The sequence below is a fragment of the Schaalia sp. ORNL0103 genome, from assembly GCF_019429565.1.
Lineage (GTDB): Bacteria > Actinomycetota > Actinomycetes > Actinomycetales > Actinomycetaceae > Pauljensenia.
Window position 1 is genome coordinate 173015 of the sequence record NZ_JAHXSA010000003.1, and the last position, 57671, is coordinate 230685.

The following is a 57671-nucleotide window of genomic DNA, read 5'->3' on the forward strand; positions in this document are numbered from 1 at the left end:
GATCACCTGGTGGTTCGGACTCCCCTCGTCCTCCTCGCACGCCCTCATCGGCGGCATGGTGGGCGCGGGCCTCATGAGCGGCACGGTCGTGCACTGGTGGGGCATCATGAGCCACGTCGTGATCCCGATGTTCGCCTCCCCCATCATCGGCTTCGTCATCGGCTACATCGCCATGAAGATCGTGCTGTGGGCGCTGCGCAAGGCGCAGTATCACCGCACGATGCGCCGCTTCCGCGCCGGTCAGCGTTTCTCCTCGGCGGCCATGGCCCTGGGCCACGGCATCCAGGACGCGCAGAAGACGATGGGCATCATCGTCATGGCGCTGCTGGCTGGCGGCTACGGCGAGACCCACAACATCCTCGATCCCGTCACGGGTGAGATGAACGTGCCGCTGTGGGTGAAGATCTCGGGTGCTCTGGCGATCTCGCTGGGCACGATGGCCGGCGGCGGACGCATCATGCGCACGATCGGCCGTAAGATCATCGACCTGGACCCGGCTCGCGGTTTCACGGCCGAGGCCGTGTCCTCCTCGATCCTATACCTGTGCTCCTACGTCATTCACGCCCCCATCTCGACGACGCAGGTCGTGTCGACGGCGATCATGGGTGTGGGTTGCACGAAGCGTTTCTCGGCGGTCCGCTGGGGCGTCGCGGGCAACATCGTCATCGCGTGGTTCCTCACCCTGCCGGCCGCCGCTCTGGTGTCGGGCATCGTGTACATCATCGTGGCGCTGCCTCTGGGAGTTCACTGATGCGTGGTCGCCTCGTCGTGACGGCTGCGGTCGTCGCTCTTGCCGCCGCCCCGCTCGCGGCATGCTCGGATTCGTCCGTCATGCACATGCGGGTCGGGCAGTGCATCCTCCTGCCGGAGGATAAGAGCGTGACCACGGCGACGACGATCGATAAGACCAGCTGCACGCGCGAGCACGACGCTGAGGTCTTCGCCTTGGCGTCCGCGCCGGACGGGGATTTCCCGGGCGCCGAGGCGCTCAACCGGCAGGCCGAAACCGAGTGCATTTCCGCGTTCGACGCGTACGTGGGGTCGGATTACCTGACCTCGTCCCTCGACGCGACGTGGATGATCCCGACGAAGGATTCGTGGGCGCAAAAAGATCGATCAATTGTGTGCCTGGCGCGTCCGTTGGATCATTCGAAGCTCACCTCGTCGGTGAAGGAGTCGGGCCTGTAGGGTCCGTCGAGCCTCCGAACATCATCGGGGATCTTGATCATTATCGTGCGTATCGCGAGTCCTCCTCGACCATCACGCCTCATCGACCACGCCCCATCAAGGAGAATCATGTCCCCTCACTCTTTCACATCCCACGCCGCGCGCCCAGCGCTGATCCTCGGGGTCTCGGCAGCCATCCTGAGCCTGGGGTTGTCCGGATGCTCCAAGCCGAAGTCCGGATCCCCCAATCCCTCACAAGGCATGCCCACACCCGCATCGTCAGCAGCAGCGCCGCCGGCCTCCGCGAGTGCGAACACTTACCTGCAACCCCAGGTCGGAGAGTGCTACCAGTTCGCTTCGGGCGATAACACTAACGTCACGGTTGTCGACTGCAACCAGCCACATGACGCGGAGACCTTCCATATCTTTCAGTTCGCAGGAACTAGCTATCCATCTGAAGACGAGTTTGTCCAGGAGAGCGATGAGATCTGCGCCCTCATCTTCGAGCACTACGTCGGCAAGCCCGTCGAGGAATCGACACTGGACTACGGCGAGGTTGCCCCCAAGGCGGAGACCTGGGCAAAAGGCGATCACACGGTGGAATGCTATGTCTTTGCCAAGGACGACAGTAAGCTCACCCGGTCGGTGAGGAACTCAAACATGTAACCTGCACTCATGCGCGCTCTGATGGCGGTTCGGCTGTGGCCGGGCCGCCTCAGTGCTTCTTGGAGGCCTTGCGCGGGTGGGCGGCGGGGTCCTTCGTGGTGACGCCGTGCGTTTCGAGGGCGGCGACCGTGGGGGCGTCGCCGGCGTGTTCGACGTGGGCGACGAGGACCTGGCCGTGCCTCAGAGACGGGGCCTCGCTGCCGGCGACGGGAGCCGACGCATAGGCGCGGATTTCCTCGATGATGGCGTCGCGAGCCGTTCCCGCAACCGACAGGACCGTGGGTGCGGCGTGCTCGCGCAGACGCTCGGCCGCGAAGGCGCGGACGCGTCCGAGGCGCGCCTCGGCATCGACCTGCGCGTCAGAGCCGGAGGCGGCCAGGTCGAGGGAATCGACGAGGGTCACCGATCCTCCACCCATCGACGCCCAGGGCGTGAGGCTCTGGCGCGAGCGGGCGGCCGGCGACGCGAACGCGCGGGCCACACCAAAGCTCGAGAGCAGGTCGATGAGGTCGAAGGCCTGCCGCACGCCGAATCGGCTGAGCGGCGGGTCGACAGGTTCCGGCGCGTTCTCAACCTTCTTCGCCGAGGCCTGCTCCACCTGGGCGGCCCTCCTGGCCGCAGCGGAGGCCACCATCGCGGGGGTCGGCGCGGGGCGAGCCTTGGCCGGAGCCGCTGCCTCGGCGGGTGCCGCGGAGCCGCCGGAAGAAGCGGAAGGAGAGGCGGACGCGTGGGCGTCCCCGGCCTCGTCGAGGCGCGGAGTGAGGCCCTGCCCGGGACGCAGGACGAGGAGCGTCGTGGTCACGAGGCGACCTTCGCGGGCGCGAGCGACGATGTCGGCGAGGAGGCGGCGATCGCCTCGGCGCGTGAGCATGTCGGCGGCGCGCTCGGGCGAGGTCCACGTGGTCTGGTCGATTTCGGTGCGCGGGGCGCGCGCGACGGGGGCACGCAGGCGCTCGGACGCGTGACCGGCGGGGACAGGGGTGCCCACCCAGTAGTGGACTTCCTTCGTCTGCCCGCCGCCGAGGCGGTAGCGCTGTGTCGTCAGGGGCGCGCCGAGCGTGATGATCTGGCCGGTTTCCTCCTCGACTTCGCGCACCGCGGCGGCGACGAGGGATTCACCGTTTTCGGTCTTGCCCTTGGGCCAGGACCAGTCGTGGTAGCGCGGCCGATGGACCATGAGGACTTCGATGTCCGCGGGGTCGATGGGCTCACCGGGGACGGCGACGCGCTCGGGGTCAGTGAAGCGCCAGACGAGTGCACCCGCAGAGCGAACGAGTCGCTGGGGGCGGGGGGCTGGCATCGGACGCATAGGGACAAGGGTAGTCGCCCGCGCGCGCCCGTGCCCTGGTGGGCGCGCTACGTCACCCCGGTTCGGGCCTTCCACGAGGCCGTCCAGGGGACGCCGAGATCAGCGCCGACGCCGCAAACGCGGGCTCAGTCGAGGGTGCCGACGGCCGCCTCGCGAGCGGCGACGTCAAGCTCGTCGGCAGTGACCAGCAGCGCGGAGTGGCGCATGGTGACGCGGTGGGCAAGCGGGTCGGCGGGGTCTTCGATCCACAGGGCCCCGGCCTCGCCGGCGGCGAGCACGCGCATGGCGCGCGAGGCCTCGCTGAGCACGTAGTCGAGGTCGTCGTCGGTCAGGTCGCCGCGCAGCAGCGAGTCGACCTCCTCCATGATGAGGCTCAGGGGCCGCAGCTCAACGGGGGCTTCGAGGCCCTGGATGATGGGCGCGCGCGAACCCTCGGCGTAGCGCTCGGCGACTAGGAGAGGGTCTCGGTGGTACCACTCGTGCAGCAGGTAGACGCGCCACAGCGCCCCGGGGAGCGTGAACTCGGGGCTGCGCGACCACACGTGCGCGATCGTGTCGACCCCGCTGGTACGCACGGTCTCGCGCAGGCGCGCGACGTCGGCGTCGGTGAAGGTCTCGTCGCCCACGCCCATGAGGGCCCAGGCGGCGGTGTGTGCGACGGCCGCGGTGGCCGCGGGGTCTTCGTCGCCGATGATGGCGTCAGCCCGGGCGGCGTCGAGCATGGCGGGGCGTCGCGGCATCTTCGATTGGGCCATGGGGACTTCTTCCTCCTACAATGGGGCTGCTGGGCCTATAGCTCAATGGTAGAGCAGCGGACTTTTAATCCGTAGGTTGGGGGTTCGAGTCCCCCTGGGCCTACTGGTCGCCTCGGAATTTTCCGGGGCGTTCACGCTATCTGCGGGCGCGCGCCCGCGTTCGGAGGTGCAGCATGGATCCTCGTTTTTCTCGCGCGTACGGTGCCCTGGCCGGCCTTGCGCTCGGCGACGCGCTGGGCATGCCGACGCAGGCAATGTCCCCTCAGGAGATCCGCTCGGTGTACGGGCGCATCACCGGCCTCGTCGACGGTGACGCCTCGCAGCCCTACGCTCCGGGGATGCCGGCGGGCTCGGTCACGGATGACACGGAACAGGCGCTGTTGGTCGCGTCTCTCTTACTACGAGGCCGGGCCTCGTCCTCGGGTCGCGTTGCCCTCAATGCGGTCGAGTTCGCCCACGCCCTGCTGGCCTGGGAGGATTCGATGATCGAGCGCGGCTCACTCGACCTGTTGGGCCCCTCGACGAAGGCTGCGCTCGAGCGCGTGCGCGCGGGCGAGGACCCGCTGACCGTGGGCGGCGAGGGCACCACGAACGGTGCGGCAATGCGCGTCACGCCGATCGGTATTGCGGTCTCGACGGAGGATCCGGAGGCTTTCGCCGAGGCCGTGTGGTCGTCATGCCGGGTCACGCACGCGACGCGACAGGGCTTCCAGTCAGCCGCCCTCGTGGCGGCGGCCGTGTCCATGGGTATCGACGCGGCACGCTCACCTTCCCTGGACCTGAGGAGCCTGCTGTGGAAGGCCCTCACCTACGTCGATTCCCTCCCCGAGCGCGGCGCGTGGACCCCGGACCCGGACGTCGTTGCCGCGACGCGCAGGGCCATGCAGCTGGCCGCCAACCCCGCGTCCTCGTCCCTAGAATGCCTCGTCGAGCAGGTGGGCACGTCCGTGGCCTCGGCCCACGCGATCCCCATGGCCTTCGCGCTGCTCGCTCGAGATCCCTCCCCGCAGGCCCTCCTGGACGCCGCTAACTTGGGCGGCGACACCGACACGATCGGCGCGATCGCGGGTGCAATCCTGGGCGCGGCCCTCGGGGTCGAGGTTCTCCCCGCAGACAGCCTCTCGATGATCGAGGAGGTCTCCCAACTCGGCCTGTCCAGCGTCGCCGGGGATCTCCTGGCGCTGCGCGATCAGGCGATTGTCGGACCTTCGGACGCCAGGCCCGAGGTTTCACGCATCGTCACATCTCCGGAGGAGCCTGCCCCGACCTCGTCGCCGGCCTCCCCCGCGGGCCGTGTCGTCCTCATGGGCCAGATCCTCGTGGACCTCGCCGTTCGTGGCGAAGCTCTGCCCTCGCCCGGCGGCGACGTGTGGGCCATCGACGAGGGAATGCACGTGGGCGGAGGCTTCAATGCCCTCGTGGCGGCGCGCCGCATGGGGGCCGAGGCCGTCTCCCTCAGCCCAATCGGCGACGGCCCCTACTCCTCGCTCATCCAGGCGGCGCTCGCGCGAGAGGGAATCACGGACTTCGGGCCTCGCATCGCGGGCATTGACAACGGGTTCTGCATCGCGTTCACGGACCGCACGGGCGAGCGCACCTTCATCTCCACAAAGGGCGCCGAGACGATGGCACCCGCGAGCGCATGGGCGGACTTCGTACGCACGATGCACCCGGGCGACGTACTCTACGTCGACGGATATCTCATGGACCACCCCGCGAACCGCGTGGCTGCGGAGGCGGCGCTGCGCGTCCTGCCCGAGGGCGTGCGCGTCATCCTGGACGTCTCCCCCGTCATCGGGATCCCAGAGGAGCTGCCCTCCGATGACGTCATTGTGTCGATGAACCACAGGGAGGCCCAGGAGATTGGTCAGCAGAGCGAGGATTCGAGCGTCTGCAACCGGTGCCGTGAGCCTCACGAAGCGGCGCTCGCGATGCTCGGCCTGCTGGGCCGTCCCGTCCTCGTGCGCGCGGGAGCGGCGGGGGCATACTTTGTGCGCCCCGCCGGGACAGCGCCGAATGCCAGCAATGAGGATGCGGCCCACATCCCGACGCCTCACGTCGAGGCGATCGATACGAACGGCGCGGGGGACGCACACTCCGGTGTCCTGGCGGCCTCCCTCGCGCATGGTATCCCCATGGGGAGGGCGCTCCTGCTGGCCAACTGCGCGGGCGCACTGTCCACGACGGCCGTCGGCCCAGCCTCGTGCCCGACGCGCAGCCAGATCGAGGCTGCGGCGGATGCGCTGGAGGCACTCGCGGACGAGGAGTGAGCGCCAACAGGGAATGAGCGCCGCTCAAACCCGGTTAACCGCCAACTGAACGACCTCTGCGGCACCGCATCTGCGCAGGTCGGGAGAATCAAACGTGCGAGATGCGTCAAATAATCAACCGCAGTGTCTATTTAGCGCCCTAAAGGGTGCACAATCGCACCATGACGACTAACGACACCCGGGACCGAGGCGGAATCGTCGGCGGGGCGCTCACGGTCGCCCTGCTGATCACGCTGGCCGTGCAGAACGCCGTGCCGCCAATGGCGACCGACATGTATTCGGCCGCGTTCCCGCAGATCACAGCGGACCTGGCGACAAACTCGACGATGCTCGGCTTCACGCTCACAACCTTCTTCGTGGGCTACGCGTCCGGCCAGGTCCTGGGCGGAGCCATCTCGGACCAGATCGGGCGCCGCCGCCCCATCGTCGCGGGCGGCATCATCGCCCTCGTCGGCTCCATGATCTGCGTGTTCACGCCCAACATCTGGGTGCTCCTCGTAGGCCGAGTCTTCCAGGGCCTCGGCGGCGGCGTCGCCTCCTCGGTGGGCCGCGCGATCCTCGTCGACGTCGCGCACGGCAAGACACTGGCTCGCGCGATGAGTCTCCTCCAGGCGATCGTCGGCTTCGCTCCGATGCTCGCCCCGGTCCTCGGCGCCTTCATCATCACGCACGCGACGTGGAGGGTCGTCTTCTGGGCGCTCGCCGCCTTCACGCTGCTCATGGCGGCCCTCGCGTGGTTCGTCGTGCCCGAGTCCCTGCCCGAGGAGCGCCGCCACCCCGGCGGTATTCCGCGGTTCTTCCAGGGCCTCGTCCAGGTCGTGCGCATCCGCCCCTTCGTGGGCTTCATGCTGACCAACGCCTTCTCGAGCTTCTGCATGTTCGGCTACATCTCGAACGCCACCTACGTGCTGCAGGGGCCGTTGGGCCTGTCCCCCATGGCCTTCGCGTGGGTGTTTGCGTTTAACGCGCTGCTGTCGACCGGCTTCGCGCTGGTCAACGTGCGCCTGATCTCCCACTTCACGCCACGCACACTCATCATCGCGGGCCTCACGATCGCGGCGACCGGCGTGGTAACACTGGCAATCTCGACGTTCCTCCTCGACCTGCCGCTGATCCTCACGTGCGTGGGCTTCGCGCTCATCATGACGGCGAACGCGTTTATTTTCGGCAACTCCGGCGCGCAGGCCATGAGCGAGGCACGCGAGCACGCGGGCACGGCATCATCCGTGATGGGTGTGTTCCAGTCGATCGCGAACGGCATTGCCGCTCCCCTGGCGACCTCGGGCGGCGACAGCGCCGTGCCGATGGTGCTCGTCATGATCGTCGGCTCGGCCGGCGCGTGGTTCGCGTTCTGGGTGATCGCCCGCGGCGGCAAGCGCGCGCCTCGCCACCTCAGCCTCGACTGAGGGTATTCAACATCCCCGGATAAAACCCATAGGAACCCCTCGAAAGGCCGACGCGCCCGGCTGTTGTTACAAACGTCGTCAATCCGCAGCATTTTCAACGCGTCTCCGACCCCGCATGTTACAAACGTCGTCAATCTGCGGGCTAAAACGCCAGAAAATGCCGATTTCGGGCTCGGATTGACGACGTTTGTAACAAGGAGCGCTAAACCCCCTGGAAAAACGGGGTGGTTTGACGACGTTTGTAACATCGCAACGCACGTGCATCCGGATAGATAACGCGCATCCGGATAGGTTGCGCACTTCCGGATAGGTAACACGCATCCGGATAGGTTAATAAGCTATCCAGATCGTCACAACCTATCCAGATCGTCACAGCCTATCCGGATCGGGCGCCTTATTGCGACGACATCAGCGAACGGCGCCAGCTTTGCCGCCGACAGGCTGCCCCTGTCGGCTGACATGGCATATCGCGCCCCACAAAGCCCGCTCATACGCCCTTACTCGCGCGAGGCCAGCCAGACCGCGACCGACACGAGGACCAGGCCGATGAGTTCGAAGACGCCGGGGATCTGGCGCAGCATGACGGCTCCGACCAGGGCGGATGTGGCCGGCAGAATCGCGGCAAACAGCGCGAAGGTCGACGCGGCCAGGCGCCGCATCGCGAGCGCCTCGAAGGTGTAGGGAATCGCGGTGGACAGCAGGCCCACACCGACGACGATCGCCATCAGCTTCCACGAGGCCAGGGCCGCCATCGCGCCCGGACCGAGGAAGGGCGCGAAAAACAGGGTGCCCCACGCGCATCCGAGCGCCAGGTTCGTGACCCCGTCGCGCGTGGTCGAGGCCTTCTGCCCGACGACGATGTAGGCCGACCAGGCTAGGGCCGCGAGGAGGATCCAGGCGACACCGACGCGCACGCTCGGCACGCTCAGGTCGAGGGCGAGCCCGCCGATGCACGCCACCCCAGCGAATGCGAGAACGGCGGCGATGCGCGGCCGCCAGCCGCGGCCCCTGATGACGGCGACGGCGACGGGGCCGATGAACTCGATGGAGACGGCGGTGCCCAGGGGGATGCGCGCGATCGACTCGTAGAACGAGGAATTCATCGTCAGGATGATGATGCCGAAGAGCGCGGAAATAGCCAGGTCGGAGCGCGTGAGGCCGCCGCGCCACGGACGCTTCCAGGCCAGCAGGACGACCGCGCCGGTCAGGACGCGCCACCAGGCGACGGAGGCAGGTTCGACGGACGCGAAGGCAATAACCGCGAGCGCCGCGCCGACGTACTGGATGAGGCCGGAGCCGACGATGTAGAGCTGGGGCGGAATGCGGTCGGTGACGGGGCGCTGCGCGGGCGCGTTCACTGGGCGGGCGCGAAGGTGAGGGCCGCCGAGTTCATGCAGTAGCGCATGCCGGTGGGCTGATCGGGCGCGTCGGGGAAAACGTGGCCGAGGTGGGAGCCGCAGGTCGCACAGCGCACCTCGGTGCGGATCATGCCGTGGCTGGTGTCGACGCTCTCGACGGTCGCACCGTCGTGCGCCTGGAAGAAGGAGGGCCACCCACAGGAGGAGTCGAATTTCGCGTCGGAGTCGAAGAGCTTGGATCCGCAGGCCGCGCACGAGTAGGTGCCGACGCGCGCCTCGTCGAGGAGCTCACCGGTGAAGGGGCGCTCGGTGCCGGCCTCGCGCAGCACGTGGTAGCGCATGGGGCTCAGGAGCTTCTTCCACTCGGCGTCGGTGCGGGCAGCGAGATCAGTAGCGTTCATGGATCTATTGTCCCGCGCCGTCCGCGCCCTCGCACGCGTGCGGCCGCTTTCCTTGCGCTCCTCCATCGACGAGGCGGTGGCTCAGTTCGCGGTCACCGCTCCGGGCCGGGCGTCTCACTGTGGGCGGCAGGATCGGGAGCAGTCATGCCTCTATTGTCGCGGACCGCCCGCGCCCGTGCACGTATGTGCGTGGGCGCGGGCGGTCCGTTTTCCTCGCGCTGGCCTCAGTGACGAGGCCGTGGCCCGTTCACCTGTCCCCATCACTCATTGGTGGCGGGTCCTGCGTTGGAGGTCTTCTTCGCCGCTGCCTTCTTGGGAGTCGCCTTCTTGGCGGCACCCTTCTTGGCGGCGGGCTTCTTCGCGGTGGCCTTCTTGGCGGGAGCCTTCGCGTCCTTTTCAGGGGTCGCGTCGGCTACCTTGTCGGCCGCGTCGGAGGACTTTTTGGCGCCCTTCTTTGCGGTCGAGGCCTTCTTGGTGGCCGCCTTCTTTGCGGGAGCCTTCTTCGCGCCAGCCTTGGTGGAGGCCGTCTTCTTGGCGGGCTCCTTCTTCGCCGGGGCTTCCTCTTCCGCCGCAACACCCTCTGTCGCGGCGGCATCCTCAGCCTTCGCGGCCTCAGAAGCCGGCTCGGCGATGGCCGCAGCGGGCATTACGAGGGTCTCGTCCGCGGGCTCGTCGACGGCGGGCAGGACCTGCGTGGCGTCGGAGTCGAGCGCGCCGGCCTCTTCGGCCTCCACGGGATCCATGACGATGGTCGCCTCGGCGTCGGCAGTGGGTTCGTCGGCGGCGTCCTTCTGCGCAGCATCAACCTCGGGGGTCTCGACCTCGGGGGCCGAGTCCTCCGCGGGCGCACTCTCGGGGGCCACGGCCTCGTCGGTCGCGGTCTTTTCGGCCACCACAGACTCGGCGTTCTCGGCCTTCGGCTCACGCGGCTCGACGGCCGGGATCTGGCCGGTGACGGCGCGCAGCATATCGGCCTCGGCGCCGGTGGGGGCAACGGCGGGGAAGAAGTCCATGATGGACACGCGCGCGGGCTTCACCGTGGGCGTGGGGCGTGTTTCCGCGTCGAGGCGCGCCTCTTCCGCGACCGCGTACCAGCCGGGGTGGACGGCGGGTTCGTCGGCCTCGTCCTCGGGCGCGCGCGATGCGGCCATCTCGGCGGGGGTCGGCGCGGGCGGCGGCACGAGTGCCGGCGCGATCGCCTGAACCGTGTCGGTCATGACGGGCCGACCGGTGCGCACGGGCGGGGGCACCTGCACGGGATGTTTCACGGATGTTTCACGCGCGGGGATCGGCATGGTCTCCTGCTCGTCCGGGGAAAGTTCAACGTCCGACGAGGCCTGGGCCTCCCCCTCGTCGCCCGTTTCCTCGGGCGCGTCGGGGGCGGGTGCGCCCTCACGCTCAGCATCCTCGACGGGGGCGCTGTCCTCCTGCGAATCGGCGGCGCGCGAGTCGCCGGAATCGGCGGATGCGCCAGCGTCGGTGGCCGCGTCGGCGGGGGTCTCACCCTGCGCGGGGGCAGGCTGCGCGTCGGCGGCCTGTTCCTCAGCGGAAGCGACATCGGCAGACTCCGCGTCGGCCTCTGGCTTCACGCCCTCGACCTGGTCGTCGACGGTTTCGGATCCGGCGGCGCCAGATTCGGGCTTCTCGTCGGCGGAATCATCTGCGACAGAATCAGCCGCGGCCTCCTTCACGGTCGCATCGTCCGCGCGCTCGGCACCCGTACCCTCCGCAGAATCGGCGGCTGCAGAATCGGGGACCGTATCCTGAGCATCCTCGGGCTCCTCGTTCTCGGGCGCCTCGTTGTCGGCAACAACCGGCTCAACGCCGACGGCTGCCAGGGCGAGGGTGGCCTCGGGGTCAAGGGCCTCGGCTTCGCGGCGCTTGTGGGCTTCGCGGCGCTCCTGGGCGCGGCGGGCCTCGGCCTCGCGCTCGGCGTAGACCTCTTCACCCGGGCCCTCGAGGGCGGCGGCGCGTTCCTCGGCTTCGGCGGAGCCGGAGAAGAAGCGCTCGCCTCGGCCGATGGAGGTGGCGGTGAGGGTCTGGGTGAGCTGCGGGTTCGCGTTGCCGGCGGCCTCGATGATCTTGCGCAGAGCGCTCTTGGAGATCACCTGGGTTTCGTCGCGGGAGGCGCTGGGGCCGCCCTCGGCGAGTTCGCGCTGGCGGTCGGCCATGGCACGGCGGCGGGCGCGCTTGGCCTTGCGGCGGGCGGCGACCATGCGCGCGGCGTGCGCGGGGTCCTTGGGAGCGGCGGGCGCGGCACCGGACGCGGAGATCGCGGAGGCGGCGCCACCCGTCGCGACGCTGGACTGCTCACCGGCCGACGCGGGCGTACCCGCGTGGGAAGCCGACGTGCCCGTGGCGGCCACGGCCTCGTTCGTGCCGGAGATCCCGGCGAGCTCGGCGGCCAGGCGCGCGATGCGTTCGCGGCTCATGTCCTGCTCGACGGTGACGGTCTGGCGCGGCTCGATGCGCTGGGCGGGGCGTGCCCACGGCTCTTCGGTGACGATCCACGCGATGATCTGCTCACGCAGGTACGCGCGCAGGTCGGAGAGGTGGCCGGAGTTCTTCGCGGAGACGAGGACCCGCACGGTGACGGTGTACTCGTCGGAGTCCGTGATCTGCACGCCCCACGTGCGACCGTCCCACAGGTCGGTGGCGGTCAGGAGCTGCTCGACCTTGGCTCGGATCAGGGTCATTGGTGCGGACCAGTCGAGTTTGAGCTCGACGGTGCCGAGCTGGGCGGCGGCACGGCGCGTCCAGTTCTCGAAGGGCGTCTGCGTGAAGTAGCGGCACGGAATGATGAGGCGGCGCTCGTCCCAGATGCGCACGACCACGTAGGAGAGCGTGATTTCCTCAACGGAACCCGTCTCATGCTTGTCGCCGGCAACCACGACGTCGCCCACGCGGATCGCGTCGGTGAAGGCCAGCTGCAGGCCGGCGAAGACGTTGCCGAGGGTCTGCTGGGCGGCGAGACCGGCGATCACCGAGATGACGCCGGCGGAGGCCAGGACGGTCGTCATGGCCTGGCGGGCGACCTCGAAGGTGCCGATGATGGCGACCACGCCCACGACGACGACGATCGACTGGGTGAGCCGGCGCAGCACCTGGGCCTGAGTCTCGAAACGGCGTGAACGCCCCTGGTCAGAATCCTGGCGAGCCTTGGCGGCGTCCTCGAAGACCCACGCGGCGGCGTACGCCATCCACGTCAGGCAGGCGAGGGCGACGACGAGCAGCACGTGCATGAGGAACGTCGTGATCGACGTGCCGTTCCAGTCGGACAGGTGTGGATTGACCAGCGCGATGCCGAGCCCCGCCCACGCTCCCCAGGCCGCGAAGGTGAAGTGACCCGGACGACGCACGCGCGCCAGGATCGACGAGGCCGTGGCCGCCTTCGAGAGCGCCTTACGTGCCAGGGCGGAGAGGAGAACCGAGAGGACGATACCCACGAAGGCGCCGACGAGCGGGCCGAGGATCAGGAGGGTGATGTCGATGGTCGTGGCCACGGCGCCCTCCGCCCCGGATTGTGGGTCGGCGATCGCCCGCGTGAGGGCGTCCGAGGCCTGGGCGAGGGCACCGACTGCTGGTGTCATAGTCATGCATCAAGGGTAGGTCGCCTAGCTGATGAAATCCTGTGAATTCCGCACAATTGCAACGTTTTTCGGTAATGTGTTAGCTGTCACTTGATTTCGTTTTGACGCGCCCCGCGCGTTCTGCCTAAACTATCTCCCGTCTTCGGACGCCAGTTCGACGGCCAAGCAGGCCCCCATCGTCTAGCGGCCTAGGACACCGCCCTTTCACGGCGGCGACACGGGTTCGAATCCCGTTGGGGGTACCACCGGTCGCTTATGTGATTGGAACAATTCAATAGGTCTTACCTGTTGTAAGGCCCCGTAGCGCAGTTGGTTAGCGCGCCGCCCTGTCACGGCGGAGGTCGCGGGTTCAAGTCCCGTCGGGGTCGCCGACCAGACCTTTTGGTTCAGGTCTTGGCTCTGTAGCTCAGTTGGTAGAGCGTTCGACTGAAAATCGAAAGGTCACCGGATCGACGCCGGTCGGAGCCACCAGCAAGTCCCCGAAGCATTCGCTTCGGGGTTTTTGTTTTATCCATTGCACCGACGCGGCCACCAGGACCGAGGCCACGCACATGCTTTTTACCTGGGGCGGGGGCCACTTTTCAGAAGGTCCATGCGACAGCTCCACACACGCGACCAGACAAATTTCGCACATAATTTCCAACGGTCATTTTTCAAGCACGCCAGAAAACGTTGCAATCCCAACGATCAACGTTCACAGTTTGAAGCACCTTCAAGGGAATTACGTGCGAAATTTCTGGAGACCGCGAGGCCTTGCGCCACACCCAATAAGCGAAGCAGCTCATATGAGCTTCACCACTAATGCGACTGGGCGACAAAAAATAGTAACGCCAGTCAATTAATTACCGAACAACCAGAACGCCGCCCGAATGCTGACATTTCCAACCGGCTTAATGTCCGTTGAATCGCTAGACGACCAAAACAAACCCTCCATAACGTGGACAAATAGACGACATTAAACGCGCAGCCCATGACAGACAGGCGTAGCCTTCCCATCAGCATCATTACTTGCTAACCAGAGCGGATGGGCAGCCACCCCGACGCACGCGCCACGGCCTCGGCCCCCATCCATGACGAATGGAGACTCACGTGCACCCACGCAGTATCGGGCGCCTTTTCCCGCTCGCTGTCGGGATGATCGTCGCCGGCCTGCTGGCCGCGTTCATCGCGATCGCCCCCTCCTACGCCAGCTCCGTCGGCGTCGTCACCAAGATCTCGCTGGCGCGCGAGGACAAGGAAACCACCGCGCCCACCGTCGGCATCCACGTCATGACCATGTCCTTCGACATTGACACGACCGGCAAGGACGTCGCGCCCGGCGACACGTTCACCATTCAGATTCCCCCCGAGCTTAGGATTATCTCGGACTCGGGCAGCTCGACGCTGAACTTCAGCATGCTCAACGAGGACAAGGTCCCCGTCGTTGACTGCTCCGTCCCCGTGGGTGAGGGCGTGTCCATGACCTGCACCTTCGGCGAGTACGCAAGGGACCATCACAGCATCATCGGCCACGGCACCGTGCGCACGAAGGCGGTGCACGCCACGACCTCGTCGACAGTGTCCTTCCCGGTCAACGGCACCGCTGTCATCGTGGACCTGCCCGGCGGCTCGATCTCCGGCACGTACGAGCGCACCCTGCCCAACACCCAGAAGTGGGGCCTGCCCAAGGAAGGCGACCCCTCGCGGATCATCTGGGAGATCGACATCAAGGGATCCCAGCTGCCCGAGGGTGCAACCGAGGTCGAGATCGTTGATACCTTCGACATGAGCTCCGGCGGCTACTCGCTGGTGCCCGGGTCGGAGAATCTCTACTACTACAACAACGACGCTGAGTTCCAGGCCGATCAGGCGCCCGCCCTCAAGGCCGGCGCGTCGATCGGCGACGGCACCTTCACGATGGAGGCCAGCGCCGACGGCACCGGGTTCACCGCGACGTTCCCGCGCCTGACGAACAACGGCACCTACGTCCTACAGTACGAGGCCACGATCAACAACTTGGCCACGGTTCGTAACGGCGTCACCTTCCACAACGACGCGCTCATCAACGCGAAGCTGTACACGGGCGGCGTGGACATCCACTCGGACGGCTCGGGCGACGCGAACGGCAACGCGAATCCGACGCCCACCCCGTCGGTGACGCCGACGCCTGAGCCGACGCCTTCCACAACTCCCACGCCGGAGCCCACTCCTTCCGCAACTCCCACGCCGGAGCCGAGCCCGACCCCGTCCGTGACCCCGTCTCCGTCTCCGTCTCCGTCTCCGACGCCAACCGTTACCCCGACGCCTACGCCGTCGGTGACGCCCGAGCCGACTCCGTCGACCACCCCGACTCCTTCGGCCACACCGACCCCGTCGGCTCCCTCGACGCCGAGCTCGCCCACTCCCCCGGCCACGCCTCCCACGCCTTCGGCTCCCGCGCCGAAGCAGCTGGCTCGCACGGGCGCCGACATGGCTGGCGTCCTCGCTGGTGCCGGCGTGCTGGGCCTGCTGGGCGCGCTGGCGGTGGCCGCTCGCCGACGGGGAGCCTGACCGCCCCACCCTCCGCGTGAGGGTACGGATCTGACGCACTGAGCCCCGGCCTCGTATCGACGAGGTCGGGGCACAGTCTTACGCGAACGCGCCCGCGCGCGCTCGTGATCGCCGGGAAAGTGTGAGAGAAACCGGCGGCGAGCGGTCGCGTGGGCGCGTCCGTTTACACAGAACGTTTCAACAGAGAGAAAGAACCCGGAAGAAACAGTGATTAGCGTAACAGGCATCGGGTTCTCGCGGGCGCGTTTGGATGATCAATTTTCGGCGAACTTTTGCGTGGCCCTCTTGGTCCATCCGGGCGCGCCACGACCACCCTCCTACCCCTCGCTCGGGACGACCGAAACGCATCAGGACTCAACCGCGTCCCACTCGTCGTCGTGGATGTAGGTGCCGTCGAGGCGCACGACCGTCTCGGAGGCGCGGGGCATGCTTCGACGGCCTCGAGGATGCCGAGGGCGATGAGGACGCGGCCGCCTTCGTCGTTCAGGCGGTCCGTATCGACGACGATGGTGGCCCGCCTGCCCGGGGATCACTCCCAGGTGGGCTGGCTGCCACCCTCGTACGCGCCTTATCACTGTTTCAAGAACGCCTCATCCCTGCTCACAGGGAAAAACTTCGATCAAACCAGTGACAGCAGGAGAGCGTTGTTTACATGTCTTTCTTAACCGAAACCAACCTTGAGACTAGTATCGACGCAGCGAGAGGATACGGTAGGACGTCTGGTAGCAGAGCGTTCAAAGGAAGCTGCTCCAGCAGCTTCGGGTGCGGGACTGCCTTCAGCTTCTGGCTGTAAAGACCCCATGTACCAAGATATCCTCTCGCTTTCATGTGCTCCTGAACGATGTTCAGGAGCATTTGTTTGCTCAATTTGATTGAGCATTTCCTGATCGGGACTTATCCCCGCTCACGCGGGGAATACGTCCTCCTGATGCACTACACGGGATCATCCCCTGCCGGGGAACACCGCGACCGCGGTCGCATCGAGCGCTCGCAGGACCTCACAAACGTATCTCCCCACCCACTTCCGCGCGCCACTGCGACACGAGGGGCGCGATCCTGAAACAATGGGGGCATGTCGAATGACCCGCGTGAAAACCTGCATGGCTCGGACAGCCAGGAGCTGGCCGACGTGACGGCCGACGCCGCCCGCACCGGCGCCGAGCGAGCCGCCTCGACCCCCGCCCACACCTCCGACGAGGCGCCCGCCCAGCGCAGCGCCCTCTCGTCGTTCGAGGAGATCCTCAGCGGCACCACCCACGAGGCCGACGCCCCCATCGCCGACACCCCCGCAGAGGCGCTCGCCGACGACGGCGCGCAGGACCTGCAGGAGACCCTCGTGTCCTCCACCCCCCTCGTCACAACCGACGAGGCCGAGGCCACCCCCGCCGCGCTCGCGACCGACACTGCCGCAGCAGCGGAGACCGCCACGGAGACCGTCAGCGACATCGCGCCCGAGACCGCGCCCGCCAAGCAGGCCGGGCCCGACCAGCCCGCCCAGGAGCTCACGCCCGCCAACAGCGCGGCACCGAACACCAACAGCGCAGCAACGAACGCCAACAACGCCGTCGCCGCCCCCATCCACCTGCCGCCCGCCGAGCCGCGCCCCTGGTACCGCTCGCGCCGTTCCTTCTCCGCGAAGGGCCGCGGCGGCCGCGTCCAGGTCGCCGGCCTGGGCCTGACCTACACGGACCACGTGACCGGCGCGGTCCTCCTCGCCAATATCGACCTGGGCTTCCGCGCCCGCTCGCTGAGCGCGATCCTGGACCCGACGGGCCGCCGCGCCCGCGCCCTTTTCCTGATCCTCGCGGGCCTCGAGGAGCCGCAGGCCGGCCGCATCGTCGCCGCGCCCTCGCGCTCGCTGGCCGCACGCCTCGCGGGCCGCATCGGCTCGGTCGCGCTGATCCGCGCGGACTCCCCGCTCGACGAGTCCCTGACGATCCGCCAGAACATCCTCGCACCCCTGTCCGCGACGGGCTCCGTCGCCGACTGGGACAACCTCGTGGGGGCCCTGCAGATCACGGGCCTCGCCCAGCGGGTCGACCTGCGCCCCTCCGAGCTCTCCGAGTGGGAGCGCTTCAAGGCCCTCATCGCCCGCGCGATCGTGTCCGGCGCCGAGGTCTTCCTCATCGAAGACCCGGTCTCCCTGCCCGCCGCCGCGCGCGACGAGCTCGACCCCCTCCTGCGTTCCCTCGCGGACGCGGGCTGCGCGGTCGTCATCGCAACCCCGAACGCCGAGGTCGCGGCCACCTCCGACCGCGCGATCCTCCTCACGAACGGCCGGGTCGCCCTCGACGCGCCGAGCCCGTCCGCCGCGATCATCGCCGCCTCCCTGGAGGCCAACCCCGAGGAACCCAAGGCCCTCCTCGGCCCGATCCCCTCGGCGCTGCCCGCCTCCTTCGACGAGGTCATCTCCCCCACCGGCTCCTCCTCGGCCCCCGCGTGGCACCCGCTCGGCACCTCCGACGAGGCCGGGGCACAGACCTCGGACGCTCAGCAGGCCCCCGAACCCGAGGAAGCAGCCGAGGCCGCCCTCGACGCGGCGACCACCCGCGTGGAGGCAGCACCCACCCAAGCAACCCAGGCGACCGAGGTCCCCCAGGCCTCGCCCGAGCCCCGCACCGAGACCGCGATGCGCGGCATCCCCGTCGTCGAAGCCGAGGACCCGGCCCTGGCCGAGCCCGAGGTTTCCGACCTGGTCGTGCGCGCCCGCAAGATCCTCTCCGACCTGCCCGGCTCGATTGCCCCGCAGGAGTAACGTAACGGTCACTGCGAGCCGCCATTCTTCGTGAGACACTAGGCGTATCAGGCGAGGCATCGCCTCGTTCAACCGTACGCGCAGGAGCATCCATGACTCAGCCCACCCCTCAGCCCGGGCAGTACCCGCCCCCCGCAGAGCCCGCACGCGCCTCCGGCGAGGCGCGCCCCAGCATCGGCGCCCTCTTCGCGTCCGTCACCGGACAGCTCTCCAGCATCATCCGCGACGAGGTCGAACTGAATAAGGCGAAGCTGCGCGCCTTCGCATCCAAGAGCGGTAAGGGCATCGGCCTCCTCGTGGCCGCCGCGGTCTTCGCGCTCTACCTGCTGGGGTGGGTCTTCCACACGATCGAGGTCGCCCTCGAACTCGTCGTCCCCGCGTGGGCGGCGTCGCTGATCGTCGTCGGCATCCTCCTCCTGATCGTGCTGATCCTCGCGCTCGTGGGCGTCAGCTCCCTGAAGAGCGCGCAGGCCCACCGCCCCGACCCGGCCGCGTCGGTCGCCGCCACCAAGGAAGCCATCGAGAAGGGACTGGGCAAGTGAGCACCAACCTCGATACGCGTAACGTGACCGTCGGCGAGGCCGCCCCCGCCGAGCCGCGCACGGAAGCCCAGATCACCGCCGACCTCGAGCGTCAGCGCGCCGAACTGGCCGCCACGATTGACCAGCTGTACGCGCGCGTCCAGCCCGCCGCCCTCGCCCAGGAGGCGAAGGAAGAGGCCAGCGCCCGCTTCACCTCCTTCAAGCAGTCCGCGTCGCTGACCCTGCAGGACGCCGCCGGCGGTAACGCCGAGGCCATCAAGAAGGTCGGCGTCGTCGCCCTGTCCGCGGTCGGCGCCATCGGCGTGATCGTCCTGCTGGCGACCCGCTCGTCGCGTCGCTCCCGTCGCGAGGCCCGCCGCGCCGCCCGCGAGGCCGCCGCGCACACGCTCCAGGCCCTCAAGTCCAACGTGACCGAGGCCCTGTAAGCACCAACTGACGCGAACCGGCGTAACTCCGGCCACACTGGCCGCGGGTTGCGCCGGTTCTGTTTCCCCAGTTTCGTGGGCTTCCGCGCCCCTGAAGCCGCTCCGCTGAGCGCGCAAAACGCAATCCAAGGTGAGGTCAAGGCCCGTCATTAGCTATGATGGTCCCACGAAACATTTTGAACACCCAGGGAACCGCTTCACGCGGACCCGAACGACGCGGAGGGGGTCGACGCCATGGGGCGCGGCCGTCAAAAGGCTAAGCAGATGAAAGTCGCTCGGAAGCTGAAGTATTTCAGCCCCGACACCGACCTAAACGCACTTCAGCGCGAGCTGGCGGATGAGGACTCGTACCTGGCACACGTGCCGGCGGACGAGCCCGAAGAGGACGATGCGATCGACGACGACCTCTACTCGAAATACGCCGACTTCGCCGAGATGCCCGCGGAAGAAGACGACATCGATCCTGAGCAGCTCGATGAGTCCTTCTGGACGGGTGGATCCTCCACTAAGTAACGGCTCAGCCACACGGCGGACCGAGAACCGGTCCGCCGCTTTGGCGCACCCGCACCGCTATTTCTGACGCGCACACACGCGACGAGGGGCCGAGGCCACCAGGCCTCGACCCCTCACGCGTGCTCAGAGCAGACGCTCAGCTCAGCTCAGGCCACACAATGCTCAGCCGACGCGGTACTCGCCGTGCAGCAGCACGGCGCCCGCCTGGACGCCCTTCGTGCCGGAGATGAGGCGCACGCCGGAGGAGTCAGCGCTCAGGTCGGCCACCGGGCCAAACCCACTGACCACACCGTCGGCGCCGGCCGACGTGACGGAGCCCAGGACCCACGCGGCCACCCCGGCCTCGTTGATCGCGGACAGGACCTCGGAGGCCACGGACGCGGAGACGACGGCGACCATGCCGACGCCCAGGTTCAGGGAGTCCTCCATGCCGACCCAGGTGACGTCGCCGCCGCGGCGCACCCAGTCGAACACGGCGGGGATGGTCCACGTGGAGCGGTCAACCGTCGCCACCGCGCCGACAGGCAGGACGCGCGACAGGTTCGCGGCCAGGCCGCCGCCGGTGACGTGCGAGTAGGCGTGGATGCCGCCGACGCCGAAGCGCTCGACCAGGTCAAGGCACAGGCGCGTGTACAGACGCGTGGGCTCGAGGAGCTCCTCGCCGAGGGTGCGGCCAAACTCGGCCACGTGGGACTCCAGCGAGGCGCCAACGCGGGAGACGACGGAGCGCACCAGCGAGTAGCCGTTGGAGTGCAGGCCCGAAGACGCCATGGCGATGACGACGTCACCGTCGGCCACGCGCTCGGGGCCCAGCAGCTTGGAGGCGTCCACGACGCCGGTCGCGGCGCCCGCGATGTCGTAGTCGTCGGGTTCCATGACGCCGGGGTGCTCGGCAGTCTCGCCGCCGATGAGGGGGGTGCCCGTGGCCTCGCAGGCCCGCGCGATGCCGGTGACGATGGAGGCGATGCGCTCGGGGACCACGTGCCCGCAGGCGATGTAGTCGGTCATGAGGACCGGGCGCGCGCCGATCACGACGATGTCGTCGACGACCATGCCGACCAGGTCCTGGCCGATCGTGTCGTGCACGTCCATGGCCTGCGCGATCGCGATCTTCGTGCCCACGCCGTCCGTGGAGGTCGCGAGCAGCGGCTTCTCCATGCCCAGCAGAGCCGACGCGTCAACCATGCCGGCGAATCCGCCGGTCGCGCCCAGGACGGTGGAGTCGTGGGTGGCGGCCACCGCGCTCTTCATCAGCTCGACGGCTCGGTCGCCCGCAGCGGTGTCGACGCCAGCGGTCGCGTAGTCCAGGGGGGTGTCGGTCATGGGTGGTGCCTTTCGCGGATGGCGCTCGACGAGGCCGTGTCTGGGTTTTCGGAACAGGTAAAACGCCCGCGGCGCAGGGGTTGCGTCGCGGGCGTGGAGGTTAGCAGGGGGTGGCTTCGGGGGTTCCGGGCACGGGTGTCCCGGCGGGGATCGTCTCGGGGTATTCGCCGGTGAAGCAGCCGATGCACAGGGACGTGCCCTGTCCGGTGGCACCAACCATGCCGTCGATCGACAGGTAGGCCAGCGAGTCGGCGCCCAGGTGTTCGCGGACCTGCTCGACGCTCATGGACGAGGCGATGAGCTCGGCCCGCGTCGGGAAATCGATACCGAAGAAGCACGGCCACGCAACCGGCGGGGACGAGATGCGGATGTGCACCTCGGCGGCCCCGGCCTCGCGCAGCATCTTGACGAGCGCGCGCTGCGTGTTACCACGAACGATCGAGTCGTCGATGACGACCAGGCGCTTGCCTTCGATGACCTCGCGCAGCGGGTTGAGCTTGAGGCGGATGCCCAGCTGGCGCAGGGACTGCGTGGGCTGGATGAACGTGCGGCCCACGTACGCGTTCTTCACGAGGCCCTGGGCGAAGGGAATCCCGGACTCCTGCGCGTAGCCGATCGCGGCCGGCGTACCCGAGTCGGGCGTGGGGATCACCAGGTCCGCCTCGATGGGGTTCTCGCGCGCCAGGGCGGCACCCATCTCGTGGCGCGCGGCCACGATCCGGCGCCCGCCGATCGTCGTGTCGGGGCGGGCCAGGTACACGTACTCGAAGACGCAGGTGTTGGAGCGGCGCACGGCGAAGCGGCGCGAGTGCACGCCCGACGCGTCGATCGAAATGAGCTCGCCGGGCTCGACCTCGCGCACGAAGGTCGCGCCACACAGGTCCAGGGCGGCGGTCTCGGAGGCGACGACCCAGCCGGAGGCCAGGCGGCCCAGCACGAGCGGGCGGTAGCCGTGCGGGTCGCGCGCCGCGTACAGCGTGTTCTCGTCCATGAAGACCAGGGAGAACGCGCCCTTGATGCGCGGCAGGACCTTCAGGGCGGCGCCGACGAGGGGCGCGGGCTCAAGGTCGTCCACCGACGAGGCCGGGGCGGCCTCGTCCCCATCGGCCTTCGAAGGCGTCACGGACGGGGACGCGATGAAGGGGGTCGGCCCGGGGATGCGGTCGGCCATGCCCAACAGCGCGGTCACGAGGGAGGTATCGGTGGAGGCGCCGCGTTCGAAGTCCTCGCCGTCGTCGGCGATCTCGGCAGCGAGCTCGCGCAGCTCGACCGTGTTGGTGAGGTTGCCGTTGTGGCCCAGGGCGAGCGTGCCCGTGGGGGTGGGGCCGAGCGTCGGCTGGGCGTTGCGCCACACGTCCGCGCCGGTCGTCGCGTAGCGGACGTGGCCCAGGGCGATGTGGCCGCGCAGGCCCTGCAGGGACTGCTCGGAGAACACCTGCGACACGAGGCCCTGATCCTTATACACGAGGATCTGTTTGCCATTCGATGTCGCAATACCGGCGCTCTGTTGGCCGCGGTGTTGCAAGGCATAGAGGGAGAAGTAGGTCAGGCGGGAAACGTCCTCGCCCGGGGCCCACACTCCGAAGACGCCGCAGTGATCATGCGGGTGATCGTCTCCGAAGATTTCCTGGTCGGACAGTGTCATGTCTGGCTGCGAGACGGGAAGCACGCTCTCACTTTCCCACACTTTTTCCCTCCTCGTGACATGAATCCACGTTGTGGCGGGCACACGAGAGCGCGACGGAGCCCGTACGCAGCGCGTAATTGCGCACGCTTTGCGGGGCAGAATCGGTCTCTCCTGGGTCGAGGTGACACAATGGAGTGCAGCAATCTTGAGGAGGAAACGTGGCCAATCCGACGCTGAGCGCCATCATGTGGGGACTCGCCCTGCTGGTGAGCGCCTTGGCCGTCCTGTCGTTCGCGCGAGGCCTGACGCACATGTGGCGCACGGTCTCGGCGGGCACGCCCGACCCGGGGCGCCTGACCCCCGTGGGCAAGCGCCTCTGGGGCGTCGTCTCCGCAGCCCTCACGCACCGCGAGTTCAAGGGACGCCCGTGGATCAAGGCCGCCCACTGGCTGGTCATGGTGTCCTTCCCGATCCTCTTCTTCACCCTGGTCACGGGCTACGCGCAGCTGCGCGTCCAGACCTTCACGCTGCCCCTCCTCGGCCACTTCGCGCCGTGGGAGTGGCTCACCGAAGTCTTCGCGTGGGGCGGCCTGGCCGGCATCGTTGCCCTGATGGTCGTGCGCCAGCGCGCCGGGCGCGGCACGGCCGCCGAGGCGGCCCTCTCCAACGACGATCCCGACGCCGCTGCTGCCGCGGCCGACCCGGAAGGCACCCCGCCCTCGTCCCTGGCCACGCCCCACCCGCGCGACTCCTCCCCGCGCGGCCTGGCCTCCCGTTTCCTGGGCTCGACCCGCTGGCAGGCGCTCTTCGTCGAGTGGGTCATCCTCATCGTGTGCGCGTGCGTCGTGGCCCTGCGCGGCCTCGAATACGCGCTGTTCAGCGTGACGCCCGGCCTTGAGGCCCACGCGACCGCCCTGCACTTCCCGCTCACCGCCTGGCTCGGCACGCTCTTCGCAGCCGCCGCTTCCTCCTCGGCCGCCTCGCTGGCGAACGCGATCGTGCTGGTCAGCGCCCTCAAGGTCCTCACCTCCATGATCTGGCTGACGGTCGTCGGCATCCAGACCGGCATGGGCGTCGCCTGGCACCGCTTCGTCGCGATCCTCAACCTGTACACGCGCCGCAACGCCGACGGCACGAAGTCCCTGGGACCGGCCGACCACATGCTCATCGACGGCAAGCCGGTCACCAGCGAGGACGACTTCGACGACGTCCCCGAGGACACCGTCCTCGGCGTGGGCACGATCGAGGACTTCTCGTGGAAGGCCCGCCTGGACCTGTACTCGTGCACCGAGTGCGGCCGCTGCCAGGAGCTGTGCCCCGCGTGGAACACGCAGAAGCCCCTCTCCCCCAAGCTGCTCATCATGGGCCTGCGCGACCACATGGAGTCCGCCTCCAACGTGCAGATCGTCGAGCAGGAGGAGGGCCACCAGAAGTTGGGCGACGGCGAGGTCCTCCTCGACAAGGGCGTGCCGGCCTCGCCGCACTCCTTCGACCTGGTCTCCGCCCTGTCCCTGTCGGGCGCGACCGGCCCCGAGGGCGTCTCCGCGGTCACCGCTCCCCTGGTCCCCGAGGTCGTCTCCGAAGAGGTCCTGTGGGATTGCACGAACTGCGGCGCATGCGTCGAGCAGTGCCCCGTCGACATCGAGCACATCGACCACATTCTCGACCTGCGCCGCCACCAGGTCCTCATGGAGGGCGCGTTCCCCCGCGAGCTGGGCCGCGCGTTCCGCGGCATGGAATCCAAGGCGAACCCCTACAACCAGCCCGCCCGCAAGCGCATGGATTGGGCGAAGAAGCTGGACTTCGACATCCCCGTCGTCGGCGAGGACATCGAGGACGCCTCCGAGGTTGACTACCTATTCTGGGTGGGCTGCGCGGGCGCCTACGACGACACGGCGAAGAAGACCAGCGCGGCCGTCGCCGAGCTGCTGCACACCGCGGGTGTGTCATTCGCGGTCCTCGGATCGGGCGAGTCCTGCACGGGCGACCCGGCCCGCCGCGCCGGCAACGAGGCGCTCTTCCAGATGCTGGCCGCCCAGGCGATCGACACGCTCAAGGAAGCCAAGCCCCAGAAGATCGTCGTCTCCTGCGCGCACTGCTTCAACACGATCGCCGGCGAGTACCCGGAGCTGGGCGGCTCCTTCGACGTCGTCCACCACACGCAGCTCCTCAACCGCCTGGTGCGCGACGGCCTGCTCACGCCGGTGGCCCCCACGGACGAGGCCGGGGCACAGCCCTCGGGCAACGCTCCCCAGGTGGGTGCTCCCCTGAAGGTCACCTACCACGACGCGTGCTTCCTGGGCCGCCACAACCGCGTCTACGAGCCGCCGCGCGAGCTCGTGGGCTCCCTGCCAAACGTGGAGCTCGTCGAGATGCCGCGCAACCGCGACCGCGCGATGTGCTGCGGCGCGGGCGGCGCGCACGCTTGGTTCGAGGAGACGCGCGGGACCCGCATCGCCGACGCCCGCATCGTCGAGGCCGCGGCCACGGGCGCGGACGTCGTCGCGACGGCCTGCCCCTTCTGTTCCCAGATGCTCGGCTCGGCCTCGGGCACGTCCGCCGGCTTCGTCTCCTCCGACGCCGACCAGGGCGGCGCAAACAACGACGCCGCCACGGCGTCGTCGGGTGCGAAGCTCCCGGAGGTGCGGGACGTGGCCGTCATGCTGCTCGAGTCCGTCAAGCGCGGGCAGTAGGCGGCACACGCACGGCGCGCACCCCACAGCGTGCGCCGCACGCACATCCCCCAGACAAGAGGGCGGCCCCGCAGGTGTTCCTGCGGGGCCGCCCTTTAACGAAAGAAAATCAGTCCTCGACGCCGACGATGACGTTGGAGGCCTTGATGACGGCGACGGCCTTGGAGCCGACGGTCAGGCCGAGCTCCTCGATGGCGGCGTTCGTAATCGACGAGGAGATGACCAGGCCGGGAGCGACCTCGATCTTGACGATGCCGTTCACGGCGCCCTCGGAAACCTCAACGACGGTGCCGGGGAGCTGGTTGCGTGCAGAGAGCTTCATGCTGTGCCCTTTCGTTCATAGTGGTTTGCAAACACACATACCCTAGCGGGCATGCAACGCGCCTTCCACGAATGCGACCTATTCCTCACCCTCCGGTGAAATCTCCTCGAGGCCGACGAGGAAGCCGTCCTCGTCGATGACGTTACCGCCCACGAGGGTCGCGATCATTCCGGCGGCCTTCTCCACGTCCTGGGTCGAGCGCAGGCGCTCGAGGCGCGCGGTGCGGCTCATCGCACCAACGCCGGGCGTCGGCGCGGAGGTGGGCAGCCAGCGGACCTGGTATTCGATGATGGCTCCGGCCGTCCACGGCTCCCAGCGCAGGACGCGCGGCGGCGTGGGCACGGCGTGGACCTCGATCATCATGTCCGAGCGGTGGCCGATCGGGCTCATGAGGGCGTAGCCGTCGACGACCTGCGGCTTGTCGCGCTGTGCCTCGTGCTCCTCGCGGGCCTTGGCGATCTTGGAGGCGATGTCCTTGCGAACCGGGCCCAGCTCGGCCTTCAGCTTCTCGATCTGGGCGATCTGCGCGGGGGTCAGCGGGACGGGCTTGGGGGCCTCGGGCGTGATGTCTCGCGCGTCCTTCATCTGCTCGAATCCGGCGCGCTCACGCATCGCGGAGAGCAGGTCCTCGGGGTTGATCCAGCGCGGCGAATACACCGTCAGGTTCACTGCCGAGTCGGCGTCGGGGACCATGACGTAGCCACTGCCCGCGATGCGCAGTCCGCCCGCGAGGCGGCGGGCCATGCGGCGCAGCGCCTCGAGCACGCGGTACTCCAGGCCCGTGGGCAGGCCGTCGGGGAACGCCTTGTCCCACTCGCCCATGACGCCGGTGCTCTGCTGGCGGGCGGGCGCCTGCGGACAGCGCAGGACCCACGCGTTAGACAGCGAGGCCGGGGTGCCCAGCGCCGCGCGCGTCGGCTGGTCGAGGGTCCACGGGCCCTCCAGCTCGGCGTCGGAGGAGAGGCGCAGGCGTCCCGGGGCGATCCATCCGGCCTCGTCCCACATGGAGATCGCGAGGGCCTCGAGTTCGGCGGGATCAACCGCGTCGGAGACGAGGAACAGGTGATGCTCGCGCGCGACGTCCAGGTCGATGACGCCGGCGGGTTCGCTCACCTCGATGGCGGCGGCGATCGGGATGGTGGCCTCAGCGCTCGTCACCTCACCGTCGGCCGCGATTTGGAAGGCAGCGTCCGTCGAAGTCATCGTCGTCAGGCCGACGTTCGTCTGGGTGAGCGGGTTGTCCGTCGCGCTCATCGGCGTCGGATCCGCGAACGAATGGGGGGCCGAGGCCATGCGCTCCTTGAGGGAACGCCTCACCGGCGCGGCCTGGGGGGCCTCGTCCCTGTTAGTGACCTGCTCGCGCGGCGTCATGCCGGGCAGAGCAACACCCTGAATGACGCCCGTGCGCGTCTGGCTGGGAGCCACCGGTGGGATGCCGACGTCGGCCTCGTGACCGGCGCTTCGCTGCGGCACGACCTGCACCTGAGGAACACCCATGACGGGCGTCGGCTCGGGCGGCTCCGGCGGGGGCGGTGCCTGCAGGTCAGCCGGCTCGGGAGCGGGCGGCTCTGGCAGCTCAGCGGGATCCGGTGCTGGCGGATAGCTCGCCTCGCGGGCCGCACGCTCGGCACGCTCGGCGCGCATGCGTTCAAGCCGGGAGGGCGGAGGGGGAGGAAGAGCCGACATCGGGTATCACCGTTCGATGCGGGTGCGCGTAAAGCGCTCGTGGGTGCGCGAGGGCGTCGGCCCGCGCTGGCCCTGGTAATGAGAGCCGAGGCCACTGGAACCGTAGGGGTGCTCGGCCGGGGAGGACAGGTCGAAGAAGCACAGCTGCCCGATCTTCATGCCGGGGTAGAGCAGAATCGGCATCGTCGCCGTGTTCGACAGCTCCAGAGTCACGTGGCCCGAGAAGCCGGGGTCAATGAAGCCCGCCGTCGAGTGAGTGAGCAGGCCGAGGCGCCCAAGGGAGGACTTGCCCTCGAGGCGAGCAGCGATGTCGTTGCCGAGGGTGACGAGCTCGTAGGTGGCACCCAGGACGAACTCGCCGGGGTGCAGCACGAAGGGCTGATCGGGGCCCACGTCGACCTGGTGGGTAAGGTCCGACTGATCCGCCGCCGGATCGATCACCGGGTAGCGGTGGTTGTCGAAGAGGCGGAACAGACGATCCAGGCGCACGTCGATGCTGGCCGGCTGGACCAGGTCCCGGTCGAGCGGGTCGAGCTGGATACGTCCAGAGTCCAGGGAGGCCTTGATGTCGCGGTCACTGAGCAGCATGACTCGATTGTCGCATACTCAGCGCCGCGACAACAGCCTCAGGGGGTCACTGCAGGGGCTGGCCCTGAGCGTCGGTGGCGTAGTCACCGGCACGCATGAGGAGCATGATGAAATCGATGAACGCCCAGATGCCGGAGACGATGAGACCGATGAAGGTCAGCGTCAGCACCAGCTGAATGATGCCCTTCGTGGTGTAGCCCAGGTAGAAGTTGTGAATACCGAGGGTACCCAGGAAGAAGGCCAGAAGCACGGCGACAATCCACTGCTTGGGAGCGCCAACAGCGAAGGGCTGACCGTAGGCGGGCTGACCATAGGCGGGCTGACCATAGGCCTGCTGACCCGCAGCGTAGGCAGCCTGCTCATAGCCGGGCTGACCGTATCCGGGCTGACCGTAAGCACCCTGAGCGTTCGCGTCGGGGCCGGGGACGCCGTAGCCCTGCTCCGGCTGGGCGTAGGAGTCGGCCGCAGGAGCGTCGTACGCAGTGCCGTAGGTCGTCGTACCGGGGGTCGCCGTGGCCTCGTCGTAGACGGGGGCCGAGGCCTGGGGGAAAGCCGGTACCTCAGAGGCCGGAACCTCGGGGGCGGGGACCTGAGCGGGTTCCTCAGGCTGGAAGGGGGTGACCTGCGGATCGGGCGTCGTCATGGGAAAGCCTTTCGATAGACGTGGGGGCCGAAATGGCCGTACCGGTACAGGGTAGCGTGGGGTCGGCATTCAGTGGTAACCGGTCCACCCCCGATACGTCCCTGATTAATCCCGGAGCGCCCCTCCCTGATCCACAAAAGGTGCGGGGCCCGGCATGATGCCAGGCCCCGCGCTGAAGGTTGTTACCGCGCACCTACTATGCGCACGAACACAACTCAGACGGTGGGAACGCCGTTGGCGTCCTTCTCGTAGATCCACTTGCCCAGGAAGGTCATGATGGCCACGACGAGCAGAACGACGCCCCACGCGTAGTAGAGCAGGCTGAAGATGGTCGAGATGAAGCCAAGATCCAGGACGACGGCCGGCACCACGAGCACGAGGGAGATGACGATCTTGTAGATAGCGTACTGGGTGTAGCCGAGGTAGAAGTCACCGATACCGAAGCCACCGAGGAACAGGTTGAGGAGGCCGGCGACCACGCGGGACTTGCCCTGCGCGGGGGCGTTGAAAGAGGGCTGCTGAGGAGCGGACATGTTGTCTCCTATGTGTTGATGGAACCCCACAGGGGTGTTTTTCGAAAACATGGTCAGGGTAGCGGACCCTTTTATATTTTACAATATTCTCCCATTTTTATGCAGCATCTCACATCTTAATTCCTTTCGTTCGTCACGACGAAGTTTTGTTCCCTAGACTGACTGAGTGTTCATAAATCCATCGGCAGAGACCGCACGCGTACTCCACTGCGACCTGCCTCAGTGGTTCGCGACACACAAGCGTGACCTGCCAATGCGCGCAGCCGACGTCTCCGACTGGGGGACCCTCGTCTTTGAGATCATGAGCCAGCAGACGCCCATCGCACGCGTCCAGCCGATCTGGCTTCAATGGATGGAACGCTGGCCCACGCCGGCGGACGTGGCGGCCGCATCCTCCGCCGACATCATTGTGGCTTGGGCAAACCTCGGATACCCCTCCCGCGCCCTGCGTCTCAAGGCCTGCGCGGCCGCGATCGTCGAGAAGCACGGCGGAGAAGTCCCCCTGTCCCTCAAGGACCTGACCCTCCTGCCGGGCGTCGGCACCTACACTGCATCCGCGCTGCTCGCCTTCCGCCACGGGATCCGCGTGCCGGTCCTGGACACGAACGTGCGTCGCGTGCTGGTCAGATTTCTGGACGGACGAGAGTTTCCTCCCCACACCACGCCCTCGAAAGCGGAAACAAAGCGGGCCGACGAATTATTGCCCGAAGACGGGCACCGCGCGGCCGAGGTGAGTTTGGCGCTCATGGAATTCGGGGCCCTGGTCTGCACGCAGCTCAGCCCGTCGTGCGATGAGTGCCCGATCTCCAACAACTGCGCGTGGGCGCTCGCCGGATTCCCCAAGGACGAGAAGCGGCCCACGCCCCAGCCCTACGCAGGCACGGACCGCCAGGCGCGCGGACGCATCATGAAGGCCCTGCGTACCGCCCACTTCGAGGGCACGGACGGCCTCACGAAACGGCGAGTCCTCGACGCCGCCCGCATCGACGGGGGCGACCGCTACCAGCCCACCCGCGTCTACCGGGCACTCCTGAAGGACGGCATGATCGTCTACAACGAGGACACCAAGCGGGTCACGCTCCCCCAATAACGTTCGCGACGAGGCCGGGGCACCCACGCCGCCGCGCGCGGACCCGGGAGGCAGCCACGGCCTCGTCGATGAATCAGTACCGGATCGCGTCGATCGGCTTGATGCGCACGGCCGCGAGCGCCGGAATGATGCCGCACAGGGCGCCGATACTCGTGGAGATGGCGACGCCGGCGATAGCGGCGCCGGCGGGGAAGGCCGGGGTGTCGCTCAGGGTGATATTGAGCGCCTCCAGGGGCAGGAATCGGACGACGACGACCGCGATACCCACGCCGATGACGCCGGCGACGAAGGTGGCGACGACAGACTCCATGAAGACCGCGAAGAAGACGCGCGCGGCGGAGGCGCCAACGGCGCGACGGATGCCGATCTCGCGCACGCGCTGGCGCACGGTCACGATCGCGACATTGAGCAGGCCAAGGGCGCCCAGGAACACGATGATGCCGCCGATGACCATGATGACGTTCGAGATGGTGCCGAGCTGCTCCTCGCCAATGTCCTCGTGTTCGCCGCCGGAGATGGAGACCTTCCACCCCTCACCGAGGATCGAGGCCAGGGCGCGCGGCAGGTTCTCGCGAGCCTGGTCGGCGTTCTCGGTGCCCACCCACGCGATCATGGACGGAGAGCTCATCTGTGGGAAGGAGACGCGCGCCGCGTCGTAGTGCGCGAACACGGTCGGCATGTCGTAGGAGCTCTTGGACTTGGTGATGCCGACGACGCGCATCGCGGTTCCGTCGCTCGTGTGCAGGACGATCGGAACCTGGTCGATGGGGGCGCGTCCCAGCTGATTCCATAGAGTTTCGGAGATGACGACGGGAACCAGGCGCTGGTCGGCATCGCTGCTCACGACCCAGCGTCCGGCAAGCATGCGGGTGCGGAAGATGACCTCGTAGGAGGGGTCCACACCCTGGAAGGTCACGCCATCGACCATGTCGGCGATGTTCGTCAGGGGGTAGCCGCGGAATTGTCCGCTGGATCGGGCCTGTCGAGTTTCGACGATGTCACCACCGCCGCTCGAGAAGCGCGACCAGTAGTGAATGTCCGTGCGCTCTGCCAGGGTGCCCATGGCCTCGCCGAGCGTGTCCTTCTCATCGGGACGCTTCACCGTCTGCGCGCCGGTGGCCGAGGCGGGATCGGACGCGTCCTGATAGGGCCCGCCCGCAGCCGGTCCTTCCGAGGCGTTCGAGGAACTTTCGGGGGTCAGGCGCAGGGTGACGGATCGTCCCTCGTACAGTTCCGCCAATTCGCGCGAGGACTGCAGGAGCAGGTCTCCGAGCGCGATGACGATCGTCATGGCGGCCACGGCTGCGACCACGCCCACGAGGGAGAGGACGACGCGCGCCTTCTGGACCTTGACCTCGCCCCAGGCCTCGATGAGCGCGCCCAGGATCTGACTAACGGCGTTCACTGCTGACCCTCCTGCCCAGCCCCAGCCTCGTCGCCCGAGTGCCCGGCCTCCGCGCGGTGCGTGAGCGCGGAAGGATCCTCGACCTCGTGCAGCGTGCCGTCGTAGAGCTCGTAGGCGCGCTGCGCCCGCGCTGCCACGGCCATGTCGTGCGTGATGACGATGAGGGCGGCGTTGGACTCGCGGGCAACCTCCTCGAGGAGGGCCATGACGACGCTGCCCGTGTCCGGGTCGAGGGCGCCCGTCGGCTCGTCGGCGAGGATGACACGCGGGCGGCGCACGAGGGCGCGCGCGATCGCGATGCGCTGCTGCTCGCCGCCGCTCATCTCGCCCGGGTAGGAGTCGGCGCGCTCACCCAGGCCCACGCGCTCAAGCATGTCGACGGCAATCGAGCGCCTGCGCAGCAGCTGGGGGCCGGGGGCGTACAGGAGGGGGACCTCGACGTTTTCGGCGGCCGTGCGCGCCGAGAAGATGTTGAACTGCTGGAACACGAAGCCGAAGTCTTCCCCGCGCATGCGCGCGCGGCGCCCCTCCCCCAGGCGCGTGGTGTCCACGCCGTCCAGCTCGTATGTGCCCGAGGTGGGGGTATCCAGCAGGCCAATGATGTTAAGCATCGTGGACTTGCCCGTGCCCGAGCGGCCCACGATGGAGACGTGCTCACCCTCCGCGACATCCAGGTTGACGCCGCGCAGAATGTGCAAATCCTCCCCGTCAGGCAGGGTCACCGTGCGGGTGACATCCCGCAGGCACACGAGACTCATTGCGTGCCCGCCGCGCCGCCCGGGCCTCCAACCATGCCGGAGTCCATGCCGCCGTAGGGGCCGGTCTGGCCGTCCTGGTTGTCCTTGTTCGAGGTCGGGGTGAACTCGAGGATCTCCTCGCCTTCCGTCAGCCCTTCCTTGACCTCGACCATCTTGCCGTCCGTGATGCCCAGGGTCACCGCGCGCTTTTCGGGCTTGGAGGGGTCGGAGGTCGGCAGGTAGACGGAGCCGGACTGGTAGCGGCCCTCGACGGCGGAGATCGGCACCGCGAGGACGCCCGTCGCCGATCCCGCCGTCATCTCGAGGGTGACCTGCAGGCCTGCGAACACCGTCTGGTCGGAGGGGATCGCGCAGCGGGCCTTCAGGTCCGTCGAGGACGAGGCGCCGTTATCGGACCCGGTGTTCGACTTCGGGTTCTGGGCCTTGCTGGTCGGGCTCACCAGCTTCACGTCCGAGCACTCGAAGGGCGCGGGGCCGTTCTTGATGGTGACAGTCGCGGTCGACGGGGCGTCCTGCAGGCGATACATCTGGTCCGCGCTCAGGGAAGCGACCGCGGAGAAGGTCGCGGGCGCGACGGTTGCAACCGTGTCGCCGATCGCGAACTGCTGGCCGACCAGTACGCCCGTCGACACCGTTCCATCACCGGGCGAGACAACGGTTTCGTACTTGTAGGTCGGCTCGGAGGTCTCGACGCTCACGTTGCCTTCCTCGTCGGTCACCTGACGGGTCTCGCCGGGGAATTCCTTGCGGATCTGCACGATGGCGTCACCCTTGGAGATCTTGTCACCATCGTTAACGAAGGTGCGCACGACGTTGCCGTCCAGGGTCGCGCGGGCCACCACCGGCTCATCCGCCTGGATCGTCCCCGTCACGCTCACCGTATTGGTGATGTCCGCACGCCCCACGGGGATTGTCATCTGCCCGAAGTTACCACCCGGGTCCATCCCGTCGCTGCCCTCATCCTCTTGAACGGCGGGGAAGAAGGCGAACTTCACCAAGGCCACGGCGATGACTACCCAGGCAAGAACCTTGACAATATCGAGCACCTGGGCGGTGCGGGTCTTGTGTGCCACGTGCGTCTCCTTCGATGAACGGCGTTGCCCAATTGTAAGGTGCACCTCATTCACGCAGCAACGCTATCCCCGTCCTTTCAGGGTTTTCTCAGGGTCCGTCCCGCCCGCTGGGCGCAGCGTCGCCTCGCCCCTACGATGGGTGATGAACCGACGAAAGGCAGCCATGATCCGCCGCGCTACCCCCGCAGACGCCAAGGCACTCTCCGCCCTCTCGCGCACCTGCTTCACGCAGACCTTCGAGCACCTCTACGATCCCGCTGACCTCGAGGCCTTCCTCGACGAGGCCTACGCGCCCGACATCCTGCGGACAGAACTTGAGGACCCCAACCGGGCGACATGGCTCCTCTTCGAGGACGCGACTGACGAGGCCGGGGTTCCTTCCTCCTCCCCCACCGACCACCCGAACGCACCAGAACCGCGAGGCCAGGCCCCGGCCTCGTCGGCGACCCAAGCCCCGATCGGCTACGTGACCGCATGCCCCGCCCACCTGCCCCACCCGGACGTCGCGCCCGGCGACGGGGAAATCCAGCGCCTCTACATCCTCCAGGGGCACCAGGGCGGCGGACGCGGCACGGCTCTGCTCAACACTGCGCTCGAGTGGCTCGAACGCGACGGTCCGCGCACCCTGTGGATCGGCGTGTGGAGCGAAAACTACGGGGCGCAACGCTTCTACGCGCGCCACGGATTCGAGATCGTCGGCGAGTACTCCTTCATGGTGGGCAACCACGCCGACCGCGAACTGATCACCCGCCGACCGGCGCAAGCGACTCGCTAAACACCTTCCGAGCGGCGCGACCTACGCACTCATCACCCATCTCCCGGCACGACACCCGTGCGATCGTGCCGCCACCACAAACGAAAAGGCCCCGAGGCGCGCTGCCTCGGGGCCTTTTTCACGAGCTGATCACTCGGCGGATTCCTTCGCCTCCATCTCGGCGATCTGCTTGCGAACCTCGTCCATATCAAGGTTCTGGACCTGAGAAATCAGGTCCTCGAGTGCGGACAGCGGCAGCGCGCCGGACTGGCGGAACACAACGATGCCGTCACGGAAGACCATGAGGGTCGGGATCGAGGTGATCTGCGCGGCCATCGCCAGCTGCTGCTGGTCGTCCGTGTCGATCTTGCCGAACACAATGTCCGGGTACTTCTCGGAAGCCTCTTCGAAGATGGGGCCGAACTGACGGCACGGGCCGCACCAGGTCGCCCAGAAATCCACCAGGACGATGCCGCCGGCGGACACGGTCTGCTCGAAGTTCTCCTGCGTGAGGGTAACGGTAGCCATGTTTCTCCTGTTATCGCCGGCTTGCCCGACGGTCGTTGGGGCGGGCCCGTGGGGCCTCGCGTGAACTGTCTAATTCAACGGGCGCGACGCGTCCTCTATTCCCCCAAAGCGAGAGAGGAAGCGGTGACCTGACACACATTCTCCTCCGAGGCGCCCAAGCCTCGCAAGATGAAGGTCTCGACCAGAAGCAGCGCAGACTCACGATGCGCCGGATCCTGAGGCAGACGCTGCCCCTGCAGCGTCGCATGAATCAGGTGCACCGCACCCAGCGTGTTCTGCTCGACGATCAGTCCACGTTCCATGGCCTCGTCGAGGATCCCAATGAGGAGCTCACCGACGAGCCCCGCATGATCATGCAGATGCGAGGCACCCTGGCCCGACATCTGACGACGTAGGCCCGTGCCGGCCTTGACGTGGTAGCGGCCAATCATCTGCAGGTGCGCGCGGATGTAGAGGCGCAGACGCATGAGCGGATCCGGCTCAGACTCGAGACGTGTCGTCAGCACCCGCGTGAATTCCTCGGTCACCTGCCGCATGTAGGCAAGCAGGAGCACTTCCTTGTCCGCGAAATGGTTGTAGACCGCGGTGCGCCCAACGCCCGCACGCTCAGCGATCTGACTCATGGTGATCGACTCGAAGGCCTGCTCGGCCATCAGCGACCCGAGCGCCTCAAACAGGCGCGTACGAGTCAGCTCGCGGTGAGAGGCGAGGGACTCGCCAATAATCTTCGGCATACACCTATTCTGACACTCCGCCCCTATGTGTCGTCAAATGGGAGAGCGTGCAGACGTCAGCGAGCGCAGCGGGCGACCACGGCCTCGACGATCGGCAGGTCAGCGACAATCCACGGAAGCGCGGCGAGGTCCGCGAGGGGCACCCACCTGGCCTCAAGGTGTGACGCACCCACGCGCGGCTCTTGCGAGTTCGGTGCAACCTCAGCGAGCCAGACACCCATGACGCGTCCGCCCAGGATCGGCCACCACTGCCCACCCTCGGGACACACGCGCTCGCCGATCGTCAGGCGCGCGCCGAGCTCCTCGGCAATCTCGCGCGTGAGGGCAACTGTTGGATCCTCGCCGTCCTCGACCTTGCCACCGGGCAGCTCAAACTGGCCGCGCAACTCCTGCGGGTAGGCGCGCGAACAGGCGAGCAGCAGCGTGGGCTCGCTCAGGGAATCAACGATCGCGGCGGCCACCACGGGACGAGGCATGGGAACTCCAATCGGTTGGGCGACCTCAGTGTATCGGGCGCGCGGGCGCGTACCGGTGGTGCAGTGACAGGATGCCCGGCTGTGCCGCCACCCACGCACTCCGCCCAGCTCCATCACGACTTATGACCGCACTCTCCGCCCAACACTCAGTAGCGTCCCGCATAGTGGTGTAACCGTGTGGTGGTCGGCTCGTTTGATATGGGTGCGGTCACCGTGTGATCCTTCGAGAAAGCTCTCTACTTCTGACTCGAAACGATTTGGAGGCACAACGATGACCGCTCCTCATATTATCGACCCTGCTGGCATGCTTGGCGAGGCGTTGTCCCAGGCATCCCCGGATTTGATGCGTTCCTTGCTCCAGCACGTGATCAACGCGTTGTTATCAGCGGACGCTGATGCGGTGTGCGGGGCCCAGTGGGGTCAACAAGATCCGCAGCGCCAGGCCCAGCGCAATGGGTATCGCCACCGGCCCTTGGACACCAGGGTCGGCACCATTGACGTGGCGATCCCCAAGCTGCGCTCAGGTACCTACTTTCCAGAGTGGTTGCTTCAACGCCGCAAACGCTCCGAAAGCGCCTTGATCACAGTGGTCGCTGACTGCTACCTAGCAGGAGTATCCACGCGCCGCATGGACAAGCTCGTCAAAACCCTGGGGATCACAGGACTGTCCAAGTCCCAGGTCTCACGGATGGCAACAGACCTAGACGAACACGTCGATCAGTTCCGCAACCGCCCCCTCCACGATGCCGGGCCTTTCACCTTCGTCGCCGCTGACGCGCTCACCATGAAAGTACGCGAAGGAGGCCGCGTCGTCTCGTGCGCGGTCCTGGTTGCCACTGGAGTCAACAATGACGGACATCGCGAAGTGCTGGGGGTACGCGTATCTACCAGTGAGACCGCTCCAGCCTGGAAGGAGTTCTTCTCTGACCTGGTCGCCCGGGGCCTGACCGGCGTGCGCCTGGTGACCAGTGACGCCCATCTGGGCCTGGTTGAAGCCATCGCCGCCAACCTGCCCGGAGCCACCTGGCAACGATGCCGCACCCACTACGCCGCTAATCTCATGTCGGTCACCCCCAAAGCACTATGGCCCGCCGTCAAAGCGATGCTGCACTCGGTGTACGACCAACCCGACGCCGCATCGGTCAACGCACAATACGACCGGCTCTTGGACTACGTCCACGACAAGCTCCCCGCCGTGTGTGATCACCTCGATCAAGCCAGGGCAGACGTCCTCGCGTTCGCCTCCTTCCCCACCGGGGTATGGACCCAGATCTGGTCCAACAACCCCAATGAACGCCTCAACCGCGAAATCCGCCGACGCACCGACACCGTGGGAATCTTCCCCAACCGCCACGCAATCATCCGCCTCGTCGGAGCCGTCCTCGCCGAACAAAACGACGAATGGGCCGAAGGCCGACGCTACCTCAGCCTCGACATCCTCACCAAATCACGACTCACACCCCAACCCACCCAACAGGAGGACACCCCACTCCAACTCAGCGCATAACCCAACCCGAAGGACACAAAACGATTACACCACTCCACAGGACTTGACCCAACACTCCCACACATGCCCAACCAACGCCGGTTGCGCGGCCATCCGGCGTGACGATATGATCGACGGGTCGATTCCTTCGGGACGATGAATTGCGGGCGTAGTTCATCGGTAGAATGGAAGCTTCCCAAGCTTCAGAGGCGGGTTCGATTCCCGTCGCCCGCTCCACCCCCCCGCCCGGCCGCGCGCCGGGCGGTTTTGTTATGCCCGCTTCGCGCGTACAACGGGGATTGGCGCCGCCATCAGCACCCGAGGGAACCCCGCGCGCACACAAACGGATGCGGCACCGTGCAGCGGGGAATTGCACGACACAAGGGTCCAACACGCGGGCGACACAGTGCACAAGGGCTTCGCGGGGTGCCCCCACCACTACCGGCGTGGAGGGCGCCGCGACGCCTCCAAAACCTGGGCGCAGTGCCAGTCAGCCTAAAATATCTCGCCCAGCACGGCCCCAACACCGGCACTTCCACGAAAAAACTCGCCCAGCACAAAGCAAGCGGGCGCATTTCGGTACAAAATTCGCCCAGCAAGAACCGGGAGACCTCATATTCGATACAAAATTCGCCCAGCTCGCTCGAAATACCGCTTTTTCGCTTATTTTGCGCGTGCAGGGCGAATTTTGTCTCGTTGTTGACGACAGCAAGCCGAGCAGGGCGAACTTTTTCTCGCAGACTTATTGAAACAGCGGAGCACGGCGCATTTTCTCTGACACTCGGCGTGACAACTTCGCAGGATTGAAGCCATCAAGCCACTTACGACAACGTTCACGTCGACCACATAAAGCCGCAACCACCGCTGCTACCGCCGCCCAGCTGGCCGGTGAAACCGACGGCACCACTGCTCGCCTCACCGAGCTGACCAATGAAACCGCCATCGCCAATGCGAGCCCTCAACACCCGAAAAACCCACGTTTTCCCCGAGCAAAGGTGTCACCGGTTTCAAGCCAGCGCTCAGACAAGGTCGCAAAGGTGACAGCGGTTTCAGCCCGGCAACGCGTTGCACCACATGGGCAAGCGATGCACTAGATACAGGACCAATGCACCAGATAGCAGAGCATTGCAGGCTCTTCATAATTGAGGGTGTGGGGGTGGTATGCGGGGTTGGGCGTGTCGTGGCCGGGTAGAGGTCGAGGTCTTCCGATGATGGGGGTTGCGACACCGTCCATCTGAAAGACCTCGACATGTCCAATGCTACCTTTGATCGCCCTGATCTGAGCGCCTTCACGGGCCTGGATGACCTAGGACTGGAAGTGATGGGTCAACGTGTAGGAGACGATCGGACCGTCTTGGCCTGCAAGGTAGTGGGTGAGGATCGGTGGTGCCGACAGTGTGGGGGTGAGGGCGTCGTACGTGACACGGTGGTCAGGCGCTTGGCTCACGTACCCTACGGGTGGCACCCCACCATGTTGCACGTGAGCGTGCGCCGCTACCGCTGCCCAGAGTGTGCTCACGTGTGGCGTCAAAACATGAGTGCAGCGGCCGACCCGCGTGCGAAGCTCTCGCGTGCGGCGGTGCGCTGGGCGCTGGTGGGCCTGGTGGTCCATCATCTGACGGTGGCGCGCGTCGCCGACGTATTGGCCGTGTCGTGGAACACTGCCAATACCGCGATCTTAGGTGAAGGCCAGCGCATGCTCATCGATGATCCTGATCGTTTCGAGGGGGTGCGTGTCATTGGCGTGGATGAACACGTGTGGCGACACACCCCATACGGGGACAAATACGTCACCGTCATCTTGGACTTGACTCCTATACGTGACCGTCGTGGTCCCTCCCGGCTCCTGGATATGATTCCGGGCCGATCCAAGCGGGTTTTCAAAACCTGGCTGGCCTCCCAGCCCGACACCTGGCGCGAGCGCATTGAGATCGTCGCGATGGATGGATTCACCGGCTTTAAGAGCGCCGCCGCCGAAGAGCTCCCAGACGCGAGGGCGGTCATGGATCCTTTCCACGTTGTGCGCCTGGCCGGTGATGCTCTCGATGAGTGCCGCAGGCGCATTCAGCAAGAACTTCACCATCGGCGCGGGCGGGCCACGGATCCCCTGTACAAGGCTCGCAGGATGTTACACACCAGATCTTGCCTGCTCACCCCACGCCAGCAACACCAGCTAGCCGATCTGTTCGCCAGCGATTGCCACGTCGCACTCGAAGTCACCTGGAGCGTCTACCAGAACATCATCGACAGCTACCGCGATCCCCACAAAATCCGCGGCAAGGCCCTAATGCAAGCCGAAATCAACACACTGACCTCCACGCGCGTACCCAGGGGCCTGACCGAGCTCATCACGCTGGGCAGAACGCTCAAACGCAGAGCCGGAGACATCTTGGCTTACTTCGATCATCCCCACACCAGCAACGGTCCTACCGAAGCCATCAACGGCCGCCTCGAACACCTACGCGGATCCGCACTCGGATTCCGAAACCTCAACCACTACATCACCCGAGCACTCCTCGAAACCGGAGGATTCAGACCCCAACTACACCCTCAATTATGAAGAGCCGCATTGCACTGGCAACTAAGCAGTGCAATGCCTGTCCAAGTAGCGCAATGCCCCTGAACAACAAGCTCGACCACGGAAAAGGGAACTCCCTCAATTCCGCATGCAATTCCACATCGGCCATCCACACCATGACCCCATAATCCGCAGAATTTCAACGATCAGACTTCAAACCATGAAACACATTCAAGGGAATTGCATGCGAAATATCTGGGACGGCAGGAACAGCTCCCCCGAAATCTCGCACGTAATTCGATTGGACAAAGTTTCAACAGAGTCCGAAAACGTTGCAATTCCAACGATCTGAATTCAGTGTTTGAAACAGTCGCAGGGGAATTACGTGCGAAATGACTGAGCGGCGGCGGGGCCTGGCCGGGCTTCGAGACGACGCGCAGAGCCACACATCAGCGACCTGGCCCCACTGGCGTGGAGGGCGCCGAAGAGACCTGCCGCGGTGCCGGTGGGCGGCGGCGGGGCCTGGCCGGGCTTCGAGGCGACGCGCCGAGCGAAGCTCGCAGCGCGGACGTCTCGCGGGCGGGCCGCCGCCCACCGGCACACACAGCGGCCGGGGCCTCCGGCGCCCGGAACACCCGTGGGGCCACACAGCAGCACCACAACAAGCACCCCCAACGAAACGAGGCCGCGACCGGTTTCCCGGCCACGGCCTCGTCACGCTCACGCAGCGCCGCTCAGCAAAGCGGCACGGCGCAGGTCAGCGCCGTTCACAACAGCGCCACCAGCAATCAGGCGGTCATGTCCACGTGATCCTCGACCGCGGCGCGGCCAGCCTCGAGGCGGGCAACGGGGACGCGGAACGGGGAGCAGGACACGTAGTCGACGCCCACGTTGTGGAAGAAGTGGATCGACTGCGGGTCGCCACCGTGCTCACCACACACGCCGAGCTTGATGTTCGGCTTGGTGGAGCGGGCGCGGCGCACGCCCTCGGAGACCAGGGTGCCCACGCCGTGGACGTCGATGGACTCGAAGGGGGAGACGCCGAAGATGCCGGCCTCGATGTACTGCGGGAAGAACACGCCCTCGACGTCGTCGCGCGAGAAGCCCCACACGGTCTGCGTCAGGTCGTTGGTGCCGAAGGAGAAGAAGTCGGCTTCCTCAGCCAGGTCCTCGGCGGTCATGGCGGCGCGCGGCAGCTCGATCATGGCGCCGATGGAGACGCCGGACAGGTCCACGCCGTGGGCTTCGGCGACGGAGGCGATGATGCCTTCGCCTTCCTCGCGCACGAGCTGGAGCTCACGCACGGAGCCGACGAGCGGAACCATGATCTCGGGACGCGGGTTGAGGCCGCGGGCCACGAGGTCGGCGGCCGCCTCGCACAGGGCACGCATCTGCAGGGCGAACAGGCCGGGCAGGTAGATGCCCAGGCGCACGCCGCGCAGGCCCAGCATGGGGTTCTGCTCGTGCATGCGACGGACCTCGACGAGCATGGCCTCGTCGGCGGGGTCGAGGGTGCCGGTGGCCTTGCCGACGGCGACCTTCGTCTCCAGCTCGATGAGGGCGGGCATGAACTCGTGGAGCGGCGGGTCGATGAGGCGCACGGTCATGGCCTTGCCGTCCATGACCTCGAGCATCTCGAGGAAGTCCTGCTTCTGGAGCTTCTCGAGCTCGTTGAACGCGGCCTGGCGCTCGTCGGAATCGGGGGCGGAGAGGATCGCGCGCTCAACGAGCGGGCGACGCTCACCGAGGAACATGTGCTCGGTGCGACACAGGCCGATGCCCTCGGCGCCGAAGGCGATGGCGCGCTTGGAGTCGAGGGGGGTGTCGGCGTTGGCGCGCACGTGCAGGCGGCGGACCTTGTCGGCGTGGGCGAGGAGCTTGTCGACGGCCTCGACGAGCTCGCGGGTGCCCTGGTCATCGCCGGCGGCGGCGATGCCGGCCTCGAGGCCTTCGGCGAGGTAGGTGGTGACGGGCGAGTCGGCGACGGGGACCTCGCCGCGGAAGATCTCGCCGGTCTGGCCGTCGATGGCGATGGTGTCGTCGGCGGTGAGGACCAGGTCGCCGATGGTAACGGTGCCGGCAGCTTCGTCGATGACGAGGGATTCGGCGCCACACACGCAGGTCTTGCCCATGCCGCGGGCGACGACGGCGGCGTGCGAGGTCTTGCCGCCACGGGCGGTCAGGACGCCTTCGGCGGCGACCATGCCGGGCAGGTCATCGGGGTTGGTCTCGCGACGCACGAGGACGGTCTTGATGCCCTTCTCGGCGGCCTCGACGGCCTGGGCGTTGTTGAAGGCGATCTTGCCGACGGCGGCGCCCGGGGAGGCGGCCATGCCGCGAGCGATGAGCTCCTTCTCGGCCTTGGCGTCGAACTGCGGGAACATCAGCTGGGTGAGCTGGTCACCGGTGACGCGGCCCAGGGCCTCGTCGCGGGTGATGAGCTTTTCGCCCAGGAGCTGGGTGGCGATACGGAACGCGGCGGCGGCGGTGCGCTTGCCGACGCGGGTCTGGAGCATCCACAGCTTGCCGCGCTCGACGGTGAACTCGATGTCACACATGTCGCGGTAGTGGGTCTCGAGCTTGCGCATGATGGCGCGCAGTTCGTCGTAGACGGGCTTGTTGATGCGCTCGAGGTCGGACAGGGCCAGCGTGTTGCGGATGCCCGCAACGACGTCCTCGCCCTGCGCGTTCTCCAGGTAGTCACCGTAGACGCCGGAGTGGCCGGAGGAGGGGTCCCGGGTGAAGCACACGCCGGTGCCGGAGTTTTCGCCCATGTTGCCAAACACCATGGTGCAGATGTTGACGGCGGTGCCCAGGTCGTGGGGGATGCGCTCACGGCGGCGGTAGATGCGGGCGCGCTCGGTGTTCCAGGAACGGAACACGGCTTCGATGCCCATGTCCATCTGGGTGCGCGGGTCCTGCGGGAAGTCGTTGCCGGTCTGTTCCTTGACGATGCCCTTGAAGGTGTCGACGAGGCCCTTGAGGTCCTCGGCGGTCAGCTCGGTGTCGCCCTTCACGCCACGCTCGGCCTTGAGCTCGTCGAGGGCGTCGGAGAAGAGGTCGCCGTCGATGTCGAGAACGGTCTTGCCGAACATCTGGATGAGGCGGCGGTAGGAGTCCCACGCGAAGCGCTCGTTACCGCTAACGGCAGCAAGGCCGAGAACGGACTTATCGTTGAGGCCGATGTTCAGGACGGTTTCCATCATGCCGGGCATGGAGAACTTGGCGCCGCTTCGCACGGAGACGAGGAGCGGGTCGGAGGGATCGCCCAGGTGGCGGCCCATCTGGTCTTCGACGCCGCGCAGGGCGGTGGTGACCTCGGTGGCAAGCGACTCGGGAACCGTCGACTCCTTGAGGTATGCGCGGCACGCCTCGGTGGTGATCGTGAAGCCGGGGGGAACGGGCAGACCGAGCTTCGTCATCTCGGCGAGGTTGGCTCCCTTTCCTCCGAGGAGGTCCTTCATGGACTTGTCGCCCTCGGAGAAGTCGTATACGTACTTGACCATCGTGGTCCTCAACTTCCGTGTTTGCGATGACCGACCCACCAGCGGGTCGCTACCAGGGGTAAGGATACACGCATCAAGGGACCTAGGTCACCTCAAGGCGCGCGAGAGTATGATTGTCCTTACATAGACGAGGCAGGGGTGCCTTTCCCGGTATCGATCGCTCGCGAGAAACCAGCCTACAAGCAGGTGGGGCGAGCCCGAAGGCCCGCCCCACCTGCAGCGTATGAGTCAATCAGCGCACGCGGAACTCGATGGTGGTTCCCTCACCCACGTCGATGAGATCACCGTCGTTCAGGGCGATCGTCACCATGGGGGTGACGTCCTGGAACGAACCGTCGGCGTGGCGCAGGACGGTGCCGTTCGCGCTGCCCAGGTCCATAAGGGCCCAGGAGCCGGGCGTCGTCATCATGACGGCGCAGTGCGAGCGGGAAATCTCGGTCTCGGGGCTGGGCACGCGCAGGACCGTGGCCACGGGGCGGCCGGTCAGCGCTCGCGCGTCGGGGTCGCGGCCGATGACGACGTCGCGGGAGACCTCGACGGGCACGGTGCCACCGTGGATCAGGAACGCGACGGGCGCGGCGGGGCCCGAGCTCGTGGGGGCCAGGCGCAGGATCGTCGCCTCGGTGTCGGTCTCGGCACCCAGGTCGGCCAGGCCCTCGGCGCTCATGGCCTCGGGAGCGGCGGGGGGTTCGACGACCGCCTCGGGGGCAGGCTCAGACGAGGCCGGGGTACCAGACTCGCCGAAACCACCGGCGCGCTCGGCGGACTCCGCCGTGTCGACCGGCGGCTCCTCCGCGTCGGCGACGACGTAGAGCTCGCCCGAGGGCTGCTCGGCGTCCTTCGCGGGCGCCTCCTCGTGCGACTCGTCTTCGATCTGCTCGTCCGAGGCCTCGGAGGCCTCGTCGGGGGTGCGGGAAGCGGAGCTCAGCGACACGGGACCGTTGCTGGTCGCGGCGAGGAACTGGGCCTCGACGGCGGCCAGGTCCACGGAGGAGGTGTGCACGGTCGGCTCCGGCAGCTCCTCGCGGGCCTCGCGGCGGGCGCGGCGCTCGCGATCCGGGACGTCGGGGTTGATGAGGAAGCCCATCGTGTCGACGGGCATCGAGGCGAGGGCCTCGACCTCGTCGAGCGCGCGGCCAATGCGGATCTCGCCAGCCTCGACACGGTCGGCGGCGGGCACCATCCACGTGACCTCGTCGCCGTCGATGATGGTGGCCTCGAAGGTCTGCCATTCGCCGGGGTTGAAGGGCCACGCCCAGATCGGGTCGGTCCACACCTGCTCGGTGATCTGGCCGGCGGCGCGCATGCGCAGCTGGATGTTACCCAACACGGTCAGGTAGGGCTGCTCGCCTGCGCAGTCCAGGAGGAGGGCGTCGCCCTTTTCGGCCTGAACGTGAGACAGCCACGCCTGGGTGTCAGCACGACCCCACACCACGTCGGCCGCAGAGTCTGCGAAGTCGAGCGGAACCAGCGCCGCACCGAGGGGGCCCGTGACGAGCATCGCGCCCTGCCCGCGGCACAGGAAGCGTCCAATCTGAAGCATCAGTTACTGCCTTCTCTACGAGGAACCCGGCGAGCGGTCTCGATCGACGCCGGACGTACTGGTTGAATCATCCGATTCATGACATTCGATGTCAATGTTACTCGTGATTTGGTTCCTGCGTAAACTACAACGGCGGTCGTATTATCCCGCGTGCCCGATTCCAGCGACGCGCGCACAAGCGCATCCGCGGTCCCCTGAGGACCGTCGCCGGCCGCAACAACCGCATGAATCTGCGAATCTCGCAGGACGCCGTGCACGCCGTCTGTACAGATGACCGCCCGATCGCCCTCTTCCAGCGGCATGATTGTGTAGTCGGCTTTCACACTTCCGGTCTGCCCGGCACCCAGCGCCTTTGTCACAACGTTTGCGGGAGGGATCACACGGGGCGCTCCGGAGGTGGCCGCGAGGTCGCGCGCCTCCTGCAGCGCGGAGTGGTCGTGGGTGAGCTGGCGGATGCCACCGCCGCCCACGACATACACGCGCGAGTCACCCACGTTAAATGAGAGCCAGTACGGCCCCTCGGCGGTGCGCAGCACCATGACGCCCGACAGGGTCGTCCCCGGCGCACTCATCGGATTATCGATCGGCGCTAGCGAGGCGACCGCCGTCGCCGCCGCGTCGATCGCGACGGACAGGTCCACCAGGTCGACGGGGCGGTTACCCAGACGATCGGTGCTCAGAAATTCCTGGAGGGTGATGACGGCACTCGACGAGGCCTGGGCACCACCCAGGTGACCACCCATGCCATCTGCGACGGCGAAGACGGGAGGGACAGCCAGCCATGAATCCTCGTTTTCAGAGCGGACCGGACCGATGTCGGTCGAGGCGCCCCATCGAACTGCGGGACGTTCCGCATGTTCATTCAGAGACATGTGCCTTCATCCTTTAGCTGCGTTGAGCGCGAGGGATCACGCGCGATACTGACCATTCTACACGCGACGTGACCAGCGCCTCGTTGAGAAGCGATACGTCGCGGAGGATAAAACTGAACCGATTGCATGATCCGCATCAGGGCACATCCACACACGCGCGCAACGGCTCGGACATGCGCCCCGATGAGCGGGACACCGTCGTGATTTCCATGCAATTCTCGCCGCTGGCGCCGTCCACCATCGCCGTCGTGGTCTCCACCCGGCCGCGCGACGTGCCTGCCGGACCCGTGGCCTCGTAGGCGTAGACGATGTCGGAGGGGGCCGGGCCCGTCGGCGCCGTCCACGTCCACGTCACCACGCCGTCGGCGTACTCCCCCGCCAGGCCGGACGCCTGCGGCGGGGCTGACCCCACGGCATCCCCGGGGGCGGGCGACGCGCTCGCCGTCTCGGGGGCGGAAGAAATGCGCGTAAACGATCCTTCGCCGCGCAGCATGCCCACGACCAGGCCGGCCGCGATCACCGCGGCCACGAGCGCCAGGAGCACACCCACGACGGGCGAGATGCCCCGCTTGGCGCCCGAGGAATCCTCGACCACCCGACCGATCGAGTCCTCGTCCACGTCCGAGGAACGATCGATCTTCCACGAATCCGCGACGGCCTCGACGCCGCCGGAGCCAGCCCCGCCCTCGAAGGAGTACGAGGCCGAGGAGCGCAGGCGCGTCTTATCCGGGTCGATGACGGGAGCGCCGCGCAGGCGCGTCTTCTGGTCGCCCGAGACGGTGGTAGAGGCCTTGGAGCGCTTCTCCTTGATCTCCATCTCGGTGCGCGGCAGGCCCAGCTCCTTCTGGACGCGCTGCAGCCCCTGACCGAACTCCATTGCGCTCTGCGTGCGCTCCTGCGGGTTGATTGCCATGGCCGCGCGCAGCACGCGCTCGAGTTCCGCCGGCGCATCCGCGCGGCCCAGGCCACGCATGCGCCCACGCTGCACGCGGTTCGCGATCGACGCGGCAGAATTGTCACCAATCGGATCCTCGAAGGGGCTGCGCCCCGTCACAAAGGTCCACGTCGTTGAGGCCAGCGCCCACACGTCCTGCAGGGGCGAGGCCGGGGAATTCACGTCCTGCTGCTCCGGGGGCGCCCACAGCACCGAGAAGCCATCAAACGCGCCGACCTCCAGCTGCCCCACCTTCGAGGCCACACCGAAGTCGGCGAGCACCGGCTTGCCGTAGGCGTCCAGCATGATGTTGGACGGCTTGATATCGCGGTGCACGTACCCCTGGCGGTGGAACATCTCCACACCGCCGCACACCTTGATCATCGTGTCGAGGGCCTTCTCCAGGTCCATCGGGCGCGCACGCACCTGCGTGAGCAGGTCAGCGACCGGGCAATACTCCATCACCAGGTAAGCGCGGCCATCGGCCGTCGTGCCCACGCCGTGCAGCTCGACGACCGCGGGGTGACCGGCGAGCAGCGTCATGGCGTCGGCCTCGCGGTGCAGTTCCTTCGTGCCCCGCTCATCGCCCTGCGTACGCACGACCTTGATGGCGACCTCGCGACTCGGCAGCTCCTGACGGTACAGGAAGACGTCGGCGAAGCCACCCTGGCCCAGCGGGCGCACCCACCGGAAACCGGGAATCTCGGGGCCCTTCATACCCGCAACCGCTGGCGTCACGCCTTCTTCTCCTCATCCATCGTGCGCGCGATCGACGCGCTCAGTCGCAACTTGCGGCGCATGCGCAGGCTTCGCAGGGACAGCGCGCGGCGCACGCGCGCCAGGAAGCCAGCCTTCTTGCTCACTTGGGTACGCAGGGAACGCACCTGGGCCCACGCGTCACGCGCACGGTCACGCGAGGCACCGTTCGAGGCGAAGCTTGCGATATCCGCGTAGCGTGCGATCACCACGGGGGCGGGCACGTCGTCGCCGAAGCGGCTCCAGCCGTCGATGATGTAGCGGCCCGCGCCGGCCTCGGCCTCGTCGACCTCCACCGAGTCCGTCGAGCCGTCGTCGCCGTGGCGCACCTCGCCCGTCACCAGGGTGAAGGGGTCGCCCGGGTCCTCGCCGAGCTCCCACTGGGAGGCCAGCGACCAGGCGGTCTCCTGGCGCGTACGACCCACGTCGATGCGCAGGCCGGAGTCGGCAGCGAGGTCCACGACCTCGTCCCACGAGCCGACCAGCGCGCCCACGGCGGCGGCGCGGCGCCGACGCCTGCGGCGTCCCGCCTTGAACAGCAGGACCATCAGCGGCGGCAGAAGAATCAACAGGATGCCACCCGAGATACCGGCGACGAGACCCCACGGGAAGGGCTCGGCCGGGGGCTCCATCGGGTCGGCGTTCTGGTCGCGCGTCGTCGGCGGCAGCTCGGCGGGAGCCTCCGGGGGCTCCGGGGGCTGGAGGACCTGCGGGCGCGGGACGCTCCGCGGCTTGGGGACCTGGGTCTGCGGCGTGTGGTCGCGCGGGGGCGTGGGATCGAAGACGGCCCAGACGCCGCCCTCGAACTCGACCTCGACCCACGCGCGGATATCCGAGCCGTGCAGGGTCGCGGGGCCGCCCTGGGAGCCGCCCTCGGGGTAGGCACCCATGACGACGCGAGCGTTCATACCCAACTGATGCAGCATCAGGGCCATGAGCGCCGAATACTGCTGGTCGTCGCCGATGAGCTGCTCGTCGCTGCTCAGCATTCGTTCCAAGCGGTCCGTGCGCACACCCGGACGCGAGAACTGGGTGTTCTCGTTCAGGTAGTAGCCGTTATTCGCCAGGTAGTGCTCGATCGCGCGCGCGGCGGACAGAGCCGTGGAGGCGTTCTGGGTGAGCTCCGAGACCTTCGTCGCCAGGCCCTCGGGCACGTTCTTATCCGTCACCGACAGCGGCACAACCGACAGGGACGCCAGGTCCTCGTCGCGCACGGGCTCAGCGAAGGACGTGCGCACGTTGTAGGTCATGGTTCCGGCGGGGCCGGTCGTCAGCGCGGCGTTCGCCCACGTGTCCACGTAGAGGCCGTCCTTCTGGGCGGCGGAACCCGCGCCCGTGAACGCGATCTCCGAGGGGCTGCCGAGCACCGGCACCCACGGGCCGGACAGGCCGCTCGTCGTCACGGTCACGAGGGAGTCACCCTCGGGGCGGCCGGGGATCGTGGACTCCACGGGGATGTAGCCCGTGTGTCCGTCTCCGCGCTTCGTGGACATGCCGAAGGTCGTACCGTCGTACACGTCCATCGCGGCGATGCGCACGCGCTGGTTCTCCGGCAGGTCGGACACGGTCAGAAGAGTTTCGTCCTGCAGGTCCGTCGTGTAGTGGCGGAAGGAGGACAGGGGCGAGGGGTAGGCCTGAATGTCCAGGGGCGGATCCACCAGGTCGCGGCCCACGATGCGAGTCCCGCCCGCGCCGAGGAACGCCGCGGCGGGCAGCGCGACGCCGACGGACACCGCGAGAACCGCGAGAGCGCCCAGCAGGCGCGTGCCGACGTACACGGTCGAACGCGACTGACGCGCGGCCGTCGCCTCGCCGCCGCCCAAGGCGGAGCGGCCCACGAGGACGTCCTGTCCCAGCGTGATGCGCTGGTACTGGGCGGCCAGCGCCCACCAGGCGGCCAGGAGCGCCCACCAGGCCAGCACGGCCCAGACGGGCAGCGCGTGGTGAGACAGGCCAAAGAAAACCGAAATCACGCCCATGACAACGAGCGGGATCGACCCGAGGACCGCACGCCCGGAGCGGGCAGTGATCAGGCCCGCGAGGACAGCGCACACGAGGCCGCACATCCACGGCACGAGGGCCGGGCCCGAGTAGACGGACACGGGGGCCGTCAGGGTGAGCAGGTCCTTCCACGCGCGGAAGGAACCCAGCACCATGACCTGCAGGGTCTTACCCGTGGGCAGGAACCCGTAGAGGGCCTCGGCGCGCAGGGCGGCCGCGCTACCCAGCAGGAAGTACGTAACGACGACGCTCAGGACGGTCGTCAGCGCGTCCCAGCGCCAGCGCGTCGAGGCGGCGGCGATCAAGAGGCCGCAGGCCACGCCCGCGCCCGCGGCGATCGCGCCCGCTCCCCCGCCAAAGACGGGTTCGAATGCCGCGACCGGGCCGGCGAACAGCAGGGCGAGGACGAGCAGCGACCAGATCGGCAGGCGCGTACGGAACGTTGCGAAGCGCTGCGTGATCGTCAACAGACGGTTACGCGTGGTCCTGGGCTTGGGCGCCGGCGACTCGCCCGCAGCGACGGGTGCCTGGTCCTGGGCGGTGGCCTCGCGCTGCTCGGTCGCCTCCACGGACGAGGCCACAGCCTCGTCCTGGGAATCGATGCGCTGAGCGCGGGGCTTGGTGTTGAGGTTCTTGCTCATGCGAGGCCTCCGGCGACGATAATGCGCGGCAGGTCGTCCAGCGTCGAGCAATCCAGGAGCACACCACGGCCGAGGTCACGGCGGGCTCGCACGCCCTCCGCACCGATACGAATGATGGAGACCGGAACGTCGATCGGGGCCAGGCGCGCCAGGTGGGCGGCCTCGATGTCCGTCACGTTCGGTCCGACGATGAGGGTGAGGGCAGAGACGCCGGGACGCTGCGCCACGGCCTCGCGCACGCGGCGCGACAGGTCTCCGAAGGAACGAGCCTTCACCTCGGAGAGGGCGTCCAGCATGCGCATGGCGACGCCCGACGGCAGCCAGCCCTCGGTCGTCGACAGCGACACGGGGCGCGATTCGCGCAGGTTCGCCAGGCCCAGAGAGCCGGCGACGGAGACCGCGGTCTCGAAAGTGTCGTGGTCCCACGCGTCGCGCGACGTGTCCAGGACGATGACGTGGTGGGAGCGGTGCGTCTCCTCATACTGGCGCACTATGAGCTTGCCCAGGCGCGCGGTCGACTGCCAGTGCACGGCGCGGCGGTCGTCGCCCGGCTCGTAGTCGCGCAGCGCGTGGAAGGACACGTCGGAGCTGGAGAGCTTGCCCGTGGCCACGCCCTCGACGTCCAGCTGGAAGCCGGTCGCGTCGAAGGGAACGCGCACGGTGCGCGGGTGCACGTGCAGGAGGACGGGCTCGTCCCACATGCGTACGCGGCGCAGCAGGCCGAGCGCGTCGGAGCGCACGGCGCGCGCGGGGCCGACGTTGATGAGGCCTCGGTGACGCGAGGAAATCAGGAACATCTCGTCCCAGGTCTCGTGAGCGCCCAGCGGGGGTACGACGAACTCGCCCGTGCCCGTGCCAATCGGCAGCTCAATAATGCCCGAGCGCGCAGAACGGGCCCGCTCGTTGCGCACCGAAATCTCGCCGACAGCCGTCTGACCGGCCACGATGCGCTCGTTGGGGACGCGGATCGACACGACGTGCGGGGGACGCCACGCGACGCGCATCGCGGCGAGCAGCAGGGCCACGACGCCCGCGAGAGCGCACGCCAGGGCCTCGACCCACTGGAAGGCCACCGCGAGCACAAGGCCCACGATGACGAGCGCGATCACGGCCCACCCGGTCGGGGTAACCGCGCCCACGAGGGTTTTGAGGGGATGCGAACGAACGGCCTGCGCCCGTTTGGGCGAGACCATCGTGGGGGTGTCCGTTCGCATCCCTTCCATCGTTGTATCAGGCGTTTCCTTACGCGCCGACGGCCGGTGCGGGCACCGACGTCAGGGCACGCTGGATGACGCCCTCGGCGGTCGCGCCCGAGAACGCGGCGTCGGGGTCGACGATGACGCGGTGCGCCCACACGGGCACCGCGAGGGCCTTGATGTCGTCGGGCAGGACGAAGTTACGTCCCTGCGCGGCCGCCCACACGCGGGCGCAGCGCACCATGCCGATGGCGCCACGGGTGGACACGCCCAGCAGCGAGGACTCGTCCTCGCGGGTCGCCTCCGCCAGCGCGGCCACGTAGTCGAGGACGGCGCGGTCGGTGTGGTTCGCCGAGGCCAGGGCCGCCCAGGCGACGATGTCCTTGCCCGACAGCAGGGGCTTGAGGTTCTTCGAGCGGTCGGGCGAGGCCGAGCCGTCGAGGACGTCGATCATCGCGGAGCGCGAGGGGTAGCCGATCGAGGTCTTCATGAGGAAGCGGTCCAGCTGGGCCTCGGGCAGCGGGTAGGTACCGGCCTGCTCGACGGGGTTCTGGGTCGCGATGACCATGAAGGGCTGGGGGGCGGGGCGGCGCACGCCGTCAACCGTCACCTGGGCCTCTTCCATGACCTCGAGGAGGGCGGACTGGGTCTTGGGCGACGCACGGTTGATCTCGTCGGCCAGGACGATCTCCGCGAAGACGGGGCCGGCGTGGAAGACCCACTCGCCCGTCTTCTGGTTGAACATGTTGACGCCGGTGATGTCCGAGGGCAGCAGGTCCGGAGTGAACTGGATACGCGAGTGCGTGCCGTCGATGACGGCGCTGATGGCGCGCGCCAGCGCGGTCTTACCGGTGCCGGGGGCGTCCTCGAGCAGGAGGTGGCCGCCCGCGAACATCGTCGTGAGCGCGAGTCGCACGGCCTGGCGCTTGTCCAGGACCGCCACGGACACGCCGTCGACGAGGCCCTTGAAGACCTGGGCAAACCTGGTTGCATCCTCAATGGAAAGGGTCATGTTTCTACCTTTTGTTGTGTGGCGGGGGGGTGGTCTATTCAGCGCGACAGTCGACGACGGGGGGCTTCGCGAGGAGCTCCTCTCCCGTCGTGGCCTCGGTCAGGATACCCGTAATCTGAGGGTTATCCCGCGAGAAACGGAACTCGGTGATCGCTGAGGGGCGTCCGGTCTTCACACGGCACACGAGGGTCACGCCGGACGAATAGTTCGGGGCGTTCACGGCGCGCAGCGTCATCGAGCCGCACGGCTGCCCATTCGGGCAGGTGACCGCACCTTCGAAGGTTGCCTTCACGTTATCGGCCAAGTCGCCGGTCTTCACGGTGGTCTTCACCTCGCGGTGCTGACCCTTTTTTCCGATGAGCTCGACAACGATCGTGTACTCGTGGCCGGGCGCCAGGTCCTCGGCCCACCAGTTGTTGAGCGGGCCTGACCAACTCTGCTTGGTCGAGTCTTTCAGTCCCTCGATCCATGTATTGGTCTGCGTGATCTCCACTCCGCTCGGATTGGACCACGAAGCAGCCACACCCCAGGATCGATTCTTCTGGACGTAGGACGCGGCTGCTTGGACCTCGAAGGTCGGGATGGGACTGTTGTCATCGTCATCGCGGCTGCGCTGACCTGTGCCAACGACACCGGTGACCGCCACGGTGCCACTCCAGGCGTACGAGCCGTCGCCCTTCTTGCCGCGCTGGCAGAAGTAGTAGGTCACCGTGCTTCCCGGATCGAGCGGGCCGATGTCGAAGTCGGCACGGTCGCCGTTGTTGAACGCCACGGGGTTGCCGGGGGCCGTACATCCGGCCGCGCTATTCGCGTAGAAGAGTTCCAGGTCGGCGACCTTGAAGCCGCTTCCTTCGCGCAGTCGAGCGTTTGACACGCTGATGACACCCGAGGAGTTGTCCCTAGGAGCGTGCAGGCCGGGTGCATCCGGGGTCGGCGGCTTCAGAATTGGTGAGAAGGACTTCGGGGCAGAGGTGGCCGTGCGGCCTTCCACGTTACTGACGGTGACGGTGGCCGTCAGTTCATCCGCACTATCGACGATCATGGTCGTCGTGCCGGTTCCGTTCATCTCGTTGTTGACACCACCGGAGACGGTCTTGGTGCTGCCGTTGACCGTCACCGTCGTGGAGCCCCAGCCGGTCCCACCGGACTTGAAGTAGTTCCACGTCAGGGTGATCTCGAGCCGGTCGTCTAGGGCATTGCGGACCTTACCACGCGTGATGCTGGGGGTGTCCGGGGCCAGGATCGTGGCCTTCGGGGTGCCCGTCACGCCCGGGGACACCTGCGAGCTACCGTTCGCGTTCGTGGCGGCGACCATGACGACGTACGGCTGGTCGTTCTTGAGGCCCTTGATGATGCACGTCTGCTCGCCGTTGGTCGTGCAGGTGGTCGCCACAGAACCCGCGATCGTCGCATACACGGTGTACGAGGTGATGGGCGAACCGTTGTCGTTGGGGGCATCCCACTTCACCGTGAGCGTTCCGTCACCGGCAGTGACGGTCGGGCCGCCCGGGCGATCCGGGACGCCGGAGGGGGTCACGGAGTTCGACGTCGCGCCTTCAGATGGTCCGGAGGCGTTCACCGCCTTCACGGTGAAGGTGTAGCTGCGGCCAGTCGTCAGGCCGTTCACCTCACACACGGTCTCGGTGCAGGTGGCAACCTGCTCATTACCGCTGTAGATGCGGTATTCGGTGATGCGCTCACCATTGGAGGCCGGAGCGTTGAAGGACACGGTGGCGCCCGTCGGGCCTTTGGCCCGGGCGACCACACCGGTGGGCGCATCGGGCGGACCCTTCACGGTGACCGTAATGGTGCCCTGAACGACGCGCGAGGGGTCCTTGAGCTTGTCGTTGACGCGGTAGGCGACGGAGATGGTCCCCGCCGACTTCGGCGTGATGGTGACAACCGTGCCGGAGGTCGAGGTGGTTGCATCCCCCAGCGAGATGGCTGTGCCCTCAAGGGTGATCGGCGTGTCCGGGAAGGGGTTGGTGGCGTTCGAGGCCACGTCTACGCTCACGGTCTCACCGACCTTGGCCTTCACGTTGTACGCCGGGAGCTGGATGCGCGGCTTCGTGGTGGCGACGACCTCGACGGGGATTGAACCGTTGACGGTGTTGCCCTGCTCGTCCGTGACGCTCACGGCGATGGCACCGGCGGAGCCGGCGGGGGTGGTCTCGGGCGCAGACACCGTCAGGACGGTGCCCGACAGCGACGCGGAGACCGTGTCGGGGGCCGAGCCCATCGCGTAGGTGAAGGTCGAGACGTCCGTGCCCTCGGGGTCGCGCACGCCGAGCCTGAGGTCCTGCGTGACGGCGGCGCCGCCGGCCTCGACGCGGATCGCGGTCGGGGCGAAGGTGGGCGGCTGATTCTGGGTCGCCTTGATGCGCACGGGCAGCGACAGGGACGCTGTGAGCGTGCCCGAGTCGGAGGCGTCGCCGTCAGCGACCTGGATGAGGAACGCGGAGTTGCCGCCGAAGGAGGCGTTCGCGGTCAGTGTCAGCTGCGTCGACGAGTCGGCGACGACCGAGTCCAGGCCGGTCTGGGCGACCGGGGCGGAGTCGTCCACGAGGCGCGGGCTGCGGCCCGAGCGCGTCACCACGTAATCCGACAGGTTGATCGTGCGCGAGGTGCCCGCGTCCATCTCGATGGGCAGGCCCGCGGTGTTGAGGAAGGGCGCGGTCGTGTCGCGGCCGGGCACGGTCACGACGGCGGAGTTGGTCAGGCCATCACGGTCCGTAATCGTGTAGACGACCAGGCGCATGCTGTCCGTCACCGGGATCAGCACATCGGAGCCCTCCACGGTCACGCCGGATTCGGCCGTCGTGACGGTCAGCTCGTTGATGCTGCCATCGGGATCCTCGTCGTTATCGAGGACCTTCACGCGCACGGCCGAGCCGTCGGTGGGCAGCTCCTCGTAGGACACGAAATCATCACGGGCGATGGGGGCCTTGAGAGGGGCATCGTCCTGGACGTAGACCGTGACGGTGCCTCGTGCGGAGCCGCCGCGGCCGTCGCTCACCGCGTAGGACACGAGGTAGGTGCCGGCCTGCGAGGGCGTGTGCACCTGGATGGTCGAGGAGGACAGGGCCTGCGGCTCGAGCTCGGGCGTGGCCGTCTCGAGGCTACCCTCCTCGAGCGCGAGCGGATCGCCGTCGGGGTCCACGTCGTTCGAGAGGACGTTGACGGTCACCATGCGGTCCGGGCGGGTCAGCACCGTGTCGGGCACGGCGACCGGGTTCTGGTTCAACGTGGGCGCGGCCGAGATCGCGACGCGCACGCGAGCGGAAGCATGTCCGCCCTGGCGGTCCTCGACCGTGTAGGTGAAGGAGTCGGTGCCCGAGGCGTTCTGGTTCGGCATGTAGTCGATCCACGTCGGGCCGACGGTCGCGTTGCCTAGCTGCGGGGACGACCCGAGGCCGCCCAGGGTCACGGAGTCACCGTCGGGGTCGATGCCGTCCAGGGGCACCGCGATGCGGGTGGTCTGCCCCGCGGCCGCCCAGGCCGTGATGTCGCGGGGGCGCGGCTCCTGGTTCTGATCGGAGGCACCCATCACCTCGAAGGTGACGGTGCTCGAGGCGCGGTTGCCCGCGGAGTCGATGACCGAGTAGGTCACGTCCATGAGGCCGGGGGTCTGCCCAGCCTCAAGGCGCACCTGGTTGCCCGTGACGAAGGGGGATCCCAGGGCGGAACCCTGGTCGTATTCGAGGGTCGACTCGACCTGGAGGTTCAGGCCGGCGGGCGAGCGATCGTTCGCCAGAACCGACACGGTGCCCACGTCACCGACGCGCACCTTGACGTGGTCGGGCTTGAGGATGGGCGGCAGGTCCGAGCGGTCCGCCGCTCCGGGGATGACCATCACGTCGGCCGTGGCCTCGCCGACGCCGTTGGACACGGTGTAGCTGAACTGCACCGTCTGCTCAAGGCCTGCGGGCGCGGTGACGCGCAGCAGGTGTCGATCGATGAGGGCGACCTCGATGCCCGGGGCGTTCGAGGCGTCCACGGAGACGATCGACAGCAGGCCGCCGGAGGGGTCGTAGTCGTTGTTCAGGGGCGCGACGAGGACGGAGCCGCCCTGCGGCAGGACCGCCGTATCGTTTTCGGCGACGGGAGGCTCGCTCGAGGGCGCCACGACCTCGACGCGGATGATGCCCAGTGTCGTCGCGATGCCGTCGGAGACGGTGTAGGCGAAGGAGTAGGAGCCCGGCTCGGTCGCCCTAAAGTCGATGGTTCCGTGATCCAGGTCCGGCTGGATCGAGGCGCCGGCGGGCGCACCGGAGACGGCCGCCAGGGTCAGCTGGTCGCCGTTCGGGTCGGTGTCGTTCTTCAAAGGATCGAGCGTGACGGTCTCACCCGGGTGCGCCTGGAAGAGGTCGCCGTTCGCAGACGGAGGCAGGTTTCCGGCCTCCTGGACGTCGACGATCAGCTCGCCGCGGGTCTCCGCGCCCTGGTCGTCGGCGACCGTGAGAACGATCGACTTCGGGCCGGCCGCAGCGCCCTCCTCGGTGATGGTGACGGAGCCGTCCTCGGTGAAGGAGACCTTCAGGCCCTCGGGGGCCTCGGCGTTCTTCAGGTAGATGGGGTCACCGTCGGGGTCGCGCCAATCGCTCAGAGCCTCGTACTGGATCTGGGCGCCCGCGCCGATCTTGACGGTCGGGACGCGCAGCTGCGCAGGTGCTTCGTTCTGATCGAAGGGGTGAATGGTGACGCGTACGTTGGCCTCGGCCGAGGCCTGGCCGTCGGAGGCCACGTAGGTGAACGTGGTCGAACCGGCCTGCGTGGCCGACACTCCGCTGATCTGCAGGGCTCGTCCGCCGCGCGCGACGGTCACGACGCCCCACTCGGGCTGCTTGACCGTCGCGGCAGTCAGCACGTCGCCGTCGAGATCAGAGTCGTTGTCGAGGACGGGCAGGATAGTCGAGCGTCCCGGGCGGATGCCGAACTCGTCGTCCTCAGCCTCGGGCGGGGTGTTTTCCTCGCGCTGCTGGGGGTCCGCGATCTCGTTCGTCAGCTCGGGGCTGTCCTGCTCGTCCTCGTTTTCCTCGAGCTCATTTTCGACCTCGTCCCAGTTGTCCATGAGGACCATGTTCGAGTCGGGCAGCCACACGCTGCCCTCGGCGACGTCATTGAGGACGATGGCCTTGCGGTTCGTGCGGAAGACGATCTCGCGCGCGGTCGTCAGCGTATCGACGACCATCTGCTTGTTCACCGAAGGATCGTCGCAGGCGCGCATGTACGCACCGCTGCCGGTCCACGCGCCATACGCGCAGCCTTCGTGACGCACAGGCGCGGC

41 protein-coding genes and 5 tRNA genes (2 of these 46 running past the window's edge) are annotated in these 57671 nt (G+C 67.5%); 20 read left to right on the forward strand and 26 right to left on the reverse strand.

The annotated features are described in order from the left end of the window. The 3 genes from JJJ16_RS09230 to JJJ16_RS09240 all read left to right on the forward strand — a co-directional run. Positions 1 to 751, forward strand: partial view of an inorganic phosphate transporter gene (locus tag JJJ16_RS09230; RefSeq protein ID WP_318836547.1) — the 3' portion only. The gene continues 314 nt to the left of window position 1, outside the view; 751 of the gene's 1065 nt are visible here — the last part of the coding sequence; its start codon lies beyond the left edge, outside the window; the stop codon is at positions 749 to 751. Next, positions 751 to 1188, forward strand: coding sequence for a septum formation family protein (locus JJJ16_RS09235; RefSeq protein ID WP_219752421.1), 438 nt, complete (start codon positions 751 to 753; stop codon positions 1186 to 1188). Before JJJ16_RS09230 ends, JJJ16_RS09235 begins: the two co-directional genes overlap by 1 nt. Before the next feature lie 108 nt (positions 1189 to 1296). Further along, on the forward strand, positions 1297 to 1833 hold the full coding sequence (locus JJJ16_RS09240; protein WP_219752423.1) for a septum formation family protein: 537 nt from the start codon (positions 1297 to 1299) through the stop codon (positions 1831 to 1833). Positions 1834 to 1882: 49 nt separating this feature from the next. Here JJJ16_RS09240 and JJJ16_RS09245 read toward each other — a convergent pair whose 3' ends face one another. Continuing rightward, positions 1883 to 3133 carry an NUDIX hydrolase gene (locus JJJ16_RS09245; RefSeq protein ID WP_219752526.1) on the reverse strand — a complete coding sequence of 417 codons (1251 nt, stop codon included), beginning with the start codon at positions 3131 to 3133 and terminating at the stop codon, positions 1883 to 1885. Positions 3134 to 3267: 134 nt separating this feature from the next. Next, complete coding sequence (locus JJJ16_RS09250) at positions 3268 to 3897, reverse strand: hypothetical protein (RefSeq protein ID WP_219752425.1); 630 nt, start codon at positions 3895 to 3897, stop codon at positions 3268 to 3270. A gap of 31 nt (positions 3898 to 3928) precedes the next feature. Here JJJ16_RS09250 and JJJ16_RS09255 point away from each other — a divergent pair. From JJJ16_RS09255 to JJJ16_RS09265, 3 genes are all read left to right on the forward strand, one after another. After that, positions 3929 to 4000 (forward strand) — tRNA-Lys (locus JJJ16_RS09255). 70 nt (positions 4001 to 4070) lie between these two features. Then, a complete protein-coding gene (locus JJJ16_RS09260) occupies positions 4071 to 6167 on the forward strand; it encodes a PfkB family carbohydrate kinase (protein WP_219752427.1) in 2097 nt (698 codons plus the stop codon). A 161-nt stretch (positions 6168 to 6328) separates the two neighbouring features. Next, a complete protein-coding gene (locus JJJ16_RS09265) occupies positions 6329 to 7573 on the forward strand; it encodes a multidrug effflux MFS transporter (RefSeq protein ID WP_219752429.1) in 1245 nt (414 codons plus the stop codon). 497 nt (positions 7574 to 8070) lie between these two features. On the opposite strand, the gene JJJ16_RS09270 is transcribed toward JJJ16_RS09265, so the two are convergent. The 3 genes from JJJ16_RS09270 to JJJ16_RS09280 form a co-directional block, all read right to left on the reverse strand. After that, positions 8071 to 8931 (reverse strand): EamA family transporter, encoded by an 861-nt coding sequence (locus tag JJJ16_RS09270; RefSeq protein ID WP_219752431.1) that lies wholly within the window; start codon positions 8929 to 8931, stop codon positions 8071 to 8073. After that, complete coding sequence (gene msrB / locus JJJ16_RS09275) at positions 8928 to 9332, reverse strand: peptide-methionine (R)-S-oxide reductase MsrB (RefSeq protein WP_219752432.1); 405 nt, start codon at positions 9330 to 9332, stop codon at positions 8928 to 8930. Before msrB ends, JJJ16_RS09270 begins: the two co-directional genes overlap by 4 nt. A gap of 260 nt (positions 9333 to 9592) precedes the next feature. Further along, positions 9593 to 12928, reverse strand: coding sequence for a mechanosensitive ion channel domain-containing protein (locus JJJ16_RS09280; protein ID WP_219752434.1), 3336 nt, complete (start codon positions 12926 to 12928; stop codon positions 9593 to 9595). 163 nt (positions 12929 to 13091) lie between these two features. On the opposite strand from JJJ16_RS09280, the gene JJJ16_RS09285 reads away from it, so the two are divergent. The 8 genes from JJJ16_RS09285 to JJJ16_RS09320 all read left to right on the forward strand — a co-directional run bounded on the left by JJJ16_RS09285 (position 13092) and on the right by JJJ16_RS09320 (position 19686). After that, positions 13092 to 13167, forward strand: a tRNA-Glu gene (locus tag JJJ16_RS09285). Between the two features lie 49 nt (positions 13168 to 13216). Next, positions 13217 to 13290: transfer RNA gene (locus JJJ16_RS09290), tRNA-Asp, on the forward strand. 27 nt (positions 13291 to 13317) lie between these two features. Next, positions 13318 to 13393, forward strand: a tRNA-Phe gene (locus tag JJJ16_RS09295). 618 nt (positions 13394 to 14011) lie between these two features. After that, positions 14012 to 15451 (forward strand): Ig-like domain-containing protein, encoded by a 1440-nt coding sequence (locus JJJ16_RS09300; RefSeq protein WP_219752436.1) that lies wholly within the window; start codon positions 14012 to 14014, stop codon positions 15449 to 15451. 1072 nt (positions 15452 to 16523) lie between these two features. Beyond that, complete coding sequence (locus JJJ16_RS09305) at positions 16524 to 18206, forward strand: ATP-binding cassette domain-containing protein (protein WP_219752442.1); 1683 nt, start codon at positions 16524 to 16526, stop codon at positions 18204 to 18206. 92 nt (positions 18207 to 18298) lie between these two features. After that, positions 18299 to 18748, forward strand: coding sequence for a phage holin family protein (locus tag JJJ16_RS09310; protein WP_219752444.1), 450 nt, complete (start codon positions 18299 to 18301; stop codon positions 18746 to 18748). Beyond that, a complete protein-coding gene (locus JJJ16_RS09315; protein WP_219752446.1) occupies positions 18745 to 19173 on the forward strand; it encodes a DUF3618 domain-containing protein in 429 nt (142 codons plus the stop codon). Before JJJ16_RS09310 ends, JJJ16_RS09315 begins: the two co-directional genes overlap by 4 nt. Before the next feature lie 234 nt (positions 19174 to 19407). Next, positions 19408 to 19686 (forward strand): DUF3073 domain-containing protein, encoded by a 279-nt coding sequence (locus JJJ16_RS09320; protein ID WP_003790993.1) that lies wholly within the window; start codon positions 19408 to 19410, stop codon positions 19684 to 19686. A gap of 162 nt (positions 19687 to 19848) precedes the next feature. Here JJJ16_RS09320 and purM read toward each other — a convergent pair whose 3' ends face one another. Further along, positions 19849 to 21009, reverse strand: a complete 1161-nt coding sequence (gene purM / locus JJJ16_RS09325) for a phosphoribosylformylglycinamidine cyclo-ligase (RefSeq protein ID WP_219752448.1) — start codon at positions 21007 to 21009, stop codon at positions 19849 to 19851. 100 nt (positions 21010 to 21109) lie between these two features. Next, the gene (purF, locus tag JJJ16_RS09330; RefSeq protein WP_219752450.1) at positions 21110 to 22678 is read right to left on the reverse strand and encodes an amidophosphoribosyltransferase; all 1569 of its coding nucleotides are present in this window, start codon (positions 22676 to 22678) and stop codon (positions 21110 to 21112) included. Between the two features lie 176 nt (positions 22679 to 22854). On the opposite strand from purF, the gene JJJ16_RS09335 reads away from it, so the two are divergent. Beyond that, positions 22855 to 25329, forward strand: coding sequence for a (Fe-S)-binding protein (locus JJJ16_RS09335; protein ID WP_219752452.1), 2475 nt, complete (start codon positions 22855 to 22857; stop codon positions 25327 to 25329). A gap of 109 nt (positions 25330 to 25438) precedes the next feature. Here the strand turns inward: JJJ16_RS09335 and JJJ16_RS09340 are convergent, their stop codons facing one another. The 5 genes from JJJ16_RS09340 to JJJ16_RS09360 all read right to left on the reverse strand — a co-directional run bounded on the left by JJJ16_RS09340 (position 25439) and on the right by JJJ16_RS09360 (position 29101). Beyond that, a complete protein-coding gene (locus tag JJJ16_RS09340) occupies positions 25439 to 25651 on the reverse strand; it encodes a TOBE domain-containing protein (protein ID WP_021611900.1) in 213 nt (70 codons plus the stop codon). Between the two features lie 78 nt (positions 25652 to 25729). Next, positions 25730 to 27295, reverse strand: coding sequence for a hypothetical protein (locus JJJ16_RS09345; RefSeq protein ID WP_219752454.1), 1566 nt, complete (start codon positions 27293 to 27295; stop codon positions 25730 to 25732). Between the two features lie 48 nt (positions 27296 to 27343). Then, complete coding sequence (gene dcd, locus JJJ16_RS09350) at positions 27344 to 27925, reverse strand: dCTP deaminase (protein ID WP_003791007.1); 582 nt, start codon at positions 27923 to 27925, stop codon at positions 27344 to 27346. A gap of 46 nt (positions 27926 to 27971) precedes the next feature. Then, entirely contained in the window at positions 27972 to 28568 is a 597-nt protein-coding gene (locus tag JJJ16_RS09355; protein WP_219752456.1) for a TM2 domain-containing protein, read from the reverse strand. Between the two features lie 215 nt (positions 28569 to 28783). After that, positions 28784 to 29101: an NINE protein gene (locus tag JJJ16_RS09360; protein WP_219752458.1), complete on the reverse strand. Its 318-nt coding sequence runs from the start codon at positions 29099 to 29101 to the stop codon at positions 28784 to 28786. A 253-nt stretch (positions 29102 to 29354) separates the two neighbouring features. Here JJJ16_RS09360 and JJJ16_RS09365 point away from each other — a divergent pair, with 253 nt between their 5' ends. Then, complete coding sequence (locus JJJ16_RS09365; RefSeq protein WP_219752459.1) at positions 29355 to 30191, forward strand: A/G-specific adenine glycosylase; 837 nt, start codon at positions 29355 to 29357, stop codon at positions 30189 to 30191. A 73-nt stretch (positions 30192 to 30264) separates the two neighbouring features. Here JJJ16_RS09365 and JJJ16_RS09370 read toward each other — a convergent pair whose 3' ends face one another. The 3 genes from JJJ16_RS09370 to JJJ16_RS09380 are packed head-to-tail and all read right to left on the reverse strand — an operon-like array spanning position 30265 to position 33427. Continuing rightward, the gene (locus JJJ16_RS09370) at positions 30265 to 31596 is read right to left on the reverse strand and encodes an ABC transporter permease (protein WP_219752461.1); all 1332 of its coding nucleotides are present in this window, start codon (positions 31594 to 31596) and stop codon (positions 30265 to 30267) included. Next, the gene (locus tag JJJ16_RS09375; RefSeq protein WP_219752463.1) at positions 31593 to 32354 is read right to left on the reverse strand and encodes an ABC transporter ATP-binding protein; all 762 of its coding nucleotides are present in this window, start codon (positions 32352 to 32354) and stop codon (positions 31593 to 31595) included. Before JJJ16_RS09375 ends, JJJ16_RS09370 begins: the two co-directional genes overlap by 4 nt. After that, positions 32351 to 33427, reverse strand: coding sequence for an efflux RND transporter periplasmic adaptor subunit (locus JJJ16_RS09380; protein ID WP_219752465.1), 1077 nt, complete (start codon positions 33425 to 33427; stop codon positions 32351 to 32353). Before JJJ16_RS09380 ends, JJJ16_RS09375 begins: the two co-directional genes overlap by 4 nt. A gap of 163 nt (positions 33428 to 33590) precedes the next feature. On the opposite strand from JJJ16_RS09380, the gene JJJ16_RS09385 reads away from it, so the two are divergent. Further along, complete coding sequence (locus JJJ16_RS09385; protein WP_219752528.1) at positions 33591 to 34202, forward strand: GNAT family N-acetyltransferase; 612 nt, start codon at positions 33591 to 33593, stop codon at positions 34200 to 34202. Positions 34203 to 34331: 129 nt separating this feature from the next. Here the strand turns inward: JJJ16_RS09385 and trxA are convergent, their stop codons facing one another. The 3 genes from trxA to JJJ16_RS09400 all read right to left on the reverse strand — a co-directional run bounded on the left by trxA (position 34332) and on the right by JJJ16_RS09400 (position 35919). Then, entirely contained in the window at positions 34332 to 34709 is a 378-nt protein-coding gene (gene trxA, locus JJJ16_RS09390; RefSeq protein ID WP_003791022.1) for a thioredoxin, read from the reverse strand. A 95-nt stretch (positions 34710 to 34804) separates the two neighbouring features. Beyond that, complete coding sequence (locus JJJ16_RS09395) at positions 34805 to 35443, reverse strand: TetR/AcrR family transcriptional regulator (RefSeq protein ID WP_219752466.1); 639 nt, start codon at positions 35441 to 35443, stop codon at positions 34805 to 34807. Positions 35444 to 35499: 56 nt separating this feature from the next. Next, positions 35500 to 35919, reverse strand: coding sequence for an NUDIX domain-containing protein (locus JJJ16_RS09400; RefSeq protein ID WP_219752468.1), 420 nt, complete (start codon positions 35917 to 35919; stop codon positions 35500 to 35502). A 271-nt stretch (positions 35920 to 36190) separates the two neighbouring features. Between JJJ16_RS09400 and JJJ16_RS09405 the strand changes: the two genes are divergently transcribed. The 3 genes from JJJ16_RS09405 (at position 36191) to JJJ16_RS09415 (ending at position 39965) form a co-directional block, all read left to right on the forward strand. Further along, positions 36191 to 37426, forward strand: a complete 1236-nt coding sequence (locus JJJ16_RS09405) for an IS256 family transposase (protein WP_219752470.1) — start codon at positions 36191 to 36193, stop codon at positions 37424 to 37426. A 142-nt stretch (positions 37427 to 37568) separates the two neighbouring features. Then, positions 37569 to 37642 (forward strand) — tRNA-Gly (locus JJJ16_RS09410). Positions 37643 to 38654: 1012 nt separating this feature from the next. Beyond that, a complete protein-coding gene (locus JJJ16_RS09415; protein WP_101602518.1) occupies positions 38655 to 39965 on the forward strand; it encodes an ISL3 family transposase in 1311 nt (436 codons plus the stop codon). 746 nt (positions 39966 to 40711) lie between these two features. On the opposite strand, the gene ppdK is transcribed toward JJJ16_RS09415, so the two are convergent. From ppdK to JJJ16_RS09455, 8 genes are all read right to left on the reverse strand, one after another. Beyond that, positions 40712 to 43429: a pyruvate, phosphate dikinase gene (gene ppdK / locus JJJ16_RS09420; protein WP_219752471.1), complete on the reverse strand. Its 2718-nt coding sequence runs from the start codon at positions 43427 to 43429 to the stop codon at positions 40712 to 40714. A gap of 232 nt (positions 43430 to 43661) precedes the next feature. Continuing rightward, a complete protein-coding gene (locus tag JJJ16_RS09425; protein ID WP_219752472.1) occupies positions 43662 to 44972 on the reverse strand; it encodes an FHA domain-containing protein in 1311 nt (436 codons plus the stop codon). Continuing rightward, positions 44972 to 45844, reverse strand: coding sequence for a PP2C family protein-serine/threonine phosphatase (locus tag JJJ16_RS09430; RefSeq protein ID WP_219752474.1), 873 nt, complete (start codon positions 45842 to 45844; stop codon positions 44972 to 44974). The genes JJJ16_RS09425 and JJJ16_RS09430 overlap by 1 nt, the downstream gene beginning before the upstream one ends. Before the next feature lie 136 nt (positions 45845 to 45980). After that, the gene (locus tag JJJ16_RS09435; RefSeq protein ID WP_219752530.1) at positions 45981 to 47495 is read right to left on the reverse strand and encodes a serine/threonine-protein kinase; all 1515 of its coding nucleotides are present in this window, start codon (positions 47493 to 47495) and stop codon (positions 45981 to 45983) included. A gap of 17 nt (positions 47496 to 47512) precedes the next feature. Then, the gene (locus tag JJJ16_RS09440) at positions 47513 to 50176 is read right to left on the reverse strand and encodes a transglutaminaseTgpA domain-containing protein (RefSeq protein ID WP_219752476.1); all 2664 of its coding nucleotides are present in this window, start codon (positions 50174 to 50176) and stop codon (positions 47513 to 47515) included. After that, positions 50173 to 51399 (reverse strand): DUF58 domain-containing protein, encoded by a 1227-nt coding sequence (locus JJJ16_RS09445; protein ID WP_219752477.1) that lies wholly within the window; start codon positions 51397 to 51399, stop codon positions 50173 to 50175. Before JJJ16_RS09445 ends, JJJ16_RS09440 begins: the two co-directional genes overlap by 4 nt. Before the next feature lie 19 nt (positions 51400 to 51418). Then, positions 51419 to 52384: an AAA family ATPase gene (locus JJJ16_RS09450; RefSeq protein ID WP_034463698.1), complete on the reverse strand. Its 966-nt coding sequence runs from the start codon at positions 52382 to 52384 to the stop codon at positions 51419 to 51421. Positions 52385 to 52418: 34 nt separating this feature from the next. Continuing rightward, positions 52419 to 57671: the 3' portion of an Ig-like domain-containing protein gene (locus JJJ16_RS09455; protein WP_219752479.1), read on the reverse strand. The gene runs 876 nt beyond the window's last position; the window shows 5253 of its 6129 coding nt (coding positions 877–6129); its start codon lies off the right edge, out of view — the gene reads right to left on this strand; the stop codon is at positions 52419 to 52421.

What these genes read in the sequence shown, in the direction of transcription:
- JJJ16_RS09265 (WP_219752429.1), top strand. Translation starts at nt 6,329, where the DNA reads ATGACGACTAACGACACCCGGGACCGAGGCGGAATCGTCGGCGGGGCG.
- JJJ16_RS09365 (WP_219752459.1), top strand. Translation starts at nt 29,355, where the DNA reads ATGCGCGCAGCCGACGTCTCCGACTGGGGGACCCTCGTCTTTGAGATC.
- ppdK (WP_219752471.1), bottom strand. Translation starts at nt 43,429, where the DNA reads ATGGTCAAGTACGTATACGACTTCTCCGAGGGCGACAAGTCCATGAAG.
- JJJ16_RS09400 (WP_219752468.1), bottom strand. Translation starts at nt 35,919, where the DNA reads ATGCCTCGTCCCGTGGTGGCCGCCGCGATCGTTGATTCCCTGAGCGAG.
- JJJ16_RS09425 (WP_219752472.1), bottom strand. Translation starts at nt 44,972, where the DNA reads ATGCTTCAGATTGGACGCTTCCTGTGCCGCGGGCAGGGCGCGATGCTC.
- JJJ16_RS09280 (WP_219752434.1), bottom strand. Translation starts at nt 12,928, where the DNA reads ATGACTATGACACCAGCAGTCGGTGCCCTCGCCCAGGCCTCGGACGCC.
- JJJ16_RS09240 (WP_219752423.1), top strand. Translation starts at nt 1,297, where the DNA reads ATGTCCCCTCACTCTTTCACATCCCACGCCGCGCGCCCAGCGCTGATC.
- msrB (WP_219752432.1), bottom strand. Translation starts at nt 9,332, where the DNA reads ATGAACGCTACTGATCTCGCTGCCCGCACCGACGCCGAGTGGAAGAAG.
- JJJ16_RS09235 (WP_219752421.1), top strand. Translation starts at nt 751, where the DNA reads ATGCGTGGTCGCCTCGTCGTGACGGCTGCGGTCGTCGCTCTTGCCGCC.
- dcd (WP_003791007.1), bottom strand. Translation starts at nt 27,925, where the DNA reads ATGCTGCTCAGTGACCGCGACATCAAGGCCTCCCTGGACTCTGGACGT.
- JJJ16_RS09450 (WP_034463698.1), bottom strand. Translation starts at nt 52,384, where the DNA reads ATGACCCTTTCCATTGAGGATGCAACCAGGTTTGCCCAGGTCTTCAAG.
- JJJ16_RS09360 (WP_219752458.1), bottom strand. Translation starts at nt 29,101, where the DNA reads ATGTCCGCTCCTCAGCAGCCCTCTTTCAACGCCCCCGCGCAGGGCAAG.
- JJJ16_RS09440 (WP_219752476.1), bottom strand. Translation starts at nt 50,176, where the DNA reads ATGAGCAAGAACCTCAACACCAAGCCCCGCGCTCAGCGCATCGATTCC.
- JJJ16_RS09320 (WP_003790993.1), top strand. Translation starts at nt 19,408, where the DNA reads ATGGGGCGCGGCCGTCAAAAGGCTAAGCAGATGAAAGTCGCTCGGAAG.
- JJJ16_RS09395 (WP_219752466.1), bottom strand. Translation starts at nt 35,443, where the DNA reads ATGCCGAAGATTATTGGCGAGTCCCTCGCCTCTCACCGCGAGCTGACT.
- JJJ16_RS09250 (WP_219752425.1), bottom strand. Translation starts at nt 3,897, where the DNA reads ATGGCCCAATCGAAGATGCCGCGACGCCCCGCCATGCTCGACGCCGCC.
- JJJ16_RS09245 (WP_219752526.1), bottom strand. Translation starts at nt 3,133, where the DNA reads ATGCCAGCCCCCCGCCCCCAGCGACTCGTTCGCTCTGCGGGTGCACTC.
- JJJ16_RS09435 (WP_219752530.1), bottom strand. Translation starts at nt 47,495, where the DNA reads ATGAAGGGCCCCGAGATTCCCGGTTTCCGGTGGGTGCGCCCGCTGGGC.
- JJJ16_RS09375 (WP_219752463.1), bottom strand. Translation starts at nt 32,354, where the DNA reads ATGAGTCTCGTGTGCCTGCGGGATGTCACCCGCACGGTGACCCTGCCT.
- JJJ16_RS09345 (WP_219752454.1), bottom strand. Translation starts at nt 27,295, where the DNA reads ATGCGCGCCGAGCGTGCCGAGCGTGCGGCCCGCGAGGCGAGCTATCCG.
- purM (WP_219752448.1), bottom strand. Translation starts at nt 21,009, where the DNA reads ATGACCGACACCCCCCTGGACTACGCGACCGCTGGCGTCGACACCGCT.
- JJJ16_RS09430 (WP_219752474.1), bottom strand. Translation starts at nt 45,844, where the DNA reads ATGTCTCTGAATGAACATGCGGAACGTCCCGCAGTTCGATGGGGCGCC.
- JJJ16_RS09340 (WP_021611900.1), bottom strand. Translation starts at nt 25,651, where the DNA reads ATGAAGCTCTCTGCACGCAACCAGCTCCCCGGCACCGTCGTTGAGGTT.
- JJJ16_RS09445 (WP_219752477.1), bottom strand. Translation starts at nt 51,399, where the DNA reads ATGGAAGGGATGCGAACGGACACCCCCACGATGGTCTCGCCCAAACGG.
- JJJ16_RS09355 (WP_219752456.1), bottom strand. Translation starts at nt 28,568, where the DNA reads ATGACGACGCCCGATCCGCAGGTCACCCCCTTCCAGCCTGAGGAACCC.
- JJJ16_RS09405 (WP_219752470.1), top strand. Translation starts at nt 36,191, where the DNA reads ATGACCGCTCCTCATATTATCGACCCTGCTGGCATGCTTGGCGAGGCG.
- JJJ16_RS09260 (WP_219752427.1), top strand. Translation starts at nt 4,071, where the DNA reads ATGGATCCTCGTTTTTCTCGCGCGTACGGTGCCCTGGCCGGCCTTGCG.
- JJJ16_RS09385 (WP_219752528.1), top strand. Translation starts at nt 33,591, where the DNA reads ATGATCCGCCGCGCTACCCCCGCAGACGCCAAGGCACTCTCCGCCCTC.
- JJJ16_RS09415 (WP_101602518.1), top strand. Translation starts at nt 38,655, where the DNA reads ATGTCCAATGCTACCTTTGATCGCCCTGATCTGAGCGCCTTCACGGGC.
- JJJ16_RS09305 (WP_219752442.1), top strand. Translation starts at nt 16,524, where the DNA reads ATGTCGAATGACCCGCGTGAAAACCTGCATGGCTCGGACAGCCAGGAG.
- trxA (WP_003791022.1), bottom strand. Translation starts at nt 34,709, where the DNA reads ATGGCTACCGTTACCCTCACGCAGGAGAACTTCGAGCAGACCGTGTCC.
- JJJ16_RS09310 (WP_219752444.1), top strand. Translation starts at nt 18,299, where the DNA reads ATGACTCAGCCCACCCCTCAGCCCGGGCAGTACCCGCCCCCCGCAGAG.